The organism is Castellaniella denitrificans (assembly GCF_042653765.1).
In the GTDB taxonomy this organism is placed as follows: Bacteria; Pseudomonadota; Gammaproteobacteria; order Burkholderiales; family Burkholderiaceae_B; genus Castellaniella; species Castellaniella denitrificans.
This window is the reverse complement of record NZ_JBHSEZ010000006.1, coordinates 109939-167095: the sequence shown is the minus strand read 5'-3', so window position 1 is coordinate 167095 and position 57157 is coordinate 109939. Positions and strand designations below refer to the sequence as shown.

The window sequence follows — 57157 nt, the reverse complement described above, 5'->3', positions numbered from 1 at the left end:
GGTGGTCGGATCGGCCTGGTCCGGGTGGAACAGCGCGTGGCTCAGGTCCGCCCAGCCCAGGCCCGACGGCCCCAGCATGAAGTCCGCCAGGATCGAGGTCAGGATGATGGCCGACAGCAGCGCGACCAGCAGCCAGCGGCGGCGCAGCATGCGCCGGTAATCCATCAGAACCGGGGCGGAAGTCGTCAGCGTGGCGTCCATGTGAAAGAGGCGGCGGACCGTCGCGCGGGGCGGCGGGCGCGGAGCCTGGGTAAGCGGATGAATGAGTGTATAGAATGAGAACCGTTTACGGCCTCGCCAGTATAGTGGAACATGACTTCGCTTGCCTTCGAACTGCCCCTGGAGGATGGCCGCGCCTGCGCCGCGCGCGTCGCCGTGCCGCCTGGCCTGATGCCGGCGGACGGCTGGCCCGTGGCCTACGTGCTGGATCTCAAGCAGTTCGAATCGATGCGCGCCGACCCGGCGGGCCTGCCCGGCCTGCTGGTGGGCCTGGGGCCGGGCAGGCCTGAAGACCGGCGCTGGGATTATGTGCCGGCGGGTTGGGGGGCGCGCAGCGCGGGGCGCCCGGCGGGACCGGGGCCCGGCGCGGCCGATGGCGGCGCGGCTGCCGCGGCGGTGCCGCCCGGCATGCGATCGGGGGCCGCCCGCTGGCTGCGCGTCCTGGGCCGGGTGCGCGAACGGGTCGGCGGCGACTGGCGCCTGGACCCGCGCCGCCAGGTCCTGTGCGGTCATTCCCTGGGCGCCCTGTTCGCCCTGTACGTCCTGACCCACCGGCCGCGCGCCTTCGATGGCTATGTGCTGTCCAGTCCTTCCGTCTGGTGGGGCGGCCGCTACGCCGGCCGCCTGCTGCGCCGCCGCCGGCCGTGGCTGTGCGCCCGGGGCGTGCCGGCGCTCGGCGTCCGGCTGACCGTGGGGGAATACGAACAAGGCCTGGCGCCCGAGGAATGTGGTCCCGGCATCGACGAGGACGAGCGGGTCCGCCGCCTGGCCCTGCGCCGGGCGCGCGCCATGGTGGACGGCATGCGGGGCCTGGCCGGGGAACTGGCCCTGTGCCCCGGCCTGCGCCTGGACAGCGCCGTGCTGCCCGGCCATACCCACCGGACCGCGCCGCTCGACGCCCTGATGCCCGGATGGCGCTGGCTGCTGGCGGAAAACGGCGCCTAGGCCGGTGGACCGCCGACCCGGTCGGGGTTGCGTGACGGGGCGGCGAACGCCCGCCGCTCATATCCCGCCGTTCAGCGCGGGCCCGCCTTGCCGGCCATGCGCAGGATGTCGTCCAGCGCATTGCCGTCGCCGTTGGCGTCGAGCAGGCTGTTCAGGCCGCCGAGCAGGCCGCCCGGGGACTGCTCGCCGCCCTGGCCCTGGCCGCCCAACCCGCCCAGCAGGCCACCCAGCAGCCCGCCCATCGGCGAGGCCGGGGCCGCCTGGCCGCCGCCGTTCATGCGGGACATGAACCCCGCCGCCAGCGCCGCCAGCAAGGGCAGCATCTGCTTCAGCAGCGCGGGGTCCAGTCCGCTGTTCGCGGCCGCATGCTGGGCCACCGTGCGGCTGACGTCCTTTGAACCGAATATCCGGCCCAGCACGTCATTGCCCCGGTCCGTGTCGCCCGGCCCCAGGTCGCCGGCCGAGCGCGGCAGGCCCGCGCCGCCCAGCTGGGACAGCAGCGTGTCGAGTCCGCCGGCGCCTTGCGCCTGCTTTTGAAAGCCGCCCAGCACGGCCGGCAGCAGCGCCTGGGCGCCGCTGGCCGCCTGCGTTTCCGTGATGCCCAACTGGCGGGCGATGGGTGCCAGTCCGCCCGCCAGGGCGAGGATGTCCGTGATTTGCATGATGTGGCTCCGCGCCGGCCGGGCGGGCGTGCCGCGCCGCCGGGCCGGTCTTGGGATTGGGATGGATCAGTCCAGCAGATCGGCCGGCACGTTGCCGCCGTTTTCCGCCAGGCGGGCCAGCACGGCCTTGTGCAGCCACATGTTCATCTGCGCCGAGTCGCCCATCTTGTCCGCCGGGCAGCCCAGTTCGGTGGCCAGCTCCTTGCGCGCAGCCAGGCCGCTGTCCATGTCCAGCAGCTTCATCAGGTCGACGATGGAAGTCTTCCAGTTCAGTTTCTGGGGGTTGGCGACGGCCTTTTGCTCCAGCTGGCCCACCACGTCCACCATGGAAATCGCCTGCCCGGCCGGCGCGCCCGCGGGGGCGGACGCGTCGGGCGCCGGCGCGGCCTGCGCGCCGCCGAAGCCCAGTTTTTCGAGGATGGTGCTGAACAGACCCATGACGATCTCCTTTAAGTTTCGATAAATGAAGGTCAAGGGATTGGATCATTTCCGGAGCGGGGCGGGGCGATCCTTGACATTGTTTGACGCGATGGCCTGGAACCTCGCCGCGAGATGCTATAGTACTCAATTAATATTCATTCTCATTCGCGTTCTTCGGGATGCGGCAGACGTTCGCCGGATATCCCGGGAGGGACGGCATCACATGGAATCCACCGAGCCGGGAAGGGGCGGCCTGGTCGCCAGCCTGACCCATCATTACGACGATCTGGTCGGGTACGTCGGCCGCCGCTTCGGCGACGCCGATTTCGCGCGCGACGTGGTGCATGAGGTCTGCGCCGACCTGCTGGACCGGCCCGAGCCCGCCGGGGTGCGCGAACCGCTGGCCTTCCTGCGCCGCGTGCTGCGCAATCGCGCGATCGACCGGCGCCGCGGCGACGCCGTGCGCGCCCGCCTGGCCGAGACGCTGGCGGGCCGCACGATCCAGGCCGACCACGAGGACGCGGCCACCCATCTGCGCGGGATGCAGGCGACGGACGCGCTCGCCGCCGTGATCCTCGCCCTGCCCGATCGGGCCCGGCAGGTCTTCATCCTGCATCGCCTGTACGGCATGCCCCAGTCGGCGATCGCCGGCGAGCTGGACCTTTCCCTCAATGCCGTCGCCAAGCATTACGCGCAGGCGGTCCGGCGCATCCGCGAGCAGTGGATCCCCTGATGCCCGATCCGCGCATGCCTCCGGCTCCCGGGCGTCCACTCCAGGCGGATGCCGCGCCCGCCGACCCCTTCATGCCGTTCGAGGACGCCCTGCGGGCCCGCCTGCCCTCGCGCGAGGAAATCCTGCGCGAGGCCAAGGCGCAGTCGGCACGGCGCCGGTTGCGGCGGCGCCAGGGCTCGGCGGCGGTCTGCGTGGCGCTGTGCGCGGGCCTGTGGGCCTGGAACCCGGTGCTGAAGGAACGCACCGTGGTCGTGGCGGCGGGCGTGCCGCGCGCCTGGACGGCGCACGACGGCACGGTGGTCGCGCTCGACAGTCGCTCGTCCCTGACGATGCGGCTGCGGCTGCGGTCCCGCGACCTGTATCTGAACGCGGGACAGGCCGTGCTGGACGTGGCCGCGAACTGGCGGCCGCTGCGCGTCCACGTGGGCGACACGGTGATCCGCGACATCGGCACCGTTTTCCGCGTGCGGCGCGCGGGCGCTGACGCCCAGGTGGCCGTGCTGGAAGGCCGGGTGGAGGTCTCGGGTCCGGCCGGCCGGGCGGAACTGGGCGCCGGACAGGCGATGGATATCGGGACGCTGCGTCCGCTGCCCGCCAGCGTGGCCGGGCTGGAGCGCGAGACCGCCTGGCGCGAGGGCCGGCTGCGGTTCGACGGCACGCCCCTGTCCGAAGTGCTGGCGCTGCTCGGCCATTACCGCGCCGCGCCCGTCCGCTGGGTCGGAGGGCCCGTCTCCGGCCCCGAACCGCGCCTGTCGGGCGAATACCGCATCCGGGACATCGAGTCGCTCATCGACAGCCTGCCCGCCATCCTGCCCCTGCGCGTCGAGCGCCGTCCGGACGGCGCCGTCCTGGTCTCCTCCCGCTGAATCGTAAAAATTCGTGACGCGATGTCCATGTCGGACCGCGCCGGATCGTCATCACTCCTGATTTGATCAATTCTCAATCTCATTATTGATACAGGGAGGAAATACGATGGCGAATTCCACGAGATCCCGGCGCAGGGCCGCGGCGGTGCTGTCCGCGGCCCTGGCGGCGGGTGGCCTGGCCTGCGGCCAGGCCACTGTCTGGGCCCAGACAGCCGTGATCGCGCTGGACTTGCCCGCCCAGCCGCTGGACCAGGCGCTCAATGCGCTGGCCGCGCGCACCGGCCTGCAGGTGATCTTCCCGACCGCGCTGGCCGAAGGGCGCCGGGCGCCGGCCCTGCGGGGGAACTATTCCGCGCCGCAGGCGCTGGAACGGCTGCTGCGCGGCTCCGGGCTGGAAGCCCGGATGACCGGGCCGAACCGCTATACGGTCGTGCGCCGGGGCGAGGACGCGGGCGGCGACGCACGGGTGCTGCAGCCGGTCGTCGTGCGCGGCGCGCTGGACCCGGTTACGGAAGGCACCGGATCCTACGCCGCGCAGGCCAGCAACACCTCCACGCGCCTGAACCTGTCGGTGCGCGAGACCCCGCAATCGGTCAGCGTCATCACGCGCCAGCGCATGGACGACCAGGGCCTGACGCAACTGGCCGACGTGGTGGACAACACGCCGGGCCTGGTGATGAAATCCGGCGGCAACCGGGGCGGGGATTCCAGCCCGATCTACGCCCGCGGCTTCGAGGTGCAGAATTATCAGATCGACGGGGTCAACCTGGTCAATAGCGGCTACAGCGGCATTTTCCAGACCGCCGACATGGCGCCCTATGACCGCGTCGAGGTGATCCGGGGCGCCAATGGCCTGATGAGCGGCGTGGGCGCGCCCGGCGCGACGATCAACCTGATCCGCAAGCGGCCCACACGCGAGTTCCAGGCGCGCGCCAGCGTCGAGACCGGCTCCTGGGACCTGTATCGGACCGAGGCGGACGTGTCCACGCCCCTGAACGAGGCGGGCACCGTGCGCGGCCGGCTGGTTGCGGCCTGGCAGAAGAACGGTTCCTGGGTGGAGCGGCTGCAGGAACGCGGCAAGACTTTGTACGGCATCGTCGAGGCCGATCTGAGCCCCAACACCCTGGCCACCCTGGGCTTCCTGTACCAGAACCAGGACGCCACCGGCCATGCACGGCTCGGGCTGCCGATGTTCTATACCGACGGCGGGCGCGTGGACTGGGACCGTACCAAATCCGCCGCCGCCAGCTGGGCCTATTCCCGACGCCATACCCAGACCTGGTTCGCCTCGCTGGAGCATCGTTTCGAGGGCGGCTGGAAGGTCAAGGGCACGCTGGAACGCAGTTCCTACCGCTACGACGAATTGACCGCGTCCGGATACGCCACGAGCGGCAGCGTCGACCGCGCCACAGGCGCGGGGACCAAAATCCACGTGGGCCGCTGGGCGGGCAAGCCGGTCCAGAATTCCCTGGACGTGTATGCCACGGGCCCCTTTTCCCTGCTGGGCCGGGAGCACGAGCTGGTGGTCGGCGCCACGGTGTCCCGCATGCGCGACGAATCGTCGCCGTATCAGTCGCCGGACGGCGCGGGCTGGTTCATGCCGGCGATCGACGACATCTACACCTGGAACGGCCAGACGCCGGTCGAGCCCTTCAATCCCGCGATTGGAGACGCCGTCAACCGCGAGAACCTGACCAGCGCCTACGCCACGGCGCGCTTCAAGCCCACCGACCGCCTGTCGCTGATCATCGGCGGCCGCGTCACCAGCTGGGAGAACATCAAGGACACGCATTATTACGATGGCAGCGCGACGCATCTGGACCGCCATGAGTCGGACCAGCTCACGCCCTACGCCGGCATCGTCTACGACCTGAGCGACGAGTGGTCCGTCTACGCCAGCTACACGGACATCTTCAAGCCGCAGAACAATCAGGACCCCAGCGGAAATTACCTGGACCCCCTGCTGGGCCGCAGCTACGAGGTCGGCGCCAAGGGCGAGTTGCTGGACGGCGGGTTGAACGTGTCGGCGGCCCTGTTCCGCGTGCAGCAGGACAATTTCGCCGTGGCCCTGCCGGGTGTCATGACGCCCACCGGCGGCCAGGCCTACGAGGCCGTCTCCGGCACCACCACCCGGGGCATCGACCTGGAGGCGTCCGGCGAAGTGCTGCCGAACTGGCAGGTGGCCGCCAGCTTCACCCGCGCCCTGTCCCAGGACCGGGATCGCGTCACGTTGAATACGAACGTGCCGCAGAACACCGCCAAGCTGTTCACCAGCTACCGCTGGCCCGGCATCGGCCAGGGCCTGACGGTGGGCGGCGGCGTGCGCTGGCAGAGCCGCGCCTACACCGAGGTTTCCGGCAAGAACGTCGAGCAGGACGCCTACGCCGTGGTGGACCTGATGGCGCGCTACCAGATCAGCCGCGATGTTTCCGCCCGCCTGAACGTCTACAACGTGTTCGACAAGTACTACCACCCCGATCCGGGCTCGACCTACTACGGCGCGCCGCGCGCCTTCCGGCTCGGCCTGGACATGCGTTTCTGAGGCCCCGGGCCGCCGATCGACATCATGAAAGGAGTCCGCAACATGCAAACCCCCGCCATCCGCTTCCATCGCCTGGCCGCCGGCCGCGCGCCGGCCCGCCTGGGCATGCTCGTCCTGTGCGCGGCGCTGGCCGCGTGCGCCGCCCCCGGCGTCCAGTCCGGCAAACCCGGCCCGGGCGCGGAGGCCGCCCAGGCCCCGGCGCGGCAGGCCGTGCTGCGCCGCGACCTCGCCCCCGGGCTCTACGAACTGGTCGTGGCCGACGGCGACGTGTTCGTGGCGTCCGCGGGCCGGAGCTTCAAGGCCGACGAAGGCGGCGCGATCTACCGCCTGGACCCGGCCACCCTGGAAACCAAGGCCGTCATCCAGACCGAGCGCAAGCCTTACGGGCTGGCCTACGACGCGCGCACGGACACGCTGTACGCCGGCAACACCCTGAACGGCAGCGTGCAGGCCATCGACCTGAAGGCCGGGAAGGCGGCGAATTACCGGCTCGGCCAGGCCAAGGCCAAGGGCGGCTTCGAGCACGTCCGCCAGATCGTGCTGGACGAGGCGCGCGACCGCATGTTCGTCACCAATCCCGACACGGCGGGCAAGGTCTGGATCGTGGACCTGAAGCGCGGCGCCCTCCTGCACACCCTGTCCGGCCTGCGCAAATGGCCCGCCGGCGCGGCCTACGACCCCGCCGCGAACCGCCTGTACGTCGGACAGGGCGGGGACTACGGCGTGACCGTCATCGACCCGGACAGCGGCAAGATCCTGCGCCGCTTCGCCCTGGACGGCGCCGAACCCTTCCTGGTGAACGTCGCGCTGGACGACACCGGCGCGCGCCTGTTCGGCGCCGACGCCAACAGCGGCCGCCTGGTCGTCCTCGACACCGCGACCGGCCGCGTCCTGGCGGCCGTCCCCGTGGGCGAAAGCGCGCTGGACGTGCTCTACAACCCGGTCCGCGACGAGATCTACGTGAGCAACCGGGGCGCCTCGCGCGAACATCCCATGGGCACGGGCGCGATCACGGTGATCGATGGCACGACCTATGCCGTGAAGGCGCGCCACGACCTGCCGGTGCATCCGAACAGCCTGGCCCTGTCGGCCGACGGCCAGGTCCTGTTCGCCACGATCAAGGGGCCGCATGACGACAAGCACCCCGCCCATCGGGCCGACGGCCTGGAAAGCGTCGTGCGCATCGACCTGCGCGGATGAGCGGCGAAGCGGCCGTGGCGGCGCCCGGCGGCGCCCGCCGCTGGCGCCGGCGCGCCGGCTGGATCCTGCTGGCCTTGGCTGTGGCGGCCACGGCCGTCTGGGCCGGACGCCCGGCGCCGCCCGCGTACGAAGTGGCGCGGGTCGAGCGAGGACAGGTGCGCGCCACCGTCCACGCGCTGGGCACCCTGCGGCCCCGGCACTACGTGGACGTGGGCGCGCAGGTGTCCGGGCAGATCCAGAAGATCCACGTCCAGCCGGGCGACACGGTCAGCCCGGGGCAACTGCTGGTGGAGATCGACGCGTCCGTGCAGCAGGCGACCGTGGACGCGGGCCGCGCCTCGCTGGACGCCCTGCGTGCCCAGCTGGACGAGGCCCGGGCCGCCGAGGCCTTGGCCCGGGCGGACGCCGGGCGCCACCAGCGCCTGCTGCGGGCCGGCGCTACGCCCGCCCAGCAGGCCGACGCCGCGCGGGCCGGCCTGCTGGCCGCCGAGGCGGCCGTGCGGCGCATCGAGGCCGACATCCGCCGCACCCGGGCTTCGTTGAAGGGCGACGAGGCCTTGCTGGGCTACAGCCGGATCTATGCGCCGATTGCCGGCACGGTCGTCTCGCTGGAGGCGCGGCCCGGCCAGACCCTGAATGCGACCTACCAGACGCCCAACCTGCTGCGCATCGCGGACCTGTCGGCCATGACCGTGTGGACGCAGGTGTCGGAGGCCGACGTCCCGCGCTTGCGCGTGGGCATGGAGGCCGTCTTCACGACCCTGGCCCAGGACGGGCGGCAATGGCGCGGCACGGTGCGCCAGGTGCTGCCCATGCCCCAGTCCGAGCCGGCGGAATCCGCGGCCGGCGGTGCCGCGCAGCCCGCCGCCAGCGCCAAGGCCGTGTTCTACACCGTACTGTTCGACGTGCCCAATCCGGACCGCGCCCTGCTGCCCCGGATGAGCGCGCAGGTGGCCTTCGTCACGCGCCAGGTCGAGGATGCCGTGCTGGCGCCCCTGGCGGCGCTGCGCCCGGCGGGGGACGGCGCCGGCGCCGGCATGGATCGCGGCGCCGGCGCCGTCGGGACCTACCAGGTCCGGGTGCTGGAGGGCGGCCGCGCGGTCCGGCGGATCGTCCGGATCGGTGCGCGCGACCGCCGCGCCGCCGAAGTCCTGGAAGGCCTGGCCGAGGGCGAACTCCTGATCCTGGGCGACCACGCGGCGGACGGCGGCATGCCCCGCTTCGTGCTGTGAGCGCCCTGATCCGGCTCGAAGGCGTCGGCCGGTCCTACGGCGGCGCCGGGGACGCGCCGGCCGCCCGGGCGCTGAGCGACGTATCCCTGTCCATCCGGGAAGGCGAATACGTCGCCATCGTCGGCGCCTCCGGCTCCGGGAAGTCCACGCTGATGCACATCCTGGGCTGCCTGGACCGGCCCGGCAGCGGCACCTACCGCTTCGAGGGCCGCGACGTCTCGGCCCTGCCGGCCGACGAGCGGGCCCGGCTGCGCCGGGAGGCCTTCGGCTTCGTGTTCCAGGGCTACCACCTGATCCCGACCGACAGCGCGCTGGAAAACGCCGCGCTGCCGGCCCTCTACGCCGGCGAGGACCGCGCCTCCCGCGAAGAGAGGGCGGCCGGGCTGCTGGAGCGCCTGGGCATGGGCGGGCGGCTGCTGCACCGGCCGGCCCAGTTGTCCGGGGGCCAGCAGCAGCGCGTGTCGATCGCGCGGGCGCTGGCCAACGGCGGGCGCGTCATCCTCGCCGACGAACCGACAGGCGCCCTGGATACGCAGAGCGGCGCCGAGGTCATGGCCCTGTTCGACGAGCTGTCCGCCCGGGGCCACACCATCATCCTGATCACCCACGATCCGCAGGTCGCCGCCCGTGCCCGGCGCGTCATCGAGATCCGCGACGGGCGCGTGGTCGGCGACCGGCCCGGCGCGGGAGCCGCCGCGCCGGGAGCCGCGCGAATGGCGGCGTCCGCATCGGCACCCGCGTGCGTGCCCTCGTCGGCATCGGCGGTGGCGGAAGCCGGCCCCTCTCACCGCGCCGGGACGCGCCTCTCAGACGCGCGGGGCAGGGACGTGGAGGACGGGCGGCCCCGCCCCGGCCACGCTCCCGCCGCTTCCGCCCTGGCCGAGGCCTGGCGCGCCGCCTGGCGGTCGATGGCGCTCAATCGCGTGCGCACCGCCCTGACCCTGCTGGGCATCGTCGCCGGCGTCGCCTCGGTCATCGTCATGCTGGCCATCGGGCGTGGCGCCAAGGAACAGGTCGTGCGCCAGATGGGCGCCCTGGGGGCCGCCATCCTGTACGTCAGCGGCGGCGTCGCGCCCGAGGGCGGCGTGGAGGGCGTCGTCACCCTGGACGACCTCGCGGCGGTCGCCGGACTGCCCGAAATCGCGCGCGTCATGCCGGTGATCGGCAATCCGGTCATGCTGCGCCACGGCGCGTACTTGCGCCCCTCCTACGTCGTCGCCAGCACGGCCGACCTGCCGGCCATCCATCGCTGGCCCGTTGCCCGGGGGCGTTTCCACATCGCCGCCGAGAACCGCGAACTGGCGCCCGTGGTGGTCCTGGGCAGCCGCCTGCGGGAACGGCTGCTGCCCGACGTGGACGATCCCATCGGCCAGCTCGTCCTGATCGACGCCACCCCCTTCGAGGTGATCGGCGTCATGAGCGCCAAGGGCGCCGAGTCGGGTTCGGAAAACTACGACGACCAGGCCTTCATCCCCTTCGACACGGGGCGTGCGCGCGTCTTCACCGCCATTGCCGAGCCCGAATACGCGGTCGTCGAGGCGCGCTCTCCGCAGGACGCCGTCGCGGCCGAAGCGGCCATGCGCGACTTGCTGAGCACGCGTCACGGCCGCGAGAGCTTCAGCATCGGCAACGCGGCGGCCAAGCTGCAGGCCGCCGCCGAATCGCGCAACGCCATGACCCTGATGCTGGGCCTGATCGCCGCCGTGTCCCTGCTGGTCGGCGGCATCGGCGTCATGAACGTCATGCTGATGACGGTGCGCGAACGCACGCGCGAGATCGGCATCCGCATGGCGGTCGGCGCGCGCCAGCGCGACATCCGGCGCCAGTTCCTGACCGAGGCCGCCCTGGTGTCCCTGTGCGGCGGCGCGGCCGGCGTGGCGCTGGGCCTGGGCATCGGGCTGGTCCTGCTGGCGGCGGGCGTCGAACTGGTGTTCTCGCTGACCGCCATCCTGGGCGCCTTCGGCTGCGCCGTCGCCACGGGCCTGGCCTCCGGCCTGATGCCGGCGCGCGCGGCGGCCCGGCTCGATCCGGTGGCGGCATTGTCGGGCGGCTGAAGGCGGGGCAGGGCGGCGCGCCGCCTCCCTTGATCGGGGCTCCATGTCCATGGCCGGCGCCAGCATGCCCGGCCGGACGTTCTCGCATCGCGCCGGCATGCCAAACATTCCAATTTGTAAATAGGAACGGTTATCGTTTATATTCTCGTGTGCTTTTTGTAATCCTCGCAGCAATCCAAGGAATCCACATGTCCGCTTCCAAGGTCCAGGGCCGCGCCCTGCCGCCGATCGGCCTGCTCATCGCCCTGGGCCTGGCCGCTTCCCCCGCCGGCGCGCAATCGTCCGACGGCGTCGCCCAGCTCGACCGCGTCGTCGTCAAGGCCGAACAGGAACTGAAACAGACCCCGGGCGCGTCCACCATCACGTCCGAGGACATCCAGAAATCCCCGCCCGCCACCGACGTGTCGGAAATCATCCGCACCATGCCGGGCGTGAACCTGACCGGCAACTCCTCCAGCGGCCAGCGCGGCAACAACCGCCAGATCGACATCCGCGGCATGGGCCCGGAAAACACTCTGATCCTGATCGACGGCAAGCCCGTGTCCTCGCGCGGATCGGTGCGCTTCGGCTGGCGCGGCGAGCGCGACACGCGCGGCGACACCAACTGGGTCCCGCCCGAACAGATCGAACGCATCGAAGTCCTGCGCGGCCCCGCCGCCGCGCGCTACGGTAACGGCGCCGCCGGCGGCGTGGTCAACATCATCACCAAGCCGATCGCGGACAAGCTGAGCGGTTCCGTCACCGCCTACGGCAATCTGCCCGAGCACAGCGACGAGGGCTCGACCGCCCGCACCACCTTCAGCCTGACCGGCCCGATCTCCGACAGCCTGGGTTTCCGTCTGAACGGCAGCATGGCGAATTTCCAGGGGGATGCGTATGACATCAATGAGGGGCATGCGTCGTCGCGCGGTGGTCAGAACAAGGACACTTTCCCGTCTGGTCGTGAGGGTTTCAAGAACCGTGACATCAACGGCGTACTGAGCTGGAAGCCTGCCGCCGGCCACAAGATCGACTTCGAAGCCAGTTACGGACGCCAGGGCAACATCTATGTTGGCGACACGCAGAACACGAACAGCAATCCGATGGTCAAGCGCGAACTGGGTGGTGAAACCAACCGCGTCTATCGGCAGGCCTATTCCATCACCCACAATGGCGACTGGAACGCCGACACCCACACCCTCAGTTATCTGCAGTACGAGCAGACGCGCAATACCCGCTTGCTGGAAGGATTGGCCGGGGGCACCGAGGGCGCATTCAACGATCCGACCAATGCGGCGGTGAAAGATGGCGGCTACGGCGACATCAACCTGCGCACGTTGACGGCTCATACCGAGCTGAGCCGCCGCCTGAACTGGGGCGGCATCGACCAGATGGGTACCTTCGGCCTGGAATGGGTGCGGCAGGACCTGGAGGACTATTCCTCCGACCTGGCCTCGCGTAATCTCCCGAATTCCAAGATGCCCAAGGTGCCTTTCGCCTACAGCCCGAAGGCGCATGCCAGCATCTATTCGTTGTTCGCGGAGGATAATCTGTATATTGGCGAACGCTGGACCGTGACGCCGGGTCTGCGCTTCGATCATCACAGCCTCCAGGGCAACAACTGGAGCCCCGCGTTGAACCTGTCCTACATGGTCAACGAGCAATGGACGGTCAAGGCTGGCATTGCGCGAGCCTACAAGGCGCCCAACCTGTACCAGAGTAATTCCGGCTATCTGCTGTATAGCGCGGGCAATGGTTGCTGGGGCAACGCTCCGGGCAGTGATAACGGCTGCTTCCTGTTGGGGAATTCGGACCTGAAGGCGGAAACCAGCATCAACAAAGAGTTGGGGATCGAATTTCGCAGCCCCGAAGGCCTAGGCGCCAGCCTGACCTATTTCCACAATGACTATCGTGACAAGATTGAGGCGGGGCGCGCGCCGATCGACAGTTTCACGAACAGCATCGGTAAATACACGAATGTTTTTCAATGGGAAAACATCCCACGCGCCGTCGTGCAGGGGATCGAAGGCAACCTGACCTGGCCCTTCGCGCAGGACTGGCTGTGGTCCACCAACTTCACTTACATGATCGAGTCGAAGAACAAGGAGACCGGCGAACACCTGTCCACCATTCCCGAATACACGGTCAACAGCACGCTGGACTGGTCCGTGACGCCGGCCTGGTCGCTGCGCGCCAAGGCCACCGTCTACGGCGAGCAGGAAGGGCCCAAGTACGACTACTATGGCCAGCCGCTGACGGGCAGCGCCACCGACAAGATCCCGCCCTACGCCCTGTTCGGCCTGAGCACGCAGTACAAGGTCAACAAGCATTTCCGCGTGACGGCGGGCGTGGACAACCTGTTCGACAAGCGCATCTTCCGCCGGGGAAATGCGATCGGCGTCAACATGGACAATGCCAACTACATCTACGGCGCCGGCGCCTACACCTACAACCAGCCGGGCCGCACCTTCTTCATGGAAGTGACCAGCTCGTTCTGATCGATCTGTCGCTGCGACAAACCGGTCCCGCGTCCCCTTTCCCAGGGGGCGCGGGACTTTTACTATGGAGCGTCGAGCTTGACGGCGAAGCGCCCACAGCATGATTCGTTGCATGTAACGATACGGACTTGTATCATGTTCCATGTAACGTCCGGATCGGAGAATGAAGATGGCGACAGCCCATGTGAATGCGAGGGTTCAGAAGCATCGCACTGCGTTGCGGATGGCAGGGCTACGCCCGGTGCAGATCTGGGTGCCGGATACGCGGCGCCCTGGGTTCGAGGAGGAATGCCGCCGGCAGAGCCGGCTGGTGTCCCGGGCGGATCAGGACGATGCGGACTTGCAAGTTCTCATGGATGAGGCCCTGGCCGAAGTGGATGGCTGGACGGAATGATGGCGCAGGGCAGGGCCAGGCGCGGCGATCTGGTGACGGTGGTCATGCAGGGTGATTTTGGCAAGCCCAGGCCTGCGCTGGTTCTGCAAGCGGACCAGTTCATCGAACATGCCAGCGTCACCGTGCTGCCTGTGTCAGGCACGCTGGTGGCGGCCCCCTTGCTGCGGGTCACCCTGAAACCCAATTCGGAAAATGGCCTCCAAAAGCCCTCGCAGGTCATGATCGACAAAAGCATGACGGTAAAACGCAGCAAGATAGGACACATCATCGGCCGCGTCGGCACGGACACGATGGTGACGGTCGAGCGTTGTCTGGCTGTGTTTCTTGGAATTGCAAAATGACCCCTAACCCCTAACCCGCCTTCCTGGGCCGCCCGCGCGGCGCCGGGCTGACGCGGCGCGACGCCAGGCGCCCCAGGTGCGCCAGGAATATCTTCTCCCCCAGCGCCCATTGGCCCGACAGCGCCGCCTCGATCTGCAGGCGCTGCGATTCGCCCAGCCCGGCGGCCAGCCGGTTGCGCCAGGCCGCCTGGCGGGCGAAGGGCGTGTCGCCCTCGCGCCAGTAGTCGGGGTGATCCGTCAGCATCGGGCGGCTGGCCGGCGTTTCGGCCGCGCCGCCGGCGCCCCCGATGCCGCCGGCGCCTGTCCCGCCCAGCCCCGCGTGTTCCGCCGCCGACGACCAGGGCCATTGCGCCGCCGCGCCGACGTGGCCGGTCGAGACCGGCAGCGATTCCAGCCAGACCATGGCCGGCAGCACCCAGCGCCCCGGTTCCAGCAGCGCGTTGCGGTAGCGCCCCGCGTAGACCCGCGTGCGCATCAGGCCCGAGCCCATGCGCCGCCCCAGCGCCTGCATCAGGCGCGATGGCGCGGCCTCGTCGCCCGGCGTGGCCAGCAGCGTGATCCGGTCGGGCAGGACGATCCAGGCGTGCAGGGCCACGGCGCCGGCCTCGCCCGCCGCCGCCCGCCCGATCTCCTCCGCCAGCCAGTCGCGGATCCGGTCCAGCGCCGCCGCGGGGGCGGGTGCGTCGGCCGGCGCCAGCGGATGCGCGAAGCGTGCCTGGATCAGCTGGGGGATGCGGGGAGCGTAGAGACGGGGCAATCGGGCCATGGCTATGGGGGACATCTTTAAATTCAAACGATCGTTTGAATTTTCATCGTAAATCAGCGACAATCAAAAAATCGGCCTGGGAAGACCCTGAAGAAATCCACCCGAAGCATGCAGCAGCCGGGTGAGCCTGTTCAGCGCACATCCAAACCATCGGCCAGCCCATTAAAACCAGCGAGGACACAATATCATGCAAACCAGCCAGTCCGCCCCCCTGTTCATCCGCCGTGTGGCGGTGTGCGGCGCCGGGGTCATGGGCGCGCAGATCGCCGCCCACTGCGTCAACGCCGGCGTGCCGGTCGTGCTGTTCGATCTGGCCAAGGACGACGGCCAGGGCGGCAAGAACGGCATCGTCCAGCGCGCCATCGCCCAATTGAAAAAGCTCAACCCCGCGCCCCTGGGCGTCAACGCCCTGGCCGACCTGATCACGCCGGCCAACTACGACGAAGACCTGGCGCTGCTGGCCGATTGCGACGTCGTCATCGAGGCCATCGCCGAACGCCTGGACTGGAAGCGCGACCTGTACCACAAGCTGGCGCCGGCCCTGAACCCGCACGCCATCGTCGCCAGCAACACCTCGGGCCTGTCCATCACGTCCCTGTCCGAGGCGCTGCCCGAAACCCTGCGCCACCGCTTCTGCGGCGTGCACTTCTTCAACCCGCCGCGCTACATGCCGCTGGTCGAGCTGATCCCCACCGCCGCCACCGAGCCGGCCCTGCTGGACCACCTGGAAACCTTCCTGGTGTCGCAGCTGGGCAAGGGCGTGGTGCGCGCCAAGGACACGCCGAACTTCATTGGCAACCGCATCGGCGTGTTCGGCATCCTGTCGGTCTTCCACCATACCCAGGCCTTCGGCTTGCCCTACGAACTGGTGGACGACCTGACCGGCACCCGCCTGGGCCGCGCCAAGTCGGGCACCTACCGCACCGCCGACGTGGTCGGCCTGGACACGCTGGCGCACGTCATCGACACGATGAAGAACCAGCTGCCCGACGATCCCTTCCGCGCGCATTTCGGCGTGCCGCCCGTGCTGGCCGCCCTGATCGAGAAGGGCGCCCTGGGCCAGAAGACCAAGGCCGGCTTCTTCAAGAAGGAAGGCAAGCAGATCCTGCGCCTGGACCCCGCCGCGGGCCAGTACGTGCCCTCCGGCGAGAAGGCCGACGACGAGGTCAAGGACATCCTGAAGGAACGCGATCCCGCCAAGCGCCTGAAGGCGCTGCACGATTCCACGCATCCCCAGGCGCAGTTCGTCTGGGCCGTGCTGCGCGACACCTTCCACTACAGCGCCGTGCACCTGGGCGACATCGCCGACAGCGCGCGCGAACTGGACCAGGCCATGAAGTGGGGCTTCGGCCACAGCTTCGGCCCCTTCGAGATCTGGCAGGCCGCCGGCTGGCGCCAGGTCGCCGAGTGGATCAACGAAGACATCGCCGCCGGCAAGACCCTGTCGGACGCGCCGCTGCCCGCCTGGGCCACCAGCGGCGTCGTCTGGGACAAGCAGGCCGTGCACACGCCGGCAGGCTCCTACAGCCCGGCGGCGAACGCCTACGTGCCGCGCAGCGCGCTACCCGTCTACCAGCGCCAGATCGGCGCGCCGCGCCTGGTCGGCGAAGGCCCGTCGCTGACGCCGAACGTCGTCCATGAAGACGACGCCGTGCTGTGCTGGACGCTGCCCGCCCCGCATCCCCAGGACGTGCTGCTGGTGTCGTTCAAGACCAAGATGCACACCCTCAGCCCGGACGTGGTGCGCGGCGTGGTCCGCGCCGTGGACCTGGCCGAACAGGGCTACAAGGCCCTGGTCGTCGCCCAGCTGGACGACCCGTTCTCCGCGGGCGCCGACCTGAAGGCCATGCTGCCCGCCTTCATGTCCGGCGGCGTCAAGGCCGTCGAGCCGATCCAGAAGGAAATGCAGGACATGGTCATGCGCCTGCGCTACGCCCAGGTGCCCGTGGTCGCGGCCGTGGCCGGCCTGGCGCTGGGTGGTGGCTGCGAGCTGTCCGTGCATTGCGCGCGCCGCGTCGCCCACCTGGAAAGCTACATCGGCCTGGTGGAAGTCGGCATCGGCCTGGTGCCGGGCGCCGGCGGCATCACCTTCAGCGCCCGCCGCGCGGCCGAAATCCAGGCCCAGTCCGCCCCGGACGCCCCGCTGCTCGCCTACGTGAAGGACTTCGTCCTGGCCGTGGCCACCGCGCGCGTGTCCAAGTCCGCCCTGGAGGCCCGCCAGATCGGCTTCCTGCGCGACTCCGACCCCATCGTCATGAACCGCCACGAGCTGCTGTACGTGGCCGTGCGCGAGGCCGCCAACCTGGCCGAACAGGGCTGGCGCCCGCCGCTGGCCGCGCGCTTCCCCGTGGCCGGCCGCGACGCCATCGCCACCTTGCGTGCGCAGCTGGTGAACATGCGCGTGGGCGGGTACATCAGTGACTACGACTTCCACATCGGTCTGGAAGTGGCCACGGCCATCTGCGGCGGCGACGTCGATCCGGGCAGCCTGGTCGACGAGGCCTGGATGCTGCGGCTGGAGCGCAAGGCCTTCCTGGGCCTGCTCGCCAACCCCAAGACACAGGAGCGCATTGCCGGTCTGCTGCAAACCGGCAAGCCCGTCCGCAACTGACGCGCCGCAGACGAAGCCCGGGCCGCCGGCCGGCCCGGAACCCCGAACAAGGAGACTTTCAATGACTGCCCTTCAACAAGCCTACATCGTCGCCGCGACGCGCACGCCCATCGGCAAGGCCCCGCGCGGTATGTATTCCCACACCCGTCCCGACGAGCTGCTGGCCAAGGCCATCCAGGGCGTGATGGCCCAGGCGCCCGGCCTGGACCCCGCCGCGATCGAGGACGCCATCGTCGGCTGCGCCATCCCCGAAGGCCCGCAGGGCCTGAACGTGGCGCGCGTCGGCGTGCTGCTGGCGGGCCTGCCGCAATCGGTCGGCGGCGTCACCGTCAACCGCTTCTGCGCGTCCGGCCTGACCGCCGTCGCCATGGCGGCCGACCGCATCCGCGTGGGCGAGGCCGACGTGATGCTGGCCTGCGGCACCGAGTCCATGAGCTTGGTGCCCACCATGGGGATCAACACCTCCTTCAGCCCGGACGTCTACCTGAAGGAAGAGAACATCGGCATCGCCTACGGCATGGGCTCCACTGCCGAGCAGGTCGCCCAGCGCTGGAAGATTTCCCGCGAGGACCAGGACGCATTCGCCCTGCGTTCGCACCAGCGCGCGCTGGCCGCCCAGCAGTCCGGCGAATTCGCCGACGAAATGCTGCCGGTGGAGATCGTGCGCCGCGTGCCGGACCTGAAGGCCGGCGAGGTCCGCGAGACCCGCCACACCGTCAGCCTGGACGAAGGTCCGCGCGCCGACACCAGCCTGGAGGCCCTGGCCCGCCTGCGTCCCGTGTTCGCCGCCAAGGGCAGCGTCACCGCCGGCAACAGCTCGCAGACCTCCGACGGCGCCGGCGCCCTGCTGGTCGTGTCCGAACGCGCCCTGAAGGAACACAACCTCACGCCGCTGGCGCGCTTCGTGTCCTTCGCCGTGCGCGGCGTGCCGCCCGACATCATGGGCATCGGCCCGAAGGAAGCCATCCCGGCCGCCCTGAAAAAGGCCGGCCTGACGCTGGACCAGATGGGCTGGATCGAATTGAACGAAGCCTTCGCCGCCCAGTCCCTGGCTGTCATCCGCGACCTGGGCCTGAACGAGGACGTGGTCAACCCCATGGGCGGCGCCATCGCCCTGGGCCACCCCCTGGGCGCCACCGGCGCGATCCGTTCCGCCACCACCATCCACGCCCTGCGCCGCCGCAAGCTGCAATACGGCATGGTCACCATGTGCGTCGGCACGGGCATGGGCGCCGCCGGGATTTTCGAACGCTGCTGATCGTCTTCCCGACGGCTTGAACGCCCCGGCGCTTTCCCCTTTCGGAGGGAAGCGCCGGGGCGTTTTTCCATGTCCGCATCATGACATAATGCCCGGAGAGTCCTTTCATCCAGATCCCGCCGCCATGATTGATCGCGTCGCTTGCGCCGCCGACACGCCCGCCCCACTGACCGAGCTTCCGGAATGGAAGCGTTTCGCGCTGGCGGTCCAGACCTGCGCGCCGCGTCCCGATGCGCTGGACCTGATCGAAGCTCCCGGCCTAGCGCTGGATTCCAGCGGCCAGCGCCACTCGCCCGAGCTCATGGCCGCGGGCGAGGCCTTGCTGCGCGCGCGGGACTTCGAGGCGCAGCGCGCGTGCCTGCTGGCGGGCGAGTCCGTCAACGTCACCGAAGACCGCGCAGCCTGGCACACCGCGCTGCGCGCGCCGGAGGCGCCGGCCGAGGTGCGCGCGGAACGCGAACGCATGGACGCCTGGGTGCGGCGCGCCGACGCCGGGCGGCGCTGGCGCCACGTCGTGCATGTGGGCATCGGCGGCTCGGACTGGGGCGTGCGCCTGGCCGTCACGGCCTTCGGCTATGCCGGCACCTGGCGCGACGTGCGCTTCGTCGCCAACATCGACGGCCACGCGATCGAGGGCGGGCTCGCGGGGCTGGATCCGCGCGAGACCCTGGTCGTGCTGGTCTCCAAGTCCTTCACCACCGCCGAAACCCTGGAAAACGGCGCCCGCGCCCGCGAATGGCTGGCCGGCGCCGGCCTGGACCCGGCCGCCCACCTGGCCGCGGTCACCGCCCGGCCCGACCGCGCCCGCGCCTGGGGCGTGCCGGACGGCCAGATCTTCCAGTTGTGGGACTGGGTCGGGGGACGGTTCTCCCTCTGGTCCGCGGTCAGCCTGAGCACCGCGCTGGCCGTGGGCGTCGACGTGCTGGAAGGCCTGCGCGCGGGCGCCGCCGCCATGGACGCGCATTTCGCCCAGGCGCCCCTGGCGGAAAACGCCCCGGTGCGCATGGCCCTGGCGGGCGTCGCCAACCGCAGCGTCCTGGGGCAGGGGTCGCTGAACATCGCGCCCTACGACTCGCGCCTGGCGAACCTGGTGCCCTACATCCAGCAGCTCGACATGGAATCCCTGGGCAAGTCGGTGGACGTCGCCGGCCGGCCCGTGGGCGTGCCCACCGGCCCCGCCGTCTGGGGCATGCCCGGCACCGACGCGCAGCACACCTTCTTCCAGTGGATGCACCAGGGCAGCGACGGCGCGCCGGTGGACTTCATCCTGTGCCGCGAGGCTGACCACCATTGGCCGACCCATCACCGCCAGTTGCTGGCCAACTGTCTGGCCCAGCGCGAAGCCCTGATGCGCGGCAAGACCCTGGCCCAGGCGCGCGCCGAATGCCTGGCCGAAGGCATGGACGCGGCCCGCGCCGACTGGCTGGCCCCGCACCGCGTCCACCCGGGCGGACGGCCCAACCACCTGATCGTCCTGCCGCGCCTGTCGCCGTATTCCCTGGGCGCGTTGCTGGCCCTGTACGAGCACCGCGTCTTCACCCAGGGCGTGATCTGGGGCATCGACCCCTTTGACCAGTGGGGCGTCGAATACGGCAAGATCCTGGCGCGCGGCATCATCGCCGAACTGGACCCGGCCGGCCCGGCGCGTGCGGCCGCGGCCTCCGTCGATGCGTCCGCCGCCCGCCACGACGCCTCCACCCGCCACTGGATCGACCGCCTGCGGGGATGAGGCTGGACACAGGACAGTCCCTGCGGACTGTCCTGTGCCTGCCGAATCCGAGCCGCGTGCAAGCGGCGAGGTGGGGGCGCATAGGGACTTTCCCTGCCACCCCAGTCGGGTTCATGAATATTCCCTGAAAATCCCCAGGGTTTACCCGGGATTATGCGCCGGGCCGAAAAGACCTTATCGTGCTTTGCGCATGGCTGCCCGGAGAGGCCTCCGGTAGAGTGGCCGCAAGACGCCGAAGAAGCGTTTTCAGACTTCCACCCAAGACCCAAGACATGAGGGACGCCCCACGCGCGGGCAAGCCCCGACCCTGGAGACAAGACATGAGCAAAACAGTCGCCCCGGTGGACGAGATCCTGCCGCTGGGCCAGCTGACGGCCCTCGGGCTGCAGCACGTGCTGGTGATGTACGCCGGCGCCGTGGCCGTCCCCCTGATCATCGGCCGGGCGCTGGGCCTGGATTCGCACGAAGTGTCCCTGCTGATCGCCGCCGACCTGTTCGCCTGCGGCATCGCCACCATCATCCAGTCCCTGGGCGCTACCCAGTGGTTCGGCATCAAGCTGCCCGTCATCATGGGCGTCAGCTTCGCGCCCGTTGGGCCCATGATCCACATCGCCCAGTCCACCCCCGGGCACGAAGGCGCCCAGCTGCTGTTCGGCACCATCATCGCGGCCGGGATCGTCACCATCCTCATCGCGCCCTGGATCAGCCGGCTGCTGCGCTTCTTCCCGCCGGTCGTGACCGGCACCATCATCGCCATCATCGGCATCACCCTGATGCGCGTGGGCATCAACTGGATCTTCGGCAACCCCGTCGGCCCCACCGCGCCGTCCCTGGTCGATCCCAACTACGTCAACTGGCTCAAGGACATCCAGGCGGCGGCCGGCGCGCCGGGCTCGCCCCTGCCGGCCGTGCCCCAGGGCCTGTCCATCATGCCCACCGTGCCCAACCCCAAGTACGCCGACCCGACCGGCGTGGGCATCGCCGCCGTCGTGCTGCTGTCGATCCTGGTGATCGCCAAGTTCTGCAAAGGCTTCCTGGCCAACATCGCCGTACTGCTGGGCATCGTCATCGGTGCCGTCATCACCGCCGCCATGGGCATCATGACCTTCGGCAAGGTCGGCAAGGCCGAATGGGTCGACGTCGTCCTGCCCTTCCATTTCGGCATGCCGAAGTTCGACTTCTGGATGATCCTGACCATGGTCCTGGTCATGATCGTGATCCTGATCGAATCCACCGGCATGTTCCTGGCCCTGGCGGACATGACGGGCAAGAAGATCGGCCAGAAGGACCTGGCGCGCGGCCTGCGCACCGACGGCCTGGGCACCCTGATCGGCGGCATCTTCAACACCTTCCCGTATTCCAGCTTCTCCCAGAACGTCGGCCTGGTCGCCGTCACCGGGGTGCGCAGCCGCTACGTCTGCGTGGCCAGCGGCGTGATCCTGCTGGTCCTGGGCCTGCTGCCGAAACTGGCGGCGCTGGTCGAATCCCTGCCCACCGTCGTGCTGGGCGGCGCCGGCATCGTGATGTTCGGCATGGTCACCGCCACCGGCATCCGCATCCTGGGCGGCGTGGACTTCGTCAAGAACCGCAACAACGCCATGATCGTCGCCATCTCCATCGGCATGGGCATGATCCCCGTCGTCGCCCCGAACTTCCGCCAATGGATGCCGCACGCCATCCACCCGCTGATCGAATCGGGCATCCTGCTGACCTCCCTGTCGGCCGTGCTGCTGAACCTGTTCTTCAACGGCGCCCCGCACGACACCGACGCCGCGGTCGAGGCCGCCAAGCACGCGGAGGCTTGATCTTCAGAGAATGGGCCTGGATGATGATGCTTTCGTGTGATCGAATCATCAAAATCCATGGCCCAAATTCTGATTGATGTAACGGAAGCGCAATTGCAAGCTCTTGCAGAAGCAGCGCGTGTCCAGAACAAGCCGCTGGCGGTCATCGTCCGTGATGCCATCGCGGCTTATGTCTTTGAAAGTAGCCCCTCCGATGGTGGCTCGGAAGTGTTTGGACTTTGGGCTGAGAGTGCTATGAGTGGGCGTGAGTATCAGGCTGCTCACCGGGCAGAATGGTGAGTGCGCTGATCGACATCGGCGACATGCTCCCCACCGCCTGGTACGTCGTCCACACCAAGCCCCGCCAGGAACGCACGGCGGCCGAACAGCTGCTGCGCCAGGACTTCGAAGTCTACCTGCCGCTGTTCAAGATCTTCCGGGAACCAGGGCGGCGCCGTCGCGCGTCCGCCGCGCCGCAGCCGCTGCCGTCCGATCCGGCGAATGCTGCCGCGGCCGATCCCGCGCTGATCGCCCACGAACCCATGTTCCCCCGCTACCTGTTCCTGCGGCCGACGCGGGCCACGCAGTCCCTGTCCGTGGTGCGCTCCACCGTGGGCGTCAGCCGGCTGGTCATGTTCGGCCACCAGCCTGCCACCCTGGCGGACGATGCCGTCCAGGCCATCCGCCGGGCCGAAGGCCTGCGCGAAACCGCCGCCCTGGCCGACATCGGCCCCTATCGCCCCGGCATGGCCGTGCGCCTGCAGGATCCGGCGCTGGCCGGCGTCCAGGCCCTGGTCCAGGCGGTCTCCGCCGATCGCGTCACCCTGCTGCTGGACATCCTGGGCCGCCCGCAGACCGTGCAGGTCGAATTCGGACGGATCGCGCCGCTGTAGCGGTACGGGTAGGTCGCTTCGTCCTTGCCTGGATCTAAATGCATCTGCAGTAAAAATGGGAGATGTATTTGTATGAGCAAGAAATCGATCGATCCTGAGCGCGTGGATGACGACAGCCCGGAATGGATCGAGACCGACATGCGCACGGCCGTGCGCCTGGATGGATTGCCTGAGTCTCTTCAGCGGAAATTACGCGGCCAACGCGGGCTTCAGAAGGCACCGCGCAAGATTCAGACAGTGGTCCGTTACGACGTCGATATCATCGATGCCTTCAAGGCCGGGGGGGCCGGCTGGCAGACCCGCATGAATCAGGCCTTGCGGGAATGGCTGCGCGGTCGGGAGAAAGTCTAGTCCTCCACCGCAGCGTCCCGCTCCGCCTGCCGCATCGCGGCCCACAGCACCGCCAGGGACACCAGGAAGAACATCACCCCGTTGTTGCGGCCCAGGATCACCTGGGTCAGGCCGTAGGCGGCGAAGGCGGACGGCAGCGCCGCCCCGCAGCAGGCCAGCACCCGCACCGTCGGCGAGGGCGAGCGCAGGCGGCGGCAGAAATACCAGAAGCTGGCGATCAGCAGCGCCAGGAACGCGATCAGCCCGAGGCTGCCCTGGTGCAGCCAGATCTCGATGAACTGGTTGTGCGTATTGGCCAGCGTGCCCACGAAGGGCGCGATGCGCCCGGCGCCGATCAGCTCTTGCAGATGAGCGTCGTATTGTTCGTGCCCCCAGCCCAGCAGGGGTCGTTCGGGGATGCTGATCAGCGCGGCCTTCCAGGCTTCCAGGCGGGATCCGACGTTGTTGTCGGTGACGACGCCCTGCTGGCTGTAGGCATGCCATTCGTCCAGTGCGGCGGCGTAGCGGTTTTCGGCGATGCGGCCGGCGGGCAGGGTGGCCAGCAAGATGGCCGTGGCTGCCGCCAGGATGGCGGTGCCCGCCAGCAGGGGCCGCAGATGCGCGCGGCGCAGCAGCGCGACAGCCGCCAGGACCGCCAGGATCGGCAGCGCCACCAGGCTGCCGCGCGAGGCGGAGGCGATCATGGCGTAGATCCCCGCCAGCGCCCCGGCCAGCAGCAGGGCGGTCCAGGCCCGGCGCCGCTGGATCGCCGCCAGGGCCGCGCCCATCAGGCACCAGAACCCCATCATCAGCGCCATGTCGCCGAACGGGATGGCGCTGGTCACGAAGCCTTCCGCGCGACCATAGCCTAGCCACCGCGTCTGCCATGCGGCGACCCCCGCCGTGGCGAACAGGCCCAGCGTCAGTCCCGCCGCCAGCCAGTCCAAGCGCAGCCGGACACGCCGCAGTCCCGCCAGGATGGGCATGGCCAGCAGGTAGCGGACGCCCTGGTCCAGATACTTGCCCGAATCCCCGTGCCACAGCACGGCCAGCGCATTGATGGCGAACACCGCCAGCAGCAGCGCGCACAGCGTGCGGTCCTCGGTCGTCCAGGGGGCGGGCGCCTGCCCGCCCGGCGTATCCGCCCAATGCGCATGGCCTGCGCGCCGGCCCGTCCACCAGACCGCCAGCCCGCCCAGCAGCAGCACGCCGCCTCCCACGGAATAGCCCGACGGCATCGACAGCATCAGCAGGAAGAACAGCGCGGCGCTGGCCGACATCCAGGTCGACAGCCAGGCGGGTGGAGCGGCCGGGGTGGGGGGCATGGGGGTATCAATGGGCAATGGGATGGTGAATTGTAGCGGGAGGCCGGGTCGGCGGATGCCCGGTGGCCTCCTGTCACGAATCGGATCAGGGGAATGAACGCGCAGGCTGTAACATTCAACGGTCTTCCCATTCATGGAACCACAATGGAACCGCAGTCCGTATGAACATCCTGCTCACCGGCGGCACGGGCTACATCGGCAGCCATACCGCCACCGTCCTGGCGCAACAGGGCCATCGCGTCGTCCTGTTCGACAACCTGTCCAACAGCGACGAGGCCGTCGTCGGCCAACTGGCGCGCATCCTGGGCGCGCCGCCGGTTTTCGTCCGGGGTGACGTGCGCGACGAAGCCCTGCTGGAGCGCACCTTGCGCGACCATGAGATCCGGGCCGTCATCCATTTCGCCGGCCTGAAGGCCGTGGGCGAATCCGTCGAAAAGCCGCTGGACTACTTTTCCAACAACGTCCAGGGCACGCTATCCCTGCTGCAGGCGATGCGAACCCGCGGCGTGCGCACACTGGTCTTCAGCAGCAGCGCCACCGTCTACGGCGAACCGCAGTACCTGCCCCTGGACGAAAGCCATCCCACCGGCGCCACCAATCCTTATGGCCGCAGCAAGCTGCACATCGAGGAAATCCTGGGAGATCTGGCGGCCTCCGACCCGTCCTGGCGCGTGGCCTGCCTGCGCTACTTCAACCCGGTGGGGGCGCACGACAGCGGCCTGATCGGCGAGAGTCCCAGGGGCGTGCCAAACAACCTCATGCCCTACGTCGCCCAGGTCGCTGCGGGCCTGCGGACCGAGTTGAGCGTCTTCGGCGACGACTACCCCACGCCCGACGGCACCGGCGTGCGGGACTACATCCACGTCATGGACCTGGCCGAAGGCCATGCCGCCGCCCTGGGCTTCCTGGCCGACCGCACCGGCTGGCATGCCATCAATCTGGGGACCGGGCAGGGCCATAGCGTGCTGGACGTCGTGCATGCCTTCGAGCAGGCGTCCGGGCGCCCGGTGCCCTACCGGATACAGCCGCGCCGCCCGGGCGACGTCGCCGCCTGCTACGCCGACCCCGCCAAGGCCCGCCGGGACCTGGGCTGGACGGCGACCCGCACGCTGGAGGACATGTGCCGCAGCGCGTGGAGGTATCAGCGAGGGGTGAGATAGGCTTGTCCGCGCTCTTAGGTCATCGGTTTGATCAGGCTTTCAGCCGGAATGCCAAGATCCCGATGCAGCTTCCGGATCATGGGCAGGGTCAGGGCGCGTTTCCGGTTCAGGATCTCGTAGACCCGGTTGCGCCGTCCGATCATCGGCTCCAGGTCCTTGACGCTCAACCCTGATTGCTCCATGCGGAATTTGATGGCTTCGATCGGGTCCGGCAGATCGACGGGATAGTGGTGGGCCTCGTAAGCCTGCACCAGAGTAGCCAGTACGTCCAGCCGATCACCTTCGGTCGTGCCGGGGGCGGGATCGAGATCGACCAGACGGGATACTTCCTTGAGTGTCGCCTCATAGTCGGCTTCGGAACGGATGGGACGGATTTCCATGATGGATTTACTCCATGTCGACCGTTGCGGCATCGATATCGTCATATTCGGCATGAGTGCCGATGAATTTCACATATACGACGCCCAGGCCGTAGGCGATCGCCACAATCAGTCGGTAGTCGTTGCCTTTGATGTTGAATACGACACGTCGATTGCCGAGGATGCTGGCATGGGCATAGCAGGCCTTGACGTCCGCAGGTTGTTGCCAACTGGCCTGGCGGACTTCGTCTACCCAGGCCTGGACGGCTTGCTTTGCGCTTGGATGTCGTTCCCAGAATCGCCGCAAGGTACGCGTGGCAATGATGCGCATGGCTTAATCATAGTCCCGTCATGGGACTATCGCAATAGATGGTGGAACCGACAAACTACCTGCTCTTTCCTGAGCAGGCTATTCGTAAAAGCCGAACTTTCTTCACACCAACCCACCGCTTGACCCATCCTAATTCCATCGCACACCAGCCCCTCCACTCCGCGCGTCTCCTGTAAAACCAGGATGTCACATTCAGTGACATATAACCCTGACAGGAGACAATCATGTCCATCTTCAAGACCCGTCATGTCCGCGCCATCCTGGCGCTGTGCTGCCTGGGCCTGCCGCCGCCGGGCCTGACGCAGGCATCGACCGAGGCGCCGTGGGATGACTCCCCGGCGCCTTTTGTTTTGCACGGAGCGTCCATCACCGTCACCGAAGACCGGCGCGTCGAGCGAGGGCTGCAGATGGAGGGCGCCAGCGGGTTCCAGGTCGCCGATGGCCGGACTCTGTGGCTCCAGGGCCCCGTCCTGGGCCATCCCGCCGACTCCTTGATTCCTGTCCCGTTCTGGAAACTGGGCGGCGGGCACCTGGAGCTGGCCGGAGCCGGTACCCTGACCGGCCAGATCGTCCTGGCCGAAGGCAGCCTGGGCCTGGCGCACGACGACACCCTGGGCGCGCCGGGCAACAGTCTGGAAATGGCGGCCGGCACCCGCCTGGAATTGCGCCCCGGCGTGCGCGTCGGCCAGGTCATCCAGGTCCGTTCCGCCGCCACCGCCCAGACGCCGCCGGCGCACTGGGGCCTGGCGCCCATCGCCGGACAGTCCGGCGCCGCCGTGTGGCGCGTCGCATCCGGGGAAGCGACGCTCGCGGGCAGCATCCAGGCCGATGCGCCCATCATCAAGGACGGTGCCGGCACCCTGCGGCTGACCGGGATTGGCTTCAGCTCGGGCCGAGAGCCCCTGATCCTGGCGCAGGGCGGCCTGCGGGTCGATCAGCTGTGGTGGGGACCGATCCTGACCCAGCCGGGCACCGTGCTGTCCGGCGTCGGCCAGGTGGACGAGGCCCGTGTGGCCGGCCTGCTGCAACCCGGCGCGCCGGATCGGACCGGCACCCTGCTGGTCGGCCAACGCCTGGCCCTGCTGCCGCAATCGCAAACCCGCATCCGCATCGATGCCGATGGCCAAGCCGACCGGATCTGGTCCTTCGGCACCGCGCGCCTGGGCGGCGAGCTGTTGGTCGAGCCGGTCTCCGGCGCCTGGACGCCCGCCCGCCGCTGGACCATCGTCCAGGCCGACGGCGGCCTGGAATACGGAGCGGACGGCGGTGGCGATCCCGTGCCGGGCGACGGCCGCTACGTCCGGGCCGTCAGCGCCTTGCGTTACCTGGACCCCGTCCTGGACTACAGCCCCACGACCGTCACCCTGGGCCTGCGATACAACGCCCGGGGCCTGAACACCGCCGATGCCGCCTGGCGCGGCGCCCTGCTGGATGACAGCCGCTTCCCGCGGGAATCCGCCCTGGCGCACACAGCCGGCGGCCGTGCCTGGGTCCAGACCTGGGCCGCCAATACCGAACGGTCCGGCATTCACGGCCTGCCGGGTGACGACCGGGACACCAGCGGCCTGCAGATCGGCGCCAGCCGACCGGTGGGAGGTCATGGGGCCCTGGCGGTCTACGCAGGCGTGCAGGACATGCGCCTGTCGACCGGCTCGGGAACATGGCCCCCGGCCGACCCGTCCGGCACCGATGCGGCTGGCGGCGCATACCGCCTGCGGGACTGGTCCGTGCACCTGGGCCTGGGCGCCAGCCTGGCGCGCCAGGGCTGGCGCCTGACCCTGGGAGCCGCGCAGTCCTGGCACCGGGCCGACATCCGCCGCCAGGCCGACCCGGCCGAATCCCCGCTGCGCAGCCGGCCCAATGCGCGGCTGGCCCAGGCGTGGCTGCATGTCCAGCCGGAGAGGCCTGTTCCCGTGGGTTCATGGCAATTGACGCCCTATGCCCAGGCGACCTGGCTGCGCCTGCACCGTCCCGCCGTGCATGAAAGCGGCGGACTGGCCACCGTCGCTTTGGATGCGCGGACCGACCAGCGGTGGATGGGGCAGTTGGGGGTGCGGATCCAGCGCGTATGGTCCACGCCGCAGGGCGATGCGCGGATGATCCTGGACCTGGGCGTGCGCCGCCTATGGGGCGGATCGACCCTGTCCAGTCCCCAGGCCTATCGCGCCGATCCGGGACGGCGCTTCGAGGCCGAAGGTCTACCTGTGCCGCGTCATGCCCTGCACCTGGATCTGGGCGTGCAGGCGCCCATCGCCCGCCGCGTCCAGGTCACGTTGGCCTACACCGGCCAGCATGGGGGCGGGCAGATGCAGCATGGGCTATGGTTGGGGGTGAGGGGCGGTTTCAGGTAAAGATTGGTCTGTGTGCCTAGGGATATTCCTGGCGAGCGTGCAGGACGGCCATGACCTCAATGTGAGCAGCCCGAACCTCATACACGATGATGTAATTTGGGTGCGCCACGATTTCACGGGTCCCTGGCACACGGCCTTGTTTGTAGAGGTAAGGGTGTTCCGAGGCTGGCTGTATCGAACTCTCGATCAAGCCGTGCATGACGATGGCGGCGTCCACATCGAACTCCGCGATGTAATCAATGATATGACCCAGGTCATCGAGTGCGGCGGCGCTCCAGGAGATGGGGAGCATGGTTGCCTGAAATGTCTTGGGTGAGGGCGCGTACTCAGACGCCGCGATTACGGGGGCGGGAGTTGATTCTGTCCTGGTCTTCCCGCTTGGCGGTCAGCTTGTCACGCATCAGCGCCATCGCCTGGTCATGGGGAACGCTGGGACGTGGGTCGTCACGGCTGGCTTGCACCTTGGCCTGAAACCAGCGATCGTAGCTGGCCGCTTGTTCTTTGGTCTCGAACTCGGAAACGATAGGGGAGAGGGCGGTGCTCATGGCAATGACTCCTTGGATCCTTGTAGTGTAAGGCACTTGTGAGCACCTGAACCTCAGTCGCGGAAGACGTCGTTCAGCGTGGCGGCGCCCACGAAATTCAATGACCAGGTTTCCAGATGAGCGGAGTCAGCGGAGCGGATCCGCTGCGTGGTGGCTTCGTCCACCGGGCCGAATCGACGCTGGATCAGACGCAGCAGCAGATTGGCTTCGCCTTCGGTGCGACCTTCGGTACGGCCTTTCGCCATGCCATGGCGCTCGGCGATCGTCACATAGCTCATCTCATGCTCCTGTTCCAGCTGCCGAGCAGCCAGCAAGTAGTCCGATTCCAGTGCCGTCGGCAAGCGAACCATCGATTCCACCAGCCGCAGCAATGCGCCGATCCGATCACGCGTGTAACCATAGCCATACAGCCGTCGGGTCAGGTCCAGCAGCGGTGCGAGCCGGGTGGCTTTGTCCGGATGACCGGTCGCCTGCAACTGTGCCATGATCACCACGGCAAAAGGATTCGTCGGGGCCAGCGCGTCCAGTTCGTCCCAGCGGCTGCGCCATGACTCCAATTCTACAATCGGAAAGGTGAATCGGGTCTCCTGCGTCAGGAAGTCGTTCCGATAAGACGCACCCGGACCAGCTTGTCTGCGTGGCGGCGACCCTGGGCGGGCGCGCTGGCCCTCAGCACTGCTTGCAGTTCTTTGTCCAGGAACTCGACCGGCACCAGCCAATCGATGATCGCGTGCAAATCAGGCGCCAGCAGGGCCATCGCCTCGGAGAAATACAACTCCAGCGCTTCCTTCCATGGACTGTCGTGATCGTCGCTCGACGCGGCGGGCGGTGAGGCATTGCGGGCAGGCATGACGGGCTTTCGGGTTCGGAAAGCCCCATTCTGGGCAACCCCCACCTCCCCCGCCAGACTGGAATCTACGAACGGATCAAAGCGTCATACGAGCTTCGTCCCGGTGCTTGGCCTGGCGCACGGTGAGTGGCTCTCTGGCGCGAGTCTGCACGACGCCTATCCGGGCTTAATGACCCGCTCATGTGTGTTTTCTAGTCACAGCCTTTTTCAGGGCCTCGTTCATTCGAGTCTGCCAACCAGGGCCGCCAGCCTTGAAGGCGTCGATCACGGCCTTGTCGTAGCGGATCGTGAGTTGGACTTTAGGCGTTTCGGATTTTGGACGTCCCCGACGTGACATCTTCGAGAAAGCCTCGTCATTGGGAACGTATGTGTCAGGGTCTGCTGCGATGCCGCAGTTGATCTCGTGATTTTCTTCCTCGGTAGGCATATAGATTTTAGGTTTCATCGACATAGCGTTTAACCTCCCTGCGGTTCGCTTTGCGCATCGACCTCGAACCACACCTCTGGCCAGTCGATCTTGCTTGCCAAAGACAGCGAGACACGATGTTTGCGCCGGTTGATCTCGTCCTTGGCTGGAACAAAGGTGATTTCCATCAGGTGATTTCCATGGATTTATCGTAGCTACGATAATCTGGATTGGCAAGCTGTTTTTGCGGTTGCGTATTCTGTACAACACTACCAACCGCTTACGGAAAGCCCCCATTCTGGGCAACCCCCACCTCTCCCGCCAGACTGGAATCTACGAACGGATCAAAGCGTCACACCGGCCTCGCCTCAATGCCTGGTTTCAGATAAACCCCATAGCCATTTCCGGGTTTTAGTGCTTGGCCACCTGATGTATCATCCCGTTCATCCGATGAACATCGCCCTGGCGCTTGCTGACCGTGTCACAGCACGGCGGTAGCGTGCCTGAAACACCTGAAACGTCACCCATGGCCTATTACCAACATGAAACCGCCATCGTCGATCCCGGCGCCCAGATTGGCGAAGGTGCCCGCGTCTGGCATTTTGTCCACGTCTGCGGCGGCGCCCGCATCGGCGCCGGGGTGTCCCTGGGGCAGAACGTCTTCGTCGGCAACAAGGTCGTCATCGGCGACCGCTGCAAGATCCAGAACAACGTCTCCGTCTATGACAACGTCACCCTGGAAGAGGGGGTGTTCTGCGGTCCCAGCATGGTGTTCACCAACGTCTACAACCCACGCTCGCTGATCGAGCGCAAGGACGAATACCGCGACACCCTGGTCAAAAAGGGCGCCACCCTGGGCGCCAACTGCACCGTCGTCTGCGGCGTCACCATCGGCGAATACGCCTTCGTTGGCGCGGGCGCCGTCGTCAACAAGGACGTCAAGCCCTACGCCCTGATGGTCGGCGTGCCCGCCCGCCAGATCGGCTGGATGAGCGAACACGGCGAACAGCTGGACCTGCCCTTGAGCGGCAACGGCGAGACCACCTGCACCCATACCGGCGCCACCTACCGTCTGGCCGACGGCCAGTGCGTCCGTCTCTGATTTTCATCCCACATCCACCATCACCATGCAATTCGTCGATCTACAAGCCCAGTACCAGCGCCTGAAATCTGAAATCGATGCCGGCATCCAGCGCGTGCTGGCGCACGGCCAGTTCATCCTCGGGCCGGAGGTTGCTCAGTTGGAAGAACGCTTGGCCGCCTATACCGGCGCGAAGCATTGCATCACCGTTGCCAACGGCACCGATGCTCTGCAGATCGCCCAGATGGCGCTGGGGATCGGACCGGGCGACGAGGTCATCACCCCGGGCTTCACCTACATCGCCACGGCCGAGACCGTCGCCCTGCTGGGCGCCAAGCCCGTCTATGTCGACATCGACCCGCGCACCTACACCCTGGATCCCGCGACGCTGGAAGCCGCCATCACCCCCCGCACCCGCGCCATCATCCCCGTATCCCTGTACGGCCAGTGCGCCGACATGGACACCATCAATGCCATTGCCGAAAAGCATGGACTGACGGTCATCGAGGATGCCGCCCAGAGCCTGGGGGGCAGCTACAAAGGCCGCAAGAGCGGCAACCTCTCCACGATCGCCTGTACCAGCTTTTTCCCCAGCAAACCCCTGGGCTGCTATGGGGACGGCGGCGCCATCTTCACCAACGACGATGCGCTGGCGACGGTCCTGCGCCAGATCGCCCGCCACGGGCAGGACCGGCGCTACCACCACATCCGGGTCGGCGTGAACAGCCGCCTGGACACCCTGCAGGCCGCCATCCTGCTGCCGAAGCTGGCCGTCCTGGACGATGAAATCGCCGCCCGCCAGCGCGTGGCGGACACCTACACCCGGCTGTTCAATGCCGCAGGCGTCCAGGCCACGCCCATCATCGAATCCCACAACGTCTGCGCCTGGGCGCAATACACCGTGCAGATCGACGGGCGCGACGCCGTGCAGGCCGCCCTGAAGACCGCCGGCATCCCCACCGCCGTCCATTACCCCATTCCCCTGAATCGCCAGCCTGCCGTGGCCGATGAAAGCGTCTCGCTGCCGATCGGCGACGCCGTGGCCGAACGCGTCATGAGCCTGCCGATGCACCCGTATCTGGACGATGAGGCCATCGGCCGCGTCGTCGACGCCGTGGCCCAACGCCAGCCGGCCTGATTCACCTACCTTTTTAATCCAATCCCAACGAGAGACATGAAGAACTTCGCCCTGATCGGCGCCGCCGGTTACATCGCCCCGCGCCATATGAAAGCCATCAAGGATACCGGCAACCGGCTGGTGGCCGCCCTGGATCCCAACGATTCCGTCGGCATCATCGACAGCCATTTTCCGGACGCGGAGTTCTTCACCGAGTTCGAGCGGTTCGACCGGCACATCGACAAGATGCGCCGTTCCGACAAGTCGGAGAACATCGACTATGTCTCCATCTGCTCGCCCAACTACCTGCACGATTCACACATGCGTTTCGCCCTGCGTTCGGGCGCGGATGCCATCTGCGAAAAGCCGCTGGTGCTGAACCCCTGGAACATCGACGGCTTGCAGGAGATTGAGCGCGACACTGGCCGGAAAGTCAATACCATCCTGCAATTACGAGTGCATCCGGCCATCGTGGCTTTGCGCGAGCAGGTCGCGGCGCAGAAAAGGGACGGCAAGCATGAGGTTGATCTGACCTACATCACATCCAGGGGCCACTGGTACCTGCAGTCATGGAAGGGCGACGTGAAGAAGTCGGGAGGCATTGCCACCAATATCGGCGTGCACTTTTTCGACATGCTGCATTACATCTTTGGCGCGTTGCAGGCCAACGTGGTGCATGCCAATGCCGAAACCTATGCCGGCGGCTACCTGGAATATGAACGGGCTCGTGTCCGCTGGTTCCTGTCCGTGGACTATGCCGACGTGCCGGAGGCGCAAAAGAAAGTCGGCCAACGCACCTATCGATCCATCACCGTGGATGGCCGGGAAATCGAGTTCTCCGGGGGCTTTACCGACCTGCATACACGCAGCTATGAGGAAATCCTGGCGGGCCGAGGCTTCGGGCTGGAGGAGAACCGCGTAGCCATCGAGACCGTATCCACCATCCGCAATGCGCCTCTGGCTCCATTGACCGGGGATTACCATCCATTCCTGAAAAAATGACTGATGGCGTCTACGAAGAAAACCACCTGAAGGTTCTGCGTCTGCTGGAGGCTGATCCGGGGTTGAGTCAACGTGATCTGTCGCAAGCTCTAGGGATTAGTCTGGGCAAGACCAATTACTGCGTGCGAGCCTTGCTGGACAAAGGCCTGATCAAGATGCAGAACTTCAGGAGCAGTGGCAATAAGCTCGGCTATGCCTATCTCCTGACACCAGCCGGAATCGCGGCGAAAGCAGATCTGACGCGCAGTTTCCTGAAGATCAAGATTCAAGAGTACGAGATGCTTAAGCGGGAGATTGAGGACTTGCAGCAGGAGGCTCGACCCAAATCTTGAACCAGCGGGGTCGATCGATTTATCACGGGCGTAATTCGAATTTAACGCCCTTAATATAAACGCCGTTCGTTGATCAGTGTTTCCCCCATTTTTCGCCGCGTCGTGTTTCGTCCACCTAGACCGAGGCAGCCTCGTGAATCTTGGCTAGACCGCAGGGATTCAGCCCAGATAAGTAGCAGTCATTTTCTTTGTGGGAAGTTTCCGTGGATTCTGCACGGATGACATTCATTGCGCGTGTACCGTGAGTTGTGTCAGTGCTAGCATCGGTCCAGCAGGCTGCTCGTATGAACGCGTGCAATCCTAGACAGTACCTTATCGCGGGAGCTGATGCCAGCCCTTGATTGTTGGTATATCGGTAAATTGCCAAGGCTGAACCCGAGTTGCCGCAAGAACCACGCAGGCCAGACCTTTGAAAATAGCCCATTATCGGGCAGAGCTGCGTAAAACCGTAACGTGGAGATGAGCGCGAATCTATATTAACTGACCTGAATTACCTCTAAGGCAAAGCGGCATTGGCTTGGGGGAAGATCGCGACGATTGCCAAATCGGTAGGCTGCGTTCATGGTTTCTAAGTTGATCGCGTGGTAGGACGGTTATTATCAATGCCGATGCGGTTTCTGTCTACAAGCGCATCATTGTGCAAGTCTGGACCTAGGTCGGCTGGCCAGTGTGATTCACCGGTTCATTTTCCCTGGAGGAGCAGTTAACGTGGAGCAGTTGGTTACTCATATGTCAATCGCAAATTTAGTGCGGGGATTCTGGGGGCATTTGAGTTCACGGCGGAAGCGGCAATTAAGTTTGCTAATGCTATTGATGGTGCTTTCCTCGTTTGCTGAGGTCTTAAGTTTAGGGGCTGTGTTACCATTTCTAGGAGTTCTAACTACACCCGACAAGATCTTTGGCCTCCCAGTGTTGCAACCTGTTCTGCAGTGGTTTAGTTTCGAGAGAGCAGAAGATTTGCTGCTGCCAGTGACGGCGTTATTTATCCTCGCAGTATTGCTGGCAGGGGGAATGCGACTGTTAATGTTGTATGCGAGCACAAAGCTTTCCTTTGCGATTAGTGCCGACTTTAGCTATGAAGTATACCGTCGGACCTTGTATCAGCCTTATCTGGTTCATGTTTCTCGGAATAGTAGTGAGATAATTAGTGGAATAGTAAATAAGGTTGGACTGATACTCTCTGGTCTATTAACCCCGGTATTGACTCTAGTGAGTTCAATTTGGTTGCTGGGGACGATATTAGTGGCTCTGATGATAATCAATCCCCTGATTTCATTGATCGCATTTTTTGGCTTCGGCGCGATCTATGGGGTGGTTATCTTCGTTATGCGTAGGCGCCTGGAAATCAATAGCCAGAGAGTTTCCCTGGAATATCCTAAGGTTATTCAGGCGCTCCAGGAAGGACTGGGTGGCATCCGGGATGTTCTTATAGATGGAAGCCAGATTAGCTATTGTGAGATCTATCGCAATGCGGATGTTCCATTGCGAAATGCGCAAGCTAGTAGTCTATTTATTGCGGGTGCCCCGCGATTCGCAGCGGAGGCATTGGGTATCGCCTTCATCGCAGTGTTGGCCTATGTTCTATCCCAACAAGATGGAGGGGTGGCAAGTGCTATTACAACCCTTGGTGCCTTAGCGTTAGGGGCGCAGCGGATGTTGCCATTGCTTCAGCAAGGTTATCAGGCACTGGTTAGTATTCGAAGTAGCCAGGACTCGTTATGTGACGCGTTGCGTTTGCTGGATCAGCCTGTGGATCTATCCATCCATCAGAGAGATGGCTGTGAGGCATTATTCTTCCGGAAAGAGATTCGGCTGGATCGTGTCGGGTTTCGTTATGCTCCAGACGGAGTGATGGTGCTTAATGATATAAACCTAACGTTATCATATGGAAGCCGCATAGGGTTCGTTGGGACCACAGGAAGCGGAAAGAGCACGTTGTTGGATGTGATTATGGGTCTTCTGCCCGCAACAGAAGGGGACGTTCTGATTGATGGAGCGCCTCTTAAAACAACCAACTTGCGGAGCTGGCAGCGACTTATTGCCCATGTGCCACAGGCAATCTATCTTTCCGATAGCAGCATATCTGAGAATATCGCTTTCGGTGTGCCGGTCCGTGAGATTGATATGGTGAGAGTTAAAAAGGCAGCACGTCAGGCGCAGATTTCTGATTATATCGAGTCCCTCCCAGATGGATATAGTACCCACGTTGGTGAAAGAGGAGTCCGATTATCAGGCGGACAGAGGCAGCGTATTGGTATTGCCCGGGCACTATACAAACAAGCACAGGTAATAATCTTTGACGAGGCCACCAGTGCGTTAGATAATGATACCGAGCGTGCAATAATGGATGCAATAGATTCCTTGGACAGAAATTTAACCATTCTTATGATTGCTCATCGCCTGTCTACATTGGAGAGGTGCGATCAGATTGTTGAGATTAGTAAAGGGCGTGTCGTAAAGACTACCGATTATCATAATATCGGGAAAAATTAAGCGGCTCCGGCCATTTCTTCTGTAGTACAGCATTTGCTTCCCGGATAAGCGCGGGCCGTTAGTGATTTACCGATCTACTCGTGCTCGAACTGTTGCGGGCATCCTCGATAAGAGGTGGCCGTCTCAGAAGCTTAGATGACAGTGTCGGATTTTCGAGCATTAGGTGCGTATTAATCCTACCTGCGCATCTCAGGTGTGGGGGCAGCCAGAGATAAGTAGTAGCCGAATCGGTGGGGGGTTGCGCATGTCGCCTTAGATTGTGCACAGAGATTCGGCATGCGCGAGCATATCAGGTTAAAGGTCACTTAGAAAATCCCGGTATTCTTCCATGTTCTATGATTTCATCTGCGACACCATTCCGAACATGCTTGGTGCGCTACAGGCTCCAAAGGATAGTATATTATTCGCCGGAGTTATTAAATTGGAGTGTCGTGATGCGGGTGTTGCTTGTGGGGTCAGCCGACTCCATTTGGTTAAAAAAATATATAGATAACATTGGCGATGATCCCAGGATAGACTTCTCGGTCCTTTCTCCTGAAAATCACATGTTTAGTGAGTTCTATAGGGAGAAAAATGTATGCATATATACGGCCCCCTTCTCCCAAAGGAGTGTGCCTGAGGAGATCGGTGGAGGGGGCTTGAAGGGAGGTGGGCAGAAGAGCGTTAGAGAAATGGTCAAATCCATTCTTCCCGATTTTCTGTCCAAACGAATATATTATTATCTCGCCTCTAGGAGGGTAAAAAAATTCCTGATATCTCAGGAGCGATTTGATGTTGTTCATTTTCATTATGTTTCTGAAGATACCGATCTGATTTATTATAAGTCAGTCAGAAGATATGACGCGCGGGTTATATTAACCTACTGGGGTAGTGACCTATTAAGAAATGATAGGCCTAGAAGCAACAAGAGGATAAGAAAAAGAGCGGACTCTATTGTTTGTTTGTCAGAGAAGCTAGCGGCCCGCTACTTGAGTCTCTACGGAAAAGGGGACAAGAATAAGTTAAAAACAATAGGGTTTGGTATATCCGGATATGACTATATCGACAGAATTTATAGCGAAAATCGTGGGCTGGATGCCAAAGGCTTGTTGTCGTTGCCGGAGAGTAAACTACACGTCGCTGTGGGATATAACGCCTCGGAGGCCCAGCAGCATGTCGGTGTGATAAGGGCTATAGCGCGCCTACCTAAAGAATATAAGGAAGAACTGCATCTAATTCTGCAACTCTCTTATGGTAAGTCGGAAGATTGCTCTTACTACGACTTGATCAATCGGGAGCTTGAGGCTTCGGGATGTTCCTGGACCATAATAAACGAGTTCTTGGACGACTATAATAGTGCCTTGCTAAGGTGCGACATCGATATCTTTGTCCACGCCCAAGTAACAGACTCTTTATCGGCTAGCATGCTTGAATATTTATATGCGGGAGCCGTCGTCATTAATGGTTCCTGGCTGGATTATCCTATGCTGAGCGCTTTAGAGAACAAGTGCCTGTCGTTTGACGATTTTGATGGTCTCACGGGGCTGTTGGAATCTGTAATGAAGGGTTCCCATGGACGAGAGAAAATGAGTGCTTCTGACAAGGAAACGCTGAGAGCGATAAATTCTTGGCAAAGTGTGAGATCGACGTGGCTGGGTCTATATGCACCTTGATTTCGGTGTAACACACCGCATTTTCGTAGCATTTCGGGCCCTATTAAGAATAAGTGACCTAATATGGTAGCTTAATAAGGTTAGGGGCGGTGGTGTTTTTTTTGAAATTCAAATGCGGTAACCGGCGTCGGTCAAAGAACGATTTTCTAAGCTTAGGATATGGTAAATCTCATAGGGTCTGTATAAATGCGTGTCTTCATCGGTCCAAATGAAGTGGCTGGACAGTATAGGAATCTGACGATTGCTTTGCGCGCTATCGGAGTGGATTGTGATTACTATATTTTCAATGACGAAAATTTGAGATATGGCGGCGATCTTGGGGATTCCAGGTTGCCATCATTCGTAAGGCGGCTAAATGTCCTTAGGCGGAACAAACCAAGGATTATTCGGTACCCAATCTCAATCGCCATTGAGTTGATGTCGGCTATTTTCATGTTGCGTTGTATCTTCCTATATGACGTATTTCTGTTTGGATTCGGATGCTCCTTTCTGCGCTGGAACGTCGATTTGCCGATTCTAAGATATTGCGGAAAGAGAATGGTTGCGAATTTGTCGCATGGGTCCGATATGACGCCACCATACATTGATGGCGCGTTGCTGGATCAAGAGTCGAGGATGCCTGATCTGGATCGCTTGTTTGATCGATCTATCATCATGAAAGCGACAATAAGGAGGTTTGAGAAATATGCAGATCTTATTATTGGTTCTCCCTTGTCTTCCTCTTACTACTCCAGTGGGAGATTCATTAACCTATTTCATATTGGCCGGGTTAGTCAAGGGTTCAGATACGTTGGGTTTAATAAACCAGTCATTGATATGGGGGCCAATCCTGACACTCCTCCTCGGAGGATCCGTATATTGCATGCGCCGTCTCATGCACCGGGGAAGGGGACGGCATTCATCGAGAAGATAGTAGCCGAACTAGTAAAGGAAGGATATGAAATAAACTTCATGGAGATAGTTGGGAAAAGTAATAATGAGGTTATTGAGGCCTTGAGATCTTGTGATTTGGTTGTGGACCAAGTATACGCAGACTTACCCATGAGCGGCTTGGCGGCGGAGGCCGCCTGTCTGGGAAAGCCTACTCTGATAGCCGGGTATGATTTAAGTAGATTGAAGGCAATAACACCTTCGGAGTGCTTTCCACCGATGTTAGTTTGTGCTCCTGATGATCTCTATAAGACCTTGAGGGGATTGCTTGATAATCCCGCAGAAATACGATCCGCTGGAGAAAGAGCGCGGGACTTCGTCTATGGACGGTGGAGCGAACGAGAGGTCGCGCAGAGATACCTTAAGCTGTTCACAGAGGATACGTTTCCAGAGGCATGGTGGCATGACCCTAGGAGTGCAATATTCCTGCATGGCTATGGTTTGAGCAGAGCTGGCAGCAAAGAGGTAGTGAAGCGGGTGATCGATAGGTACGGTCTGCGCGCACTGGGCCTAGAGCATCGCCCCGATCTGGAGGCCGCGTTCCTTAATTATTCAATGGCTTCTCACTGATATGTGTGGTGTTCTAGGTGCGTTCTTAAAAAGAGTGCTTCCTGATCAGGATGAGCGTGTTCGCTCTGCACTAGGCGCATTGCGGTATCGTGGTCCTGATGATTCGGGAGCGGAAAGCTTTCCATGCCTCAGTGGGTCTCTGATACTCGGCCACACCCGACTTTCAATCATTGATCTTTCGAGCGCGGGGCATCAGCCATTCCATAGCGCAGATGGCCGTCATGTCATAGTTTACAACGGTGAGATTTATAACTATCGGGAGCTTCGTTCAGAACTGATCGCGCTAGGCTACGCTTTTCTTACGGAATCCGATACCGAGGTCTTGTTGACGGCTTGGATTGTTTGGGGAAGTAGCTGCCTGCACCGGTTTGTCGGAATGTTTTCCTTTGCAGTACTCGATCGAGAAGAGTTGACACTGACATGCGTACGTGACGCGTTCGGCATCAAACCCCTATTCTATACGGAGGAGGATGGCAATTTCATCTTTTCATCGGAGATTCGAGCCCTAACGGCGCTTAAATCGAACAAGGCAGAAGTGAATTGGCAACGATCTTATGACTACTTAGTTCATGGCGAATATGATTCGGGCGAGGAAACTTTTTTTGCCAATGTGAAGCAGTTACCATCGGGCCATCTCATGGTCGTCACTTTGACCGAGGGTGCGACGCCCGTATTGTCGTGTTGGTGGGCTCCCCGGATCATTGAGCGGATTGCCCTCACGCCGGGCGAGGCTGTTGAGCAGATCAGAGAATGCTTTCTGAGTAGTGTGCGTCTTCATCTCCGCAGCGACGTCGCGCTCGGTGTGGCATTATCTGGGGGGGTTGATTCGTCAGCTGTGGCGTGCGCCATGCGGCATGTTGACCCGCATGTGCCAATAAACACATTCAGCTTTATTGCTAGAGGCAGTTCGGTTGACGAAGAGAGGTGGATCGATATCGTTAATCAGAAAGTTCAGTCTAAGGCGCATAAGTTGATTATTGAGCCTGGCGAGTTGGTCCGGGACATCGATGATGTGATACATGCGCAGGGAGAGCCCTTTGGTAGTATGAGCATTTATGCTCAATATCGTGTCAATCAATTGGCGAGTAGCCATGGCGTGAGAGTTATGTTGGATGGGCAGGGGGCGGACGAGATCCTCGGAGGATATACCGGGTTTCCGGGCGAAAGAGTTCATAGCCTGCTGGACGAACGTCGCCTGGGTGCCGCATGGTCCTTTATTGGATCTTGGGCGAAGTGGCCGGGGCGTAGTAAGGCTTTAGGGATCCGCGCGGTCTTGGCCGAACTTAGTACGGGGCCCGTTCATGAGTTGATGCGCTGGGCCGCTGGAATGAATAGAATACCAGACTGGATCATTCCGGACATCGCTGAGGGTATGAATATAGTTCCGCGGGTTGGACGCTTTCGGTCGGGAGATGAGGCCAGGGGGAGGCGCGTGGTCGCCCAGTTGGCGAATATGCTGATTAAGCACGGACTGCCTGCGCTCTTGCGCCATGGTGATCGAAATTCGATGCGTTTCTCAGTGGAAAGTCGCGTGCCTTTTCTTTCTCTTGAGTTGGTTGAGCTTATGTTATCCATGCCAGAAGATTATTTGGTTTCACCGAGTGGGGAAACCAAACATATCTTTCGCGAGGCGATGCGAGGCATTGTGCCTGATGAGGTTCTTTTCCGTAAGGATAAAATTGGATTTGAGCCGCCCGAGAAAGAGTGGTTTTTTTCAATCGCCGGGAAGGCTAGGGAATGGTTAAGCGAAGACATCGCCATTCCGTTCGTCCGCCGCGACGTCCTATTGGCGCAATTTGACGAGGTTGCTACGGGCAGGCGTCCATTCACATGGCAGGTCTGGCGTTGGATAAATTTTTACCGCTGGCGGGCATGCGTGGCCTCTTGACGAGCGAGCAAGTTGCAAGCTGAAGCTCGTGTTGCTGAAAACTCTCCGCTTGGCGTCCTCGAGGGTGTGTTATCCGCTTGGTTCCGATATCAAACATTTTGAGATGAATAGCGTTCATATCACACTGACCGAATTCAGAAATGAGAGTAGGGTGATCAAGGAAACCTCTTCTCTGGTTTCCCTTGGCTTGTTTGAGCGGGTGCGTGTCGTGGCCCTTGGGGCGGACGATCTTCCCGAGCGGGGGATGGTTGCAGAGGGGGTGGATGTCGTCAGAATCTGCCTGAAGACAAGAAACCTACCCAAGAACATAATATTTCAGACCATTAAATTCGCGGAGTTTCTCATCCGGGTCATGTTTGAGGTGCATCGGTTTCGGCCTGCCGTTGTCAATGTCCACACACTGGCCCTACTGCCCGTTGGTTGGCTTGTAAAGAAGATTTTCCGCAGTGAGTTGGTTTATGACGCACATGAACTGGAGACTGAGGTCGTGGGGCTTCGCGGAGTGAGAAAGCGCTTGGCGAAGTGGGTGGAACGATGCTTTATCGAATCGTGTTCTCTGGTGATTGTGGTGAGCGAGAGTATTGCTGACTGGTATCAAAAGGAATATCCGATAAGGCGGCCTTTCGTTGTTATGAATGCGCCTCGTCGCACTCTGCCTGGAAACTCAGACTGGTTTAGGAAGGAACTTGGTATTCCCGCGCATAAGTTAATTTTTTTATACCAAGGTGGATTGACTCGCGGCCGCGGTGTGGAAGCTCTCCTGGAGGCATTCAAGGTTAGGACGGATGATGACGCCGTTCTGGTTCTTATGGGCTATGGTGAGCTGTTGGCGGATGTTATCGAGGCTTCACAACGCTGCGAAAGAATCTTTTTTTGTCAGGCGGTCTCTCCCGATGTGTTGTTGGACTGGACATCCTCGGCAGATATTGGCATTTCCTTGATAGAGCCAAGCTGTTTGAGTTATTTGTATTGCATGCCAAATAAATTGTTTGAGTATGCGATGGCAGGTCTGCCTGTCATGGTATCGCAAACTAAGGACATGGCGGAATTTGTGGAGAGGTGGGATATCGGCGTGGTTTTGCCAGACGTGACTCCATCCGGAATTAATCGCTCTGTCAGTCAGATGATGTCTGATGCCGGGTTTGATAAATATGGAGAACGTGCCTGTCGGGCTGCGTTTCTTCATTCGTGGGAGGTGCAGGAATTGCGGCTATTGGAGGGTTATGCATCCATGGGTATATCTCCGACGGTGTAGATCCGCCACAATGGGCTTCGTCAGGCGTCCTTCTGGTTTCTTGCTCCTTTATTCCCCGTTTAAGGGGCGATATCGATTTCTGCAACGATGATAGCAATCCTGGATTATGGTATGGGCAATGTTGCCTCTATAAAAAATATGTTTCGTCGGATCGGCGGGGATGCAGTGATCGTGTCGTCGCTTCAAGGGCACGATCACCTCACTGGCGTTGTATTGCCGGGGGTTGGGGCGTTTGATAATGCGATGATAAAGCTGGGTGAATTGGGATTGATAAAGGATCTGCATGACTCCGTCGTGACCAGGAAGTTGCCCTTTCTTGGGGTGTGTCTGGGCATGCAACTCTTGTTTGAGTCAAGTGAAGAGGGGCGACTTCCGGGATTGGGCTTCGTCCGGGGCACTGTGAAACGGTTCTCAAGCAGTGATTTTGAGGATCGAAAATTGAAAGTTCCTCATATGGGATGGAATGGCATTAATCCACGTAAGAACGCATGGCTGTCTTCGGGATCCGATGAGGAGCAGAGATTCTATTTTGCGCACTCCTATCATGTGGTGTGTAAGGATGACGCTGATGTGTCCGCGACGTGCCACTATGGGTATGAATTCGCTTGTGCAATCCAGCACCAGAATATTCTTGCGACCCAGTTTCATCCTGAGAAGAGTCATAGATTCGGCTTGGCCGTGTTCAACCGCTTCATGAGCATGACATGCTGAGTACCAGAGTTATACCTGTACTTCTGTTGAAAGATCAGGGACTGGTGAAAGGTGAGAAATTTCGTAATCATAGATATGTTGGCGATCCGATAAACGCTGTCCGGATATTCAACACCAAAGAAGTTGACGAGCTTGTGTTCTTCGACATCATGGTTAACCGGAATGGTGGTAAGCCGGACTATGGTTTTCTCGCGGATATTGCATCAGAAGCCTTCATGCCGTTTGGCTATGGCGGAGGACTGACCGAGGTCGCCGACATAGAACGTCTATTCAAAGTCGGTGTGGAAAAGGCGATCATAAATACTGGCTCATTCGATCTGGATCTTATAAAGAATGCAAGTCGCATTGCGGGTTCACAGAGTATCGTGGCGTCTATTGATGTGCGCAAGTCGTTGCTGGGAAAGTATGAGGTTTACATCAGATCGGGTACCTGCAATACGAAGATGGACCCTGTTACACATGCAAGACGATTGGAAGAGGCGGGGGCGGGTGAGTTAATCGTATGTTCCATGGATCGTGAAGGCACCCTCAGAGGATATGATCTCGAACTGATTTCGAGGGTCTCGGCGGCGGTGTCTCTACCTGTGGTGGCATCAGGAGGGGCGGGATCGATCGACGATATGAAACGTGCTGCGATGGCGGGGGCTTCTGCGGCGGCCGCAGGCAGCATGTTTGTTTTTCATGGGAAGCGGAAGGCAGTGTTGATTACCTACCCGAAGTATTCCGAACTCATGGCTGCCTTGGAGGAGCGAAAGTGAAAGGAGAAGGTAAATATCAGGTGTGTTCGCGTTGTGTGATGGATACATCTGACCCAGAGATCGACTTCGATCACTATGGGGTATGCAATCATTGCCGCACCTTTGACACTGAAACTTCCAAAAACTGGTTTCCTGGCAAGGATGGTGAGCGGCGGCTGTTGGCAATTTGCGATCAGATCAGAAAGGAGGGGAAAGCTCACGAGTATGACTGCATTATGGGTTTGAGTGGGGGAATAGACAGTTCCTATCTTGCCCTGAAGGTCAAGGATTACTCACTGCGTCCGTTGGTGGTTCACGTTGATGGTGGATGGAACAGCGAGCTTGCCGTACATAATATTGAACGGGTTGTTGACTATTGTGGCTATGATTTGCATACGCAGGTAATTCAATGGGAGGAGATGAGGGACCTTCAGGTTGCGTATCTAAGATCGGGTATTGCTAATCAGGATGCGCCGCAAGATCATGCCTTTTTTGCCTCACTGTATAAATTTGCCGTAAAGAATCGGATTAGGTATGTAATCAGCGGAGGTAATATCGCTACAGAGTCGGTTTTCCCCGGGGCGTGGCATCATTCAGCGATGGATAGGGACAATCTGATGTCGATTCATGGCAGATTCGGTACCATGCCGCTGCGCACTTTCCCGCTCATCAGCGTGTTTCAGTATTATTTTTACTTTCCGTTCGTTCGCAAGATGAAGACGATACGTCCGCTGAATTACATGAGTTATGACAAGAAAGAGGCGCTGGAATATCTTCAGGATAGAATCGGGTATAAAGACTATGGCAGAAAGCACGGGGAATCGATCTTTACAAAGTTTTTCCAGAATTACTATCTGCCGAAGAAATTCGGTTATGACAAGCGTCGCCCTCATTTGGCCAGTCAGATTCTTAGTGGTCAGATAGAACGGGATGACGCGTTGCAGACATTGGAGCAGCCGCTGTACGATCCGCATGAGCTCGTGGAGGACAAAGCGTATATCGCCAAGAAATTGAGAATCTCTGTGGAAGAGATGGATTTGCTTTCCACTCCCCCGGGGAAGGATTATAGGGAGTATAGAAATTGGGATAGGAAGTATATGGCCATCAAAAAAATACAGCATATGGTGGAGCGTTTCTCTCACCAAAGGGTCGGAAACTATTCATAACTTCCGCGATATAGGCGGACATTAAACGGGCTCCACGAGCGCCACTGTTGGATCGTGGCGACGAGCCATCATGATTTCTAACGTGGAGTTTGGGAAAAATTATGCGGGTTGTCCATATCACCTCGGCTCACTCGCGCGATGACGTACGTATTTTCCTCAAGGAGTGCACCAGTCTGTCTCGGCACGGGCATGAAGTTACGTTGCTTGTAGCGGATGGTCTCGGAGATCACATCAGCCGGGCGGCGGGAGCCGTCTCCGTCCTGGACGCAGGTAGATTTGGGGGGCGTGGTAGACGGATTCTCCTGGCACCTAGGCGACTGCTAAGACTGGCTAGTTCAATTCGAGCAGATGTTTGTCACTTACACGATCCGGAACTCCTGACCATCGCGCGTTCATTGCAAAGAAGGGGCTGTAAGGTCGTTTTTGATGCTCATGAAGATGTCCCCAAGCAGATTTTGGCGAAGCATTATCTTCACCCCTGGGCCCGTGGAGTCATCTCCCGCATCGTCTCCGTGTATGAACGTCACGTATGTAGTCGGTTGAGCGGGGTGGTTGGTGCGACACCAACAATACGCGATAAGTTCGTGACCTGCGCTCGGAAGGTCGTGGATGTAAACAATTTTCCCTTATTGGGAGAACTGGACTCTGTAGATGGCTCTTTGCGTACTGGAACAGACATTTGCTATATCGGGGGAATGGCTGCAATCCGCGGAATCCGGGAAATAGTACAGGCTATGGGGTATGTGACGCATCACGGCCTCCGCCTCAATCTTGTCGGCACATTTATTGAGCCGGAAGTTGAAGCTCGGCTTCGGGCCTCTGTCGAGTGGTCTAGAGTACAGGCGTGGGGTCAGCAGGGTAGAACAGGGGTTCGGCAAGTGCTGGCTCGGTCTAGTATAGGTTTGGTTACGCTGCACCCAACAGTGAACTATGTGGATGCTCTACCTATTAAGATGTTCGAATACATGGCCGCAGGGATTCCTGTCATTGCATCCGATTTCCCCTTGTGGCGTAGCATTATTGAGTCTGCTGGGTGTGGCATCTGCGTCGACCCACTTGATCCGAAAGCCATTGCCCGGGCTATCGATGAGTTACTCGCAGAACCGGATCGTGCCGTGCAGATGGGAAGAAATGGCCGCCAAGCTGTTTTGGACCGCTTCAATTGGAGCATTGAAGAGGAAAAATTACTTGATTTCTATCAAGCATTGTAAAAAGCAGATGGAGCGCCGGGCTAATTGCCTCGGCCTCTCTTCATCATAGTGGAACTGAGAAATGTGTGGAATTTTTGGAGTTGTCGGTGCGAGTTCTCTGGCAGAGAGCGATTTGCATTGCCTGATTGAGCATGCCCAGCAGCGTGGCATGGATTCCAGCGGCCTGATGCGTCATGATGGGAGCCACTATCGAGTGGCTCGCGCCGACTTTGGGGTCATGCGCCTTTGGAAGCGGCAGGGCAGGCCTTCCGGTCCTGTGATGTTCGGCCATAGTCGGCTGGTTACCAACGGCCAAGCGGATAATCAGCCAGTCGTGCGTGATGATGTCTGCGTATTCCACAATGGGATCATCGTTAATGTCGATGAGTTGTGGCCTTTTTCGAAAGAGCCCCGGCGCCTCCTGATTGATACGGAAATCATAGCGGCACTGACGTTGCAATCGCTGAAGGACGGTGCATCGGTAGAGGAACTGCCAGAGAAGATCCTTGCAGTATGCCAAGGTGTAGTTGCTTGCGCCTTGGTGCTGCCTAAACAGGGGAAATTGTGCCTGTTTTCGAATAACGGCAGTTTGTACCTTGGCCAGAAAGATGGTGTGCAGGTTTTTGCATCCGAATCATATCCGCTGGAGAAAATGCACTGTACCGATGTGCGGCAGGTACGCGATGCAGTGTTTATCGATATTCCAGTTTCAGGTGCGCCGGTCGCCGTTTCCGATCAGGCGAGCGTGCGGCCGGCCTTGATCCCCGCTCTTGGCTCGGTCGCCAGTGAGGAACGTATGCTGGAGTACCCTGCATACCGGCTAAGGCGTTGCAGCAAGTGCTTGTTGCCGGAGAGCATGCCGTTTATCCGTTTTGATGCGGATGGGGTTTGCAATTACTGTTACAACTACAAGCCCAGGAATAAACCCAAGCCGAAAGATGAGTTACTTGCCTTGTTGGAGCCTTACCGGCGGACCGAGGGCGCGGAGTGTATCGTGCCGTTTTCGGGAGGACGAGACAGCTGCTACGGGCTACATTTGATCGTCAACGAATTGAAGATGCGCCCCATCACTTATACCTACGATTGGGGCATGGTCACGGACCTCGGGCGGAGGAATGTGAGCCGCATGTCTGCGAGCCTGGGTGTCGAGAACATCATTGTGGCCGCGGATATAGAAAAGAAGCGCAGAAATATTGCCATGAATTTGAAGGCATGGTTGAAGGCGCCTCATCTGGGCATGATCAGCGTATTGACCGCTGGCGACAAGCATTTCTTCAAACATGTGGAAACCATCAAGAAGCAGACCGGTGTTTCGCTGAATCTATGGGGCGTGAATCCGCTGGAGGTCACCCATTTCAAGGCGGGATTCTTGGGCGTGCCGCCCTACTTTGAAGAGGAGCGGGTGTATTCACATGGACTTATGAAGCAGTTGCGCTATCAGCGGCTTCGGTTCCGTGCCATGCTGAAAAGCCCCGGTTACTTCAATCGATCCCTGTGGGATACGTTGTCGGGTGAATATTACCGAAGCTTTACAAAAAAGAGTGACTATTTCCACCTGTTCGATTATTGGCGTTGGGATGAAAAGCAGGTGGATGCGACTCTGGACCAATATCATTGGGAGAAGGCGCCGGATACGTCGACGACGTGGCGCATTGGTGATGGGACGGCAGCCTTCTACAACTACGTATACTATACCGTGGCGGGCTTCACGGAGCACGATACCTTCCGCAGTAACCAGATCCGTGAAGGAGATCTGACGCGCGAGGAGGCGCTGGAAATGGTTAAGGAGGAGAACAGGCCGCGCTATCCGAATATAAAGTGGTATTTGGATACGCTTGGCATGGACTTCAAGGAAGTGATCTCCGTGGTAAATCGAATTCCTCGTCTGGTGAACGTGTGAACCATTCGGAGCGTTGTGTCTGGTATGTTTCGAAGTACGTGTCCCCACCTGCTGATACCAGTTCGGGGGGGCGGGGATACTTGCTCATGCGTGAATTGGCGCGTTTGGGCCTTCGATGCGTGATCTTGACATCCGATTCCAATCAGTTGGCACAGGTGCCTCGCTTGACGCAATCCGTATTTCGTCAGGAAGTCGAGGGCATGACGCTGTGCTGGATCCGAACGATGAAATATTCGGCGGCCAAGTCGATGCGGCGGATACTGAGTTGGCTCGATTTCGAGTTCCGGCTGTGGCGTATGCCCAAATCGTCATTGCCGAAGCCAGACGCGATCGTGGTCTCCAGTTTGTCCCTGCTGACGATTCTGAATGGTTTCTGGCTACGCTGGAAGTACCGATGCAGGCTTGTCTTGGAAATAAGGGATATCTGGCCGTTGACCATTACGGAAGAGGGTGGCTTCAGCCGTTGGAATCCCATGGTGCTGGGTCTGGGGATGATAGAGAGGCTGGGATACCGCTACGCGGATGAGGTGGTGGGGACGATGCCCAATCTTGGCGAGCACGTACGCAATGTGCTGGGTTATCCCCGTGTCGTTCATTGCATCCCCATGGGCGTGGATGAGGCTTCCCTGGCGAATCCCTCCCCTTTGCCTCGAGAGTACATTGAGACTCATCTGCCTGGGGGCAAATTCATCGTTGCGCATGCGGGAACGATCGGGATTACCAATGCACTGGATGTGTTCATGGAGTGCGCGCAATCCCTCCAGGATCACCCGGACGTTCGCTTCGTGGTCGTGGGGGATGGTGATCTCCGGGCCTACTACCAAGAAAAGTATGCGCACGTGCGCAACCTGATTTTTGCGCCCAGGGTGTCCAAGCAGCAGGTCCAGTCCGTATTGTCCCGCTGCAGCCTGCTGTATTTTTCGGTGCATCCTTCCAGGGTCTGGCGCTACGGTCAATCTTTGAACAAGGTGATTGACTATATGCTTGCCGGCAAGCCCGTCGTGGCATCCTATACGGGCTATCCATCGATGATCGACGAGGCCGGTTGCGGCTGTTATGTCCCCGCTGGAGATGTGGAGGCGCTCCGTCTAGAGATCCTGCGCTATGCGGCCATGCCGGCCGATCAGCGGCGCGCTGTGGGTCAAAAAGGCCGGGACTGGATCCTGCGGTATCGGCGGTATCCTGTGCTTGCCACCCGGTATTTGGATATCCTGTTCCCACGTGTATGCCAGGTGGCGGAGGCCGACGGAGCGGGCCAGGGAGCTGAATCGTGAAGCGGCTGCTGGATGTCGTCGGTGCGCTGGTTGGGCTTGCGCTTTTTTCCCCTTTGCTGGTGATTGTCGCATTTTGGGTCCGCAGGGATTTGGGAACCCCCGTATTGTTCCGCCAGACGCGTCCAGGCTTGCATGGCAGGCCTTTCCAGATGTTGAAATTCCGCTCCATGCGAGATTCTCTCGGACACGATGGGCGACTTCTGCCCGATGAGCAGCGATTGACGCGTTTTGGTCGCTGGCTGCGGGCCAGCAGCCTGGATGAGCTTCCGGAATTGTGGAATGTTCTGAGAGGCGACATGAGCTTGGTGGGGCCGCGCCCGCTGCTGACGGAGTATCTGGAGTTGTATACGCCCGAGCAGGCGCGTCGTCATGAGGTGCGCCCTGGGGTTACGGGTTGGGCGCAAGTCAACGGGCGTAATGCGATTACTTGGAATGAAAAATTCGCCTTGGATGTCTGGTACGTTGATCATCGGTCTTTGATGCTGGATATGAGAATCCTGTGGCTGACAGTAAAGCGCGTCTTCAAACGTGATGGAATCAGTGCGCCGGGTGAGGCCACGATGACAAAATTTACAGGTGATTCATGCCGCGAAGATTGACGATCCTAGGTGCCAGCGGTCACGGCAAGGTCGTTGCCGAGACGGCGTTGGCGTCGGATTGGGCAGAGGTCGAGTTTTATGACCGGGCCTGGCCGGACAAACAACGAGTCGGCCGCTGGGTGATTGCGGGCGATGATGCGGCGTTGTGGGCAGGTCTGGTTTACAAAGACGGTGTGGTCGTTGCCATCGGGGATAATCGGACGCGGCTCGTGCTGCTGGAGCGGCTGAGGCAGGCCGGGGCTCAACTGGTCTCTATCGTGCATCCCATGGCCTGCATATCGGGGTCGGCCGAATTGGGAGAGGGGACAGTGGTAATGGCGGGAGCCATCGTCAACGCGGATGCTGTTGTGGGCGAGGGCGGCATCTTGAACACTGGCTGCAGCGTGGACCACGATTGCATACTGGGTGAGGCTGTTCACATCAGCCCAGGCGCGCGTCTCGCGGGCGACGTGCATGTCGGTGATCAAGCCTGGATCGGGATTGGCGCGTCGGTGCGTCAGGGTGTGCGTATCGGCTCCGGAGTCATTGTGGGGGCTGGCGCTGTGGTGGTGTCCGATGTCGCGGATGGCCTGACGGTGGTCGGCGTGCCGGCCAAGTCCATGCCTGCCGTCCGGGATTGATTACGCCAAAACATGCATTTGTAGCCGTCTTACAATGCCTTACTCCCGACTTGCTGGATACTGCCGTGCTGAATACCCGTTTTCCTCCCTGGCCTTCATTCACCGCTGAAGAGGCCGACGCCGCCCGCGATGTGATCCTGTCCAACCGGGTGAACTATTGGACTGGCCAGGAATGCCGCGAGTTCGAACGTGAATTCGCCGCCTGGACGGGGACGCGCCATGCGATTGCCCTGGCGAACGGCACGGTGGCGCTGGATTTGGCGCTGCGGGGGCTGGGTATCGGCGCGGGGGACGAGGTCATCGTGACGCCCCGCACATTCCTGGCCTCGGCGTCCTGTATCGTCAATGCGGGGGCCGTCCCCGTGTTCGCCGACGTCGATCCCGATTCGCAGAACATCACGGCTGACACGATCCGTGCCGTGCTGACGCCGCGCACGCGGGCGGTGATCTGTGTGCACCTGGCGGGCTGGCCTTGCGACATGGATCCCATCATGGACCTGGCGCGGGAACGGAACCTGTTCGTGATCGAGGACTGTGCCCAGGCGCATGGCGCCCGCTACAAGGGGCGCCCGGTGGGTTCCATCGGTCATGTGGGCGCCTGGTCGTTCTGCCAGGACAAGATCATGACCACGGGCGGCGAAGGCGGCATGGTCACGACCGACGACACGGCCCTGTGGAAACGCATGTGGGCGTACAAGGACCATGGCAAGTCCTGGGATGCGGTTTATGAACGGCAGCACCCGCCCGGCTACCGCTGGCTGCATGAATCGTTCGGCACCAACTGGCGCATGATCGAGGTTCAGGCCGCCATCGGGCGTATTCAGCTACGGCGCATGGCGGATTGGCAGGCGATGCGCCTGCGGCATGCCCGGCGGATCTGGGACTGTGCCCGGATGTTGCCTGGTCTGCGCGTGCCTGATGTGCCGGAGTCTATCGACCACGCGGCCTACAAATGCTATGTATTCCTGGACTTGGATGCCTTGTCGCCTGGATGGACGCGGGAATGCATCATGCAGGCCATCGTGGATCAGGGGGTGCCGGTGTATTCGGGATCCTGTTCCGAGATCTATCTGGAAAAGGCATTCGACGGCACGGCTTTCCGCCCGGCGCAGCGCCTGCCGGTGGCCCGCGCGTTGGGTGACACCAGCCTGATGTTCCTGGTGCATCCGACGCTGCAGGACGAGCATATCGACCGGACGTGCGAAGTGTTGGGCGCCGTGATGGCGCGGGCGACGGCGTGAGGGCCGTCGCATGATCAATATCCGGTCTTTTCTGGTATTTGCCTTTGATCTGGCGGCGGTGCTGGTTGCTTGGATCGGGGCGTTCATGCTGCGCTTCAACCTGGAATGGCCGCAGGCCTTTCATACGGAGATTTTCTACGGAGCCCTGATCCTGATGGTCGTGCAATTGGCGGCATGCCGCTGGGCGGGCTTGTATCGGGGGATGTGGAGTTTCGCCAGTCTGCCGGATTTGCGCCGTTTGATCCGGGCGGTGGGGGTGTCGGTGATCGCCGTGCTGGCGCTGGCTGTATTCGGCAAGGCCTGGCTGTTGATTCCTCGCTCGATCGTGCTGCTCTATCCCTTGCTGTTGATCATGTGCATGGGCGGAGGACGCATCGCTTGGCGTTTGTGGAAGGAGTCCCGGCTGGCGCCGGTGTCCGATGCCGAGCGCAAACCCGTGGTGATTGTCGGGGCCGGCACGGCTGGCGCCATGTTGCTGCGTGAGCTGGCGCGCAGCCCTGACTGGAAAGTCGTGGCGTTGGTGGACGATGACAGGCACAAGCGCGGCCTGGAATTGAGCGGCTGTCGGGTGGAGGGCTCGACGGCTGATCTGCCTGCCGTCCTGCAGCGGCATGGGGCGCGGCATGTGATCCTGGCGATGCCTTCTGCGTCGGCCGAGGCGCTGCAGGCCGTGACGCGGCTGGCGACGCAGGCGGGTGCGGCCCTGTTCACCATCCCGGGTCTGGCGGAATTGATGAGCGGACGCGTCGCCATCAATATGATGCGGCCGGTGAAGATCGAGGATTTGCTGGGCCGGGAATCGGTACGGATCGACAACGACAACGTGCGGGCCATGCTGACCGGCAAGCGCATTCTGGTGACGGGCGCCGGTGGGTCGATCGGCAGTGAATTGTGCCGCCAGTTGTCCCGCTTCGAGCCGGCCTGTATCGTGCTGCTGGAATCCAGCGAGTTCGCCCTGTACATGATCGAGCAGTGGTTTGGCGAACATAGACCAGAGGTATCCATCGTGCGCCTGGCGGGCGATGTGAAGGACGAATCCCGCATGGCCCAGGTCTTCGTGGAACATCGTCCCCAGGTGGTATTCCATGCGGCGGCCTACAAGCATGTGCCATTGATGGAGGTCGGCAATGCCTGGCAGGCGGTGCGCAACAACGTGTTGGGCACCCTGGTGGTGGCGCGCGCGGCGCGGGATGCGGGCGCGGAACGCTTTGTACTGATTTCCACCGACAAGGCCGTCAACCCCACCAATGTGATGGGGGCGACCAAGCGGGTGGCCGAGATGGTCTGCGAGGTGTTGCAGAACGGCCCCGGCACGACGCGTTTTCATGTCGTGCGTTTCGGCAATGTCCTGGGCAGCACGGGCAGCGTGATTCCGAAATTCCAGGCCCAGATCGCGCATGGCGGGCCGGTGACTGTGACGCACCCCGAGATCAACCGCTATTTCATGTCCATCCCCGAGGCGGCGCAGCTCGTGCTGCAGGCCGCCGCGATGGGACAGGGTGGCGAGATCTTCGTCCTGGACATGGGGGCGCCGGTCAAGATCGTCGATCTGGCGCGCAACATGATCCGACTGTCGGGTTTCACCGAGGACGAGATCCATATCGAATTCACCGGTCTGCGTCCCGGGGAAAAGCTGTACGAGGAATTGCTGGCCGATGCGGAGGAAACCTTGCCGACTCCGCATGAGAAATTACGGATCGCGCGTTCGCGAGCGGTGCCGGAGGCGTTTTACGAGGGCGTGCAGGGTTGGCTGGCCCGAGGGCCGCAAGAGGATGCGGATGTCCGGGCGGGGTTGAAGCAGTGGGTGCCGGAGTATGAGCCTAGGGGGTGAGATATTTGTCTAGTCCACATCTGATGCTGTACATGCTAGGCTGGTGAGGTCGTGCTTTTCCCGAGACTTCTCCCATGGCCAACGATCTGATCCAGCGGATGCAGAATCACCTTGACGCAATGGCACAGGTGATTCCCAGCGAGAACATCGAGTTCTGGTATGCCCGCGATCTGCAGGAACCCTTAGGGTACGCGCGTTGGGAGAACTTCCTGACCGCCATCAGACGCGCTATAGAGGCTTGTGAATCAACAGGTTACAGTGTGGGCGATCATTTTCGTGACGTCACGAAAATGATCGCGATCGGGAAAGGAGGGCAGCGTGAGGTAGATGACTTCATGCTCACCCGCTATGCCTGCTACCTGATCGCGATGAACGGTGACCCTCGTAAGGAGGCGATCGCGTTTGCTCAGAGCTACTTCGCCACGCAGACTCGCAAGCAGGAACTGATCGAGGAACGCATGCGCTTGCATGCTCGCCTGGATGCCCGCGACCGCCTGCGTGAATCAGAAAAATCCCTGTCCCAGAACATCTACGAGCGTGGTGTGGATGATGCTGGCTTTGGCCGTATCCGCTCCAGGGGTGATACCGCGCTGTTCGGCGGCAATAGTACCCAGAAAATGAAAGATCGCCTGGGTGTTGCTCCGGCCCGCCCACTGGCCGATTTCCTGCCAACTCTCACCATCGCGGCCAAGAATCTGGCTACCGAGATGACTAACCACAATGTGCAGCAGGCGGATCTGCGCGGAGAGGTCAGAATCACCGACGAGCATGTGCAAAACAATCTCAGCGTACGCGGCATGCTCGGGCAACGAGGCATCCAGCCAGAGCATCTGCCTGCGGAAGAAGACATCAAGAAGCTGGAGCGGCGAGTGAAATCCGACGAAAGAAAGCTCGAGCAGCGCTCCGGAAAATTGCCGGGCAAAGAAACTGGCTGACGTAAGCCGCCTCGACTGACGAGTGCGAAAACGTCCCCGTGCGGCTGCGGGGGTGATCTCCTCCCCCCCCCCCGTACTTCATCTAATAATCCCTAACCATTCGTATAGTCTTTCACTGCTAACCTGATGCCTTGGGCATCCAGACAGCCAGGGGAGAGTTTTTTGGGACGAGTGGTGATGAGCGACAGACTTCCTGTCGCATTATTGACGGCGTCCCTGGTCCTGATGGTGTCGGGCAGCCTGCGGGATCTCGTGTCTCCTCTGGGGTATTGGGGCGCATGGGGGCTGTGGGCCGTGGTGACGTTGATCGTCACGCGCCGCGCCCAGGGAACCCGCACCCAAACCCGGCCGCCCGGCTGGGTAATGGCCTCTTACGCCATCCTGATCGTCGGGATGCTGCTCTCGGCCGCTTTCAACCGCGATGGGGTGTCCGCTTATCAGGCGGTCAAGATCGGCGTGGTTGCGCTCATGTTCATGGTGATGTGGCGTCTGGCCGTGCGGCTCGATGGGCGGCGGCTGGTCGGGGCGATGGGCTGGGCAGTCGTGGTGCTGCTCGTCAGTTTCGCTGTGTCCAAGGTCTGGAACCCAACCGGGCAGGCTCTGATCGACGGTCCTCGTGAAGGCAGCTTTCTGGCGGTGTACGGGGTGCTGTGGAAGGCTGGTGCCTTCTTTCTGCCGGTTTTCCTCGCGGATGCGGTCAATACTCCGGCCTCCTGGGCCAGGAACGGCCTGATGATCGCCGCCTGTGTGTTCCTGGTGCTGATCGACGGCAGCCGGACGGGACTATTGCTGTTGGGGGCGACTGCCGTGGGCTTTGTCGCCTTTCTGTGCTGGTGTGGCGACTGGGGGTTGTGGCGCCGACGGTTCCGGTGGCTTTGGGTAGCGCTGGCCCTGCTACTGTCCCTGCAATTGCTCGATACAGGAGCGAACATGGGGGTGGGCAGGTTCTGGTCCGCGGGCGCTTCGGCGAGTGGGTCGCAGGCGGACGCCGCTACGGTGGCGGTCGAGCCGGTGCGCGTCCTGGAAGGGGCCCTGAATCGAACCTTCGAAACCCGCATTGGTGCCGGAGACCCGGCGCGCATCAAGCTGCTGCAGGCCAGTCTGGAGCAGGTCGTGGCTTGTGCGCCGCTGGGTTGCGGTTTCGGAGCGACAGGAACGGATATCGGTACTGGAGCGTGGATGGTGGTCCATAACGCGTATCTGGCTGCGCTTGGGGATTTCGGCGTACTGGGGCTGGTGGGCATGCTGGGCTTCCTGATGGCGGCATGGCTGCCGATCTGGCAGGTGCTGCGTCGAGGCGCAAAGGACGCGCAGGCCTGTTTCGTCGTGGCCGCCGCAGGCTCTGCGTTGGCCTACGGGATGTCGCTGATGCTCAATACCTTCACGACCGAGATGTCGGAATGGGGCTACCTGATTCTCATGCTGGCGTTTGCGTGGGCCCCGGCCGAGAGTGGCTGATGGCGGAGGATTCCATCCGGGGGCGGGTTGCCCGCAATGCGGGCGCGCTGTACGTCGTCCAGCTCGTCTCCTTTCTTGTTCCGATATTTGAAATCCCCATCCTGGCGCGCGCGCTGGGGCCGGTAGCCTATGGCCAGATCCTGTTCTGCCAGGCGCTGGCGCTGACGGCGTCTCTGCTGGTCGAATACGGTTTCAACATCAACGCGGCCCAGCAGGCGGCGCTGGCGCGCGGGCGATTGCCCGGATTGAATCGCCTGTTTTCCCAGGTGCTGCTGGCCAAGATCCTGTTGGCGGCGCCCCTGGCTGGCCTGATGCTGGCGGCCTGGAGCCTGGGCTTGCTGGATGCCTATCTGAGCGGGCCGGCACTCCTGGGATTCGTGCTGGCCTATTTC

The 57157-nt window shown here is 62.3% G+C and carries 54 protein-coding genes and 1 pseudogene (2 of these 55 running past the window's edge); 42 read left to right on the top strand and 13 right to left on the bottom strand.

The features are described from left to right. Positions 1 to 201: the beginning of a FecCD family ABC transporter permease gene (locus tag ACFO27_RS09395; RefSeq protein ID WP_376817116.1), read on the bottom strand. 855 nt of this gene lie to the left of the window's left edge; the window shows 201 of its 1056 coding nt (coding positions 1-201); the start codon lies at positions 199 to 201; its stop codon lies off the left edge, out of view. Between the two features lie 111 nt (positions 202 to 312). Here ACFO27_RS09395 and ACFO27_RS09390 point away from each other — a divergent pair, with 111 nt between their 5' ends. Continuing rightward, positions 313 to 1164 (top strand): serine aminopeptidase domain-containing protein, encoded by an 852-nt coding sequence (locus ACFO27_RS09390; protein WP_376817115.1) that lies wholly within the window; start codon positions 313 to 315, stop codon positions 1162 to 1164. Positions 1165 to 1235: 71 nt separating this feature from the next. Here the strand turns inward: ACFO27_RS09390 and ACFO27_RS09385 are convergent, their stop codons facing one another. Together ACFO27_RS09385 and ACFO27_RS09380 are read right to left on the bottom strand one after the other, a co-directional pair. Beyond that, positions 1236 to 1826, bottom strand: a complete 591-nt coding sequence (locus tag ACFO27_RS09385; protein WP_376817114.1) for a DUF937 domain-containing protein — start codon at positions 1824 to 1826, stop codon at positions 1236 to 1238. 66 nt (positions 1827 to 1892) lie between these two features. Continuing rightward, on the bottom strand, positions 1893 to 2264 hold the full coding sequence (locus tag ACFO27_RS09380; protein WP_376817113.1) for a DUF3597 domain-containing protein: 372 nt from the start codon (positions 2262 to 2264) through the stop codon (positions 1893 to 1895). Positions 2265 to 2469: 205 nt separating this feature from the next. Between ACFO27_RS09380 and ACFO27_RS09375 the strand changes: the two genes are divergently transcribed. The 9 genes from ACFO27_RS09375 (at position 2470) to ACFO27_RS09335 (ending at position 14085) form a co-directional block, all read left to right on the top strand. Beyond that, positions 2470 to 2979 (top strand): RNA polymerase sigma factor, encoded by a 510-nt coding sequence (locus ACFO27_RS09375; protein ID WP_376817112.1) that lies wholly within the window; start codon positions 2470 to 2472, stop codon positions 2977 to 2979. Positions 2980 to 2993: 14 nt separating this feature from the next. Further along, complete coding sequence (locus ACFO27_RS09370; RefSeq protein WP_376817111.1) at positions 2994 to 3845, top strand: FecR family protein; 852 nt, start codon at positions 2994 to 2996, stop codon at positions 3843 to 3845. 106 nt (positions 3846 to 3951) lie between these two features. After that, on the top strand, positions 3952 to 6387 hold the full coding sequence (locus ACFO27_RS09365; RefSeq protein WP_376817110.1) for a TonB-dependent siderophore receptor: 2436 nt from the start codon (positions 3952 to 3954) through the stop codon (positions 6385 to 6387). 42 nt (positions 6388 to 6429) lie between these two features. Beyond that, positions 6430 to 7587, top strand: coding sequence for a YncE family protein (locus ACFO27_RS09360; RefSeq protein ID WP_376817109.1), 1158 nt, complete (start codon positions 6430 to 6432; stop codon positions 7585 to 7587). Further along, positions 7584 to 8819 (top strand): efflux RND transporter periplasmic adaptor subunit, encoded by a 1236-nt coding sequence (locus tag ACFO27_RS09355; protein ID WP_376817108.1) that lies wholly within the window; start codon positions 7584 to 7586, stop codon positions 8817 to 8819. Before ACFO27_RS09360 ends, ACFO27_RS09355 begins: the two co-directional genes overlap by 4 nt. Then, positions 8816 to 10873 (top strand): ABC transporter permease, encoded by a 2058-nt coding sequence (locus ACFO27_RS09350; RefSeq protein WP_376817107.1) that lies wholly within the window; start codon positions 8816 to 8818, stop codon positions 10871 to 10873. The genes ACFO27_RS09355 and ACFO27_RS09350 overlap by 4 nt, the downstream gene beginning before the upstream one ends. Positions 10874 to 11061: 188 nt before the next feature. Then, a complete protein-coding gene (locus ACFO27_RS09345) occupies positions 11062 to 13350 on the top strand; it encodes a TonB-dependent siderophore receptor (RefSeq protein ID WP_376817106.1) in 2289 nt (762 codons plus the stop codon). A 163-nt stretch (positions 13351 to 13513) separates the two neighbouring features. Continuing rightward, the gene (locus ACFO27_RS09340) at positions 13514 to 13744 is read left to right on the top strand and encodes an antitoxin MazE family protein (RefSeq protein WP_376817105.1); all 231 of its coding nucleotides are present in this window, start codon (positions 13514 to 13516) and stop codon (positions 13742 to 13744) included. Next, positions 13741 to 14085: a type II toxin-antitoxin system PemK/MazF family toxin gene (locus tag ACFO27_RS09335; protein ID WP_376817104.1), complete on the top strand. Its 345-nt coding sequence runs from the start codon at positions 13741 to 13743 to the stop codon at positions 14083 to 14085. The genes ACFO27_RS09340 and ACFO27_RS09335 overlap by 4 nt, the downstream gene beginning before the upstream one ends. Positions 14086 to 14095: 10 nt before the next feature. Here ACFO27_RS09335 and ACFO27_RS09330 read toward each other — a convergent pair whose 3' ends face one another. Further along, positions 14096 to 14851, bottom strand: coding sequence for a hypothetical protein (locus ACFO27_RS09330; protein ID WP_376817103.1), 756 nt, complete (start codon positions 14849 to 14851; stop codon positions 14096 to 14098). Positions 14852 to 15038: 187 nt separating this feature from the next. Here ACFO27_RS09330 and ACFO27_RS09325 point away from each other — a divergent pair, with 187 nt between their 5' ends. The 7 genes from ACFO27_RS09325 (at position 15039) to ACFO27_RS09295 (ending at position 23477) form a co-directional block, all read left to right on the top strand. Further along, entirely contained in the window at positions 15039 to 17462 is a 2424-nt protein-coding gene (locus tag ACFO27_RS09325; protein ID WP_376817102.1) for a 3-hydroxyacyl-CoA dehydrogenase/enoyl-CoA hydratase family protein, read from the top strand. Between the two features lie 61 nt (positions 17463 to 17523). Further along, positions 17524 to 18720: an acetyl-CoA C-acyltransferase gene (locus ACFO27_RS09320; RefSeq protein ID WP_376817101.1), complete on the top strand. Its 1197-nt coding sequence runs from the start codon at positions 17524 to 17526 to the stop codon at positions 18718 to 18720. A 124-nt stretch (positions 18721 to 18844) separates the two neighbouring features. Beyond that, entirely contained in the window at positions 18845 to 20449 is a 1605-nt protein-coding gene (gene pgi, locus ACFO27_RS09315; RefSeq protein ID WP_376817100.1) for a glucose-6-phosphate isomerase, read from the top strand. Positions 20450 to 20769: 320 nt separating this feature from the next. Then, positions 20770 to 22254 (top strand): nucleobase:cation symporter-2 family protein, encoded by a 1485-nt coding sequence (locus ACFO27_RS09310; RefSeq protein ID WP_376817099.1) that lies wholly within the window; start codon positions 20770 to 20772, stop codon positions 22252 to 22254. A 57-nt stretch (positions 22255 to 22311) separates the two neighbouring features. After that, positions 22312 to 22533: a CopG family transcriptional regulator gene (locus ACFO27_RS09305; protein WP_376817098.1), complete on the top strand. Its 222-nt coding sequence runs from the start codon at positions 22312 to 22314 to the stop codon at positions 22531 to 22533. Then, positions 22527 to 23126, top strand: a complete 600-nt coding sequence (gene nusG / locus ACFO27_RS09300; RefSeq protein WP_376817097.1) for a transcription termination/antitermination protein NusG — start codon at positions 22527 to 22529, stop codon at positions 23124 to 23126. Before ACFO27_RS09305 ends, nusG begins: the two co-directional genes overlap by 7 nt. Before the next feature lie 72 nt (positions 23127 to 23198). Then, positions 23199 to 23477 carry a BrnA antitoxin family protein gene (locus ACFO27_RS09295; RefSeq protein WP_376817096.1) on the top strand — a complete coding sequence of 93 codons (279 nt, stop codon included), beginning with the start codon at positions 23199 to 23201 and terminating at the stop codon, positions 23475 to 23477. Here ACFO27_RS09295 and ACFO27_RS09290 read toward each other — a convergent pair. Further along, positions 23474 to 24781 carry an O-antigen ligase family protein gene (locus ACFO27_RS09290; RefSeq protein WP_376817095.1) on the bottom strand — a complete coding sequence of 436 codons (1308 nt, stop codon included), beginning with the start codon at positions 24779 to 24781 and terminating at the stop codon, positions 23474 to 23476. The genes ACFO27_RS09295 and ACFO27_RS09290 overlap by 4 nt on opposite strands. A gap of 161 nt (positions 24782 to 24942) precedes the next feature. Between ACFO27_RS09290 and galE the strand changes: the two genes are divergently transcribed. Then, positions 24943 to 25941 carry a UDP-glucose 4-epimerase GalE gene (galE, locus tag ACFO27_RS09285; RefSeq protein ID WP_376817094.1) on the top strand — a complete coding sequence of 333 codons (999 nt, stop codon included), beginning with the start codon at positions 24943 to 24945 and terminating at the stop codon, positions 25939 to 25941. A 14-nt stretch (positions 25942 to 25955) separates the two neighbouring features. Here the strand turns inward: galE and ACFO27_RS09280 are convergent, their stop codons facing one another. Together ACFO27_RS09280 and ACFO27_RS09275 are read right to left on the bottom strand one after the other, a co-directional pair. Then, a complete protein-coding gene (locus ACFO27_RS09280) occupies positions 25956 to 26321 on the bottom strand; it encodes a helix-turn-helix domain-containing protein (RefSeq protein ID WP_376817093.1) in 366 nt (121 codons plus the stop codon). Positions 26322 to 26328: 7 nt separating this feature from the next. Next, the gene (locus ACFO27_RS09275) at positions 26329 to 26631 is read right to left on the bottom strand and encodes a type II toxin-antitoxin system HigB family toxin (protein ID WP_323024121.1); all 303 of its coding nucleotides are present in this window, start codon (positions 26629 to 26631) and stop codon (positions 26329 to 26331) included. A 224-nt stretch (positions 26632 to 26855) separates the two neighbouring features. Between ACFO27_RS09275 and ACFO27_RS09270 the strand changes: the two genes are divergently transcribed. Then, positions 26856 to 28982, top strand: coding sequence for an autotransporter outer membrane beta-barrel domain-containing protein (locus ACFO27_RS09270; RefSeq protein WP_376817092.1), 2127 nt, complete (start codon positions 26856 to 26858; stop codon positions 28980 to 28982). 16 nt (positions 28983 to 28998) lie between these two features. Here the strand turns inward: ACFO27_RS09270 and ACFO27_RS09265 are convergent, their stop codons facing one another. From ACFO27_RS09265 to ACFO27_RS09240, 6 genes are all read right to left on the bottom strand, one after another. Then, positions 28999 to 29274, bottom strand: a complete 276-nt coding sequence (locus ACFO27_RS09265; protein ID WP_376817091.1) for a type II toxin-antitoxin system RelE/ParE family toxin — start codon at positions 29272 to 29274, stop codon at positions 28999 to 29001. Between the two features lie 34 nt (positions 29275 to 29308). Then, the gene (relB, locus tag ACFO27_RS09260; RefSeq protein ID WP_376817090.1) at positions 29309 to 29527 is read right to left on the bottom strand and encodes a type II toxin-antitoxin system RelB family antitoxin; all 219 of its coding nucleotides are present in this window, start codon (positions 29525 to 29527) and stop codon (positions 29309 to 29311) included. 53 nt (positions 29528 to 29580) lie between these two features. Beyond that, positions 29581 to 30084, bottom strand: a complete 504-nt coding sequence (locus ACFO27_RS09255) for a DUF4351 domain-containing protein (RefSeq protein ID WP_376817089.1) — start codon at positions 30082 to 30084, stop codon at positions 29581 to 29583. 35 nt (positions 30085 to 30119) lie between these two features. Beyond that, complete coding sequence (locus tag ACFO27_RS09250) at positions 30120 to 30377, bottom strand: hypothetical protein (protein WP_376817088.1); 258 nt, start codon at positions 30375 to 30377, stop codon at positions 30120 to 30122. A 178-nt stretch (positions 30378 to 30555) separates the two neighbouring features. Then, the gene (locus ACFO27_RS09245; RefSeq protein WP_376817087.1) at positions 30556 to 30828 is read right to left on the bottom strand and encodes a BrnA antitoxin family protein; all 273 of its coding nucleotides are present in this window, start codon (positions 30826 to 30828) and stop codon (positions 30556 to 30558) included. A gap of 5 nt (positions 30829 to 30833) precedes the next feature. Then, positions 30834 to 30971, bottom strand: coding sequence for a BrnT family toxin (locus ACFO27_RS09240; RefSeq protein ID WP_376817086.1), 138 nt, complete (start codon positions 30969 to 30971; stop codon positions 30834 to 30836). A 338-nt stretch (positions 30972 to 31309) separates the two neighbouring features. Here ACFO27_RS09240 and wbpD point away from each other — a divergent pair, with 338 nt between their 5' ends. From wbpD to ACFO27_RS09125, 23 genes and pseudogenes are all read left to right on the top strand, one after another. Beyond that, entirely contained in the window at positions 31310 to 31885 is a 576-nt protein-coding gene (wbpD, locus tag ACFO27_RS09235; protein WP_376817085.1) for a UDP-2-acetamido-3-amino-2,3-dideoxy-D-glucuronate N-acetyltransferase, read from the top strand. 25 nt (positions 31886 to 31910) lie between these two features. After that, positions 31911 to 33002 (top strand): DegT/DnrJ/EryC1/StrS family aminotransferase, encoded by a 1092-nt coding sequence (locus ACFO27_RS09230; protein WP_376817084.1) that lies wholly within the window; start codon positions 31911 to 31913, stop codon positions 33000 to 33002. A gap of 36 nt (positions 33003 to 33038) precedes the next feature. Further along, positions 33039 to 33983 (top strand): Gfo/Idh/MocA family oxidoreductase, encoded by a 945-nt coding sequence (locus ACFO27_RS09225; protein WP_376817083.1) that lies wholly within the window; start codon positions 33039 to 33041, stop codon positions 33981 to 33983. After that, positions 33980 to 34315 (top strand): MarR family EPS-associated transcriptional regulator, encoded by a 336-nt coding sequence (locus ACFO27_RS09220; RefSeq protein WP_376817082.1) that lies wholly within the window; start codon positions 33980 to 33982, stop codon positions 34313 to 34315. The genes ACFO27_RS09225 and ACFO27_RS09220 overlap by 4 nt, the downstream gene beginning before the upstream one ends. A 708-nt stretch (positions 34316 to 35023) precedes the next feature. Then, positions 35024 to 36808: an ABC transporter ATP-binding protein gene (locus ACFO27_RS09215; RefSeq protein ID WP_376817081.1), complete on the top strand. Its 1785-nt coding sequence runs from the start codon at positions 35024 to 35026 to the stop codon at positions 36806 to 36808. 434 nt (positions 36809 to 37242) lie between these two features. Beyond that, positions 37243 to 38460, top strand: coding sequence for a glycosyltransferase (locus tag ACFO27_RS09210; RefSeq protein WP_376817080.1), 1218 nt, complete (start codon positions 37243 to 37245; stop codon positions 38458 to 38460). A gap of 654 nt (positions 38461 to 39114) precedes the next feature. Then, complete coding sequence (locus tag ACFO27_RS09205; protein WP_376817079.1) at positions 39115 to 39960, top strand: glycosyltransferase; 846 nt, start codon at positions 39115 to 39117, stop codon at positions 39958 to 39960. 1 nt (position 39961) lies between these two features. Beyond that, on the top strand, positions 39962 to 41848 hold the full coding sequence (asnB, locus tag ACFO27_RS09200; RefSeq protein ID WP_376817078.1) for an asparagine synthase (glutamine-hydrolyzing): 1887 nt from the start codon (positions 39962 to 39964) through the stop codon (positions 41846 to 41848). Between the two features lie 151 nt (positions 41849 to 41999). After that, on the top strand, positions 42000 to 43103 hold the full coding sequence (locus ACFO27_RS09195) for a glycosyltransferase (protein ID WP_376817077.1): 1104 nt from the start codon (positions 42000 to 42002) through the stop codon (positions 43101 to 43103). Positions 43104 to 43190: 87 nt separating this feature from the next. Continuing rightward, a complete protein-coding gene (gene hisH / locus ACFO27_RS09190; protein WP_376817076.1) occupies positions 43191 to 43814 on the top strand; it encodes an imidazole glycerol phosphate synthase subunit HisH in 624 nt (207 codons plus the stop codon). Continuing rightward, a complete protein-coding gene (locus tag ACFO27_RS09185; RefSeq protein WP_376817075.1) occupies positions 43808 to 44572 on the top strand; it encodes an AglZ/HisF2 family acetamidino modification protein in 765 nt (254 codons plus the stop codon). Before hisH ends, ACFO27_RS09185 begins: the two co-directional genes overlap by 7 nt. Then, positions 44569 to 45717 carry an N-acetyl sugar amidotransferase gene (locus ACFO27_RS09180; RefSeq protein ID WP_376817074.1) on the top strand — a complete coding sequence of 383 codons (1149 nt, stop codon included), beginning with the start codon at positions 44569 to 44571 and terminating at the stop codon, positions 45715 to 45717. Before ACFO27_RS09185 ends, ACFO27_RS09180 begins: the two co-directional genes overlap by 4 nt. 101 nt (positions 45718 to 45818) lie before the next feature. Then, positions 45819 to 46295: pseudogene (locus tag ACFO27_RS09175) on the top strand (glycosyltransferase); the annotation flags it as partial. Positions 46296 to 46322: 27 nt separating this feature from the next. Then, complete coding sequence (locus tag ACFO27_RS09170; RefSeq protein WP_376817183.1) at positions 46323 to 46928, top strand: glycosyltransferase; 606 nt, start codon at positions 46323 to 46325, stop codon at positions 46926 to 46928. A gap of 61 nt (positions 46929 to 46989) precedes the next feature. After that, positions 46990 to 48807: a glucosamine 6-phosphate synthetase gene (locus ACFO27_RS09165; RefSeq protein WP_376817073.1), complete on the top strand. Its 1818-nt coding sequence runs from the start codon at positions 46990 to 46992 to the stop codon at positions 48805 to 48807. Between the two features lie 86 nt (positions 48808 to 48893). Continuing rightward, positions 48894 to 50081: a glycosyltransferase family 4 protein gene (locus ACFO27_RS09160; protein ID WP_376817072.1), complete on the top strand. Its 1188-nt coding sequence runs from the start codon at positions 48894 to 48896 to the stop codon at positions 50079 to 50081. Then, positions 50075 to 50680 carry a sugar transferase gene (locus ACFO27_RS09155; RefSeq protein WP_376817182.1) on the top strand — a complete coding sequence of 202 codons (606 nt, stop codon included), beginning with the start codon at positions 50075 to 50077 and terminating at the stop codon, positions 50678 to 50680. Before ACFO27_RS09160 ends, ACFO27_RS09155 begins: the two co-directional genes overlap by 7 nt. After that, on the top strand, positions 50665 to 51300 hold the full coding sequence (locus tag ACFO27_RS09150) for an acetyltransferase (RefSeq protein WP_376817071.1): 636 nt from the start codon (positions 50665 to 50667) through the stop codon (positions 51298 to 51300). The genes ACFO27_RS09155 and ACFO27_RS09150 overlap by 16 nt, the downstream gene beginning before the upstream one ends. 65 nt (positions 51301 to 51365) lie before the next feature. Beyond that, a complete protein-coding gene (locus ACFO27_RS09145; protein ID WP_376817181.1) occupies positions 51366 to 52541 on the top strand; it encodes a DegT/DnrJ/EryC1/StrS family aminotransferase in 1176 nt (391 codons plus the stop codon). A 10-nt stretch (positions 52542 to 52551) separates the two neighbouring features. Beyond that, positions 52552 to 54372 (top strand): polysaccharide biosynthesis protein, encoded by a 1821-nt coding sequence (locus ACFO27_RS09140; RefSeq protein WP_376817070.1) that lies wholly within the window; start codon positions 52552 to 52554, stop codon positions 54370 to 54372. A gap of 74 nt (positions 54373 to 54446) precedes the next feature. Continuing rightward, positions 54447 to 55307, top strand: coding sequence for a DNA damage-inducible protein D (dinD, locus tag ACFO27_RS09135; protein WP_376817069.1), 861 nt, complete (start codon positions 54447 to 54449; stop codon positions 55305 to 55307). A 177-nt stretch (positions 55308 to 55484) separates the two neighbouring features. Further along, entirely contained in the window at positions 55485 to 56765 is a 1281-nt protein-coding gene (locus tag ACFO27_RS09130) for a hypothetical protein (RefSeq protein WP_376817068.1), read from the top strand. After that, a protein-coding gene (locus ACFO27_RS09125) for an oligosaccharide flippase family protein (RefSeq protein WP_376817067.1) crosses the window boundary here: on the top strand, positions 56765 to 57157 show its 5' end (the start). The gene runs 885 nt beyond the window's last position; only the first 393 of its 1278 coding nucleotides appear in the window; it begins with the start codon at positions 56765 to 56767; its stop codon lies off the right edge, out of view. The genes ACFO27_RS09130 and ACFO27_RS09125 overlap by 1 nt, the downstream gene beginning before the upstream one ends.

Excerpts from the sequence above, each read along its gene's own strand:
- asnB (WP_376817078.1), top strand. The coding sequence starts at position 39,962 with ATGTGTGGTGTTCTAGGTGCGTTCTTAAAAAGAGTGCTTCCTGATCAG.
- ACFO27_RS09230 (WP_376817084.1), top strand. The coding sequence starts at position 31,911 with ATGCAATTCGTCGATCTACAAGCCCAGTACCAGCGCCTGAAATCTGAA.
- hisH (WP_376817076.1), top strand. The coding sequence starts at position 43,191 with ATGATAGCAATCCTGGATTATGGTATGGGCAATGTTGCCTCTATAAAA.
- ACFO27_RS09220 (WP_376817082.1), top strand. The coding sequence starts at position 33,980 with ATGACTGATGGCGTCTACGAAGAAAACCACCTGAAGGTTCTGCGTCTG.
- ACFO27_RS09365 (WP_376817110.1), top strand. The coding sequence starts at position 3,952 with ATGGCGAATTCCACGAGATCCCGGCGCAGGGCCGCGGCGGTGCTGTCC.
- ACFO27_RS09385 (WP_376817114.1), bottom strand. The coding sequence starts at position 1,826 with ATGCAAATCACGGACATCCTCGCCCTGGCGGGCGGACTGGCACCCATC.
- ACFO27_RS09245 (WP_376817087.1), bottom strand. The coding sequence starts at position 30,828 with ATGTCGATGAAACCTAAAATCTATATGCCTACCGAGGAAGAAAATCAC.
- ACFO27_RS09360 (WP_376817109.1), top strand. The coding sequence starts at position 6,430 with ATGCAAACCCCCGCCATCCGCTTCCATCGCCTGGCCGCCGGCCGCGCG.
- ACFO27_RS09370 (WP_376817111.1), top strand. The coding sequence starts at position 2,994 with ATGCCTCCGGCTCCCGGGCGTCCACTCCAGGCGGATGCCGCGCCCGCC.
- ACFO27_RS09330 (WP_376817103.1), bottom strand. The coding sequence starts at position 14,851 with ATGGCCCGATTGCCCCGTCTCTACGCTCCCCGCATCCCCCAGCTGATC.
- nusG (WP_376817097.1), top strand. The coding sequence starts at position 22,527 with ATGGTGAGTGCGCTGATCGACATCGGCGACATGCTCCCCACCGCCTGG.
- ACFO27_RS09325 (WP_376817102.1), top strand. The coding sequence starts at position 15,039 with ATGCAAACCAGCCAGTCCGCCCCCCTGTTCATCCGCCGTGTGGCGGTG.
- ACFO27_RS09320 (WP_376817101.1), top strand. The coding sequence starts at position 17,524 with ATGACTGCCCTTCAACAAGCCTACATCGTCGCCGCGACGCGCACGCCC.
- ACFO27_RS09165 (WP_376817073.1), top strand. The coding sequence starts at position 46,990 with ATGTGTGGAATTTTTGGAGTTGTCGGTGCGAGTTCTCTGGCAGAGAGC.
- wbpD (WP_376817085.1), top strand. The coding sequence starts at position 31,310 with ATGGCCTATTACCAACATGAAACCGCCATCGTCGATCCCGGCGCCCAG.
- ACFO27_RS09390 (WP_376817115.1), top strand. The coding sequence starts at position 313 with ATGACTTCGCTTGCCTTCGAACTGCCCCTGGAGGATGGCCGCGCCTGC.
- ACFO27_RS09250 (WP_376817088.1), bottom strand. The coding sequence starts at position 30,377 with ATGCCTGCCCGCAATGCCTCACCGCCCGCCGCGTCGAGCGACGATCAC.
- ACFO27_RS09210 (WP_376817080.1), top strand. The coding sequence starts at position 37,243 with ATGCGGGTGTTGCTTGTGGGGTCAGCCGACTCCATTTGGTTAAAAAAA.
- ACFO27_RS09265 (WP_376817091.1), bottom strand. The coding sequence starts at position 29,274 with ATGCTCCCCATCTCCTGGAGCGCCGCCGCACTCGATGACCTGGGTCAT.
- ACFO27_RS09205 (WP_376817079.1), top strand. The coding sequence starts at position 39,115 with ATGAAAGCGACAATAAGGAGGTTTGAGAAATATGCAGATCTTATTATT.
- ACFO27_RS09130 (WP_376817068.1), top strand. The coding sequence starts at position 55,485 with ATGAGCGACAGACTTCCTGTCGCATTATTGACGGCGTCCCTGGTCCTG.
- ACFO27_RS09355 (WP_376817108.1), top strand. The coding sequence starts at position 7,584 with ATGAGCGGCGAAGCGGCCGTGGCGGCGCCCGGCGGCGCCCGCCGCTGG.
- ACFO27_RS09160 (WP_376817072.1), top strand. The coding sequence starts at position 48,894 with ATGCGTGAATTGGCGCGTTTGGGCCTTCGATGCGTGATCTTGACATCC.
- ACFO27_RS09310 (WP_376817099.1), top strand. The coding sequence starts at position 20,770 with ATGAGCAAAACAGTCGCCCCGGTGGACGAGATCCTGCCGCTGGGCCAG.
- ACFO27_RS09140 (WP_376817070.1), top strand. The coding sequence starts at position 52,552 with ATGATCAATATCCGGTCTTTTCTGGTATTTGCCTTTGATCTGGCGGCG.
- ACFO27_RS09225 (WP_376817083.1), top strand. The coding sequence starts at position 33,039 with ATGAAGAACTTCGCCCTGATCGGCGCCGCCGGTTACATCGCCCCGCGC.
- pgi (WP_376817100.1), top strand. The coding sequence starts at position 18,845 with ATGATTGATCGCGTCGCTTGCGCCGCCGACACGCCCGCCCCACTGACC.
- ACFO27_RS09275 (WP_323024121.1), bottom strand. The coding sequence starts at position 26,631 with ATGCGCATCATTGCCACGCGTACCTTGCGGCGATTCTGGGAACGACAT.
- ACFO27_RS09240 (WP_376817086.1), bottom strand. The coding sequence starts at position 30,971 with ATGGAAATCACCTTTGTTCCAGCCAAGGACGAGATCAACCGGCGCAAA.
- ACFO27_RS09380 (WP_376817113.1), bottom strand. The coding sequence starts at position 2,264 with ATGGGTCTGTTCAGCACCATCCTCGAAAAACTGGGCTTCGGCGGCGCG.
- ACFO27_RS09295 (WP_376817096.1), top strand. The coding sequence starts at position 23,199 with ATGAGCAAGAAATCGATCGATCCTGAGCGCGTGGATGACGACAGCCCG.
- ACFO27_RS09150 (WP_376817071.1), top strand. The coding sequence starts at position 50,665 with ATGCCGCGAAGATTGACGATCCTAGGTGCCAGCGGTCACGGCAAGGTC.
- ACFO27_RS09340 (WP_376817105.1), top strand. The coding sequence starts at position 13,514 with ATGAAGATGGCGACAGCCCATGTGAATGCGAGGGTTCAGAAGCATCGC.
- ACFO27_RS09305 (WP_376817098.1), top strand. The coding sequence starts at position 22,312 with ATGGCCCAAATTCTGATTGATGTAACGGAAGCGCAATTGCAAGCTCTT.
- relB (WP_376817090.1), bottom strand. The coding sequence starts at position 29,527 with ATGAGCACCGCCCTCTCCCCTATCGTTTCCGAGTTCGAGACCAAAGAA.
- ACFO27_RS09280 (WP_376817093.1), bottom strand. The coding sequence starts at position 26,321 with ATGGAAATCCGTCCCATCCGTTCCGAAGCCGACTATGAGGCGACACTC.
- galE (WP_376817094.1), top strand. The coding sequence starts at position 24,943 with ATGAACATCCTGCTCACCGGCGGCACGGGCTACATCGGCAGCCATACC.
- dinD (WP_376817069.1), top strand. The coding sequence starts at position 54,447 with ATGGCCAACGATCTGATCCAGCGGATGCAGAATCACCTTGACGCAATG.
- ACFO27_RS09270 (WP_376817092.1), top strand. The coding sequence starts at position 26,856 with ATGTCCATCTTCAAGACCCGTCATGTCCGCGCCATCCTGGCGCTGTGC.
- ACFO27_RS09345 (WP_376817106.1), top strand. The coding sequence starts at position 11,062 with ATGTCCGCTTCCAAGGTCCAGGGCCGCGCCCTGCCGCCGATCGGCCTG.
- ACFO27_RS09185 (WP_376817075.1), top strand. The coding sequence starts at position 43,808 with ATGCTGAGTACCAGAGTTATACCTGTACTTCTGTTGAAAGATCAGGGA.
- ACFO27_RS09375 (WP_376817112.1), top strand. The coding sequence starts at position 2,470 with ATGGAATCCACCGAGCCGGGAAGGGGCGGCCTGGTCGCCAGCCTGACC.
- ACFO27_RS09335 (WP_376817104.1), top strand. The coding sequence starts at position 13,741 with ATGATGGCGCAGGGCAGGGCCAGGCGCGGCGATCTGGTGACGGTGGTC.
- ACFO27_RS09290 (WP_376817095.1), bottom strand. The coding sequence starts at position 24,781 with ATGCCCCCCACCCCGGCCGCTCCACCCGCCTGGCTGTCGACCTGGATG.